Genomic DNA, 56,430 nt, shown 5'->3' with positions numbered 1-56,430 from the left:
AATGCAGGCCGGAGCGGGCAAGGCAGAGCGGGAGACTGGTCATGAAGGCGAGGTTCTTGCGGTTTGCGGGCGTGAAGAGCCGGGCGCGGGGCGCCTCGACGGTCGGGCTGTTCCTGACGCTATTTGCCTCCGCGGCCCATGCACAGGGAACTGCGGAGCAGCGGCGGGCCTGTACCCCCGACGTCTACCGGCTCTGCGCCGGCGAGATCCCCAACGTCCGCGCCATCACGGCCTGCCTGCGCCGCAACCGCGCGAGCCTCAGCGAGGCCTGCCGATCCGTGTTCGACCAGGCGGGCGGCTGAACGGCCCGGCTTGTGGGCTTGTGCGCAGCAAGTCCCTCGCAGGGGCTCGCGAATCCGTCACAGGCACCCTGTGGATATGCTGTGGATTTGCTGCGGATGCTGGACGTGGATGCTTCGTACCGTCGTCGGATCTTGGTCGCCAATCGTCATATCTCCGTCAAATGAGCGCACCGAATGATTCGGCGATCTGGCAGATCGCTGCTGCGGCCAGAGCTCCTCGCAACGGCGCGTCGAGAGAATGACGGCTTACCGGAACTCCACTGCATTCGTCTCAAATTTCAACCGAAGCGTGCATCAAATCTTGATCGGCCGTCCGCTAGGGATGATCGGCCGCCTTGAACGCAGGCCCTCATCGTCGCGACTAACCGACAGAGTGCATAGGGATCAGCAGAACGTGATCGAGCTTCCTCTTCCTAAAGCACCAAAATGGTGCTTTAGTGCTTTCCATGAGCCAATCGCCTCGAAACGCGCCGTCCGCACTGCGTTACCGGCTTGCCCCTGACCCGGCCGCCAAGGCCGCCATCGAGGCGACATTCCAGGCCTATGACCGCATGATGGAAATCCTCGACGAGGTGGCGCGGATCCACAATGTGGGTTCCAACGTGGTCCTGCTCCATGCCCATGCCTATGAGCCGATCCGCAAACAGACGGCGCTGCCTTCGCGGCTGGTGACACTGGGGCTGCGCGACCGCGCGGAGTATCGCGCCGCGCAAGGGCGCCGCCTGCCGCTCGACGACAAGCTCGCCAAGATCAAGGGGCCCGCCACCATTTCGATTGCGACCGTGCAAGGGCGCTTCAGCGTGCCCTTCGACTATGCCGGCTATGCCGAGGGCTGGGGGCAGAGCGTGCCGGCGCGCCTCATCCGCACCGACGACGGTTTCGAAGTTCACTACGGCGTCACGCCGAACAGCCTGCCAGAGGAGGAGAACGCCATGGATACCATCGCTGCCGCTCCCGACAACTTCCTGTCCCGAGTCGGGCGCCTGATTGCCGGGATCGCGTACGATGCGATCGAGCAGGCGGAGGGCAAGAACAAGCTGAAGGTGGTCAGCCAAGCCATCCGCGAGATCGAGCGCGCCGAGACCGAAGCGCGCGATGCGCTCGCCGCTGCCCGGGCCGAGGAATATCGCCTCAACGCGCGCCGCAGCGAGATCGAGCGGGCGATGACCGATCTGACCGCCAAGATCGAGGCCGCGATCGCAGACGGGCGCGATGATCTCGCCCGCGCCGGCATCGCGCGGCAAATGGACCTGGAGGCGCAGTTCGAGGTGCTCTCTCGCGCCATCCACGAGAACAACGAGAAGATCGAGCAATGCGTCACATCGCTCCGCGCGGTGCTGTCGGCGCTCCAGGATGCCGAGCAGCGCCGCGCCGATCTCGAAAAGAGCGAGGCACAGGCCAGCCCACAGACATCGACGTCGTCGCGGAAATCCGGCGGCACCTCCGCTGCCGCGAAGGCGCTGCGGGCGGGCAGGGCAGTGGCACGGGCCACCGGCGTGCCGCCGGGAATTCCTTATTCGAGCGACATCGACGAGCTGAGCACGCTCCATCGCGACAAGGAAATTGCAGCGAGGCTGGCCCGGTTGAAGTCGGGCGGCTGAGTGCGGTGTCATGAGCGCTCTGCTCGAACACATCATGGCGCCTGAGGTCAGGCCGTTCGCGATTGCGGCGGCCATGATCGTCATCGTCGGCTCGGTCGAGGTGATCTCGATGCTGATCGGGGCCTCCTTGAGCGAGATGCTGGGCACCAACATCGATTTTGCTCACCCCAGCGACAACGGCGTGCTCAACGCCATCTCCTGGATCAATGTCGGCGGCGTGCCGCTGTTGATCTTCCTGCTGCTGCTGCTCGGCGCCTTCTCCATCACCGGATTCCTGATCCAGGACTTCGCGCGAATGGTTGCGGGTCCCTTACCGGCGACGGTCGCCTCGGTCGGGGCCGTCGTGGTGTCGGTTCCGCTTGTGCGCGCCGCCAGCAGGACCATCGCGCGGGTCATTCCCAAGGACGAAAGCTACGTCGTCGGCCTCGGCGATCTGGTCGGCCGCATCGGGGAGGTCGTCGTTGGCCCGCTCGACCAGGGGCCGCCCGGCCGCGTCAGCGTCGCCGACATCCACGGCAACCGCCATTTCGTCTCGGCGGTCGCGGCGCCGTCATCGGGACCTTTGCCGCAGGGAACCATGGTCCTCCTGGTCGACCGCGACGGCACGCGCTTCGTCGCGGTGAAGGCCGACGATGAACTCAAGCCGTCCAACCCCACTCTAAGCAATTAGCAAGTCCCACAGCGGAGAAAGCCATGTTCGACATCGCAGTCCCGGCCGTGATCGGCGTCGCGCTGATCGTCGTCCTGGGGATCGTCTTCACCATCCTCTACAAGCGCGCCACCCGCGACGAGGCCTTCGTGCGCACCGGGCTCGGCGGCAAGAAGGTCGTGCTCGACGGCGGCGCCATGATCCTGCCGATCTTCCACTCCTATGCCAGCGTCAATCTGAAGACGTTGCGCCTCACCGTCGAGCGCAAGGAGCGGGAATCCCTCATCACCAAGGACCGCCTGCGCGTTGACATCGTTGCCGAGTTCTACGTCCGCGTCCGTCCCGACGAGGAGAGCATCGCGCTCGCGAGCCAGACGCTCGGCGCATTGACCAATGACGCCGAGGCGCTGCGCAACCAGGTCGAGGCGAAATTCGTCGACGGCCTGCGCTCGGTCGCCGCGACCATGAGTATCCTGGAGCTCCAGGAGAAGCGCTCGGACTTCGTCAAGCACGTGCAGTCCACGGTCGAGTCTGACGTGAAGTCGAACGGGCTCGAGCTGGAATCGGTGTCGCTGACCAAGCTCGACCAGACCGACGTCAAATTCTTCAACCCGGAGAACTTCTTCGACGCCGAGGGTCTGACCCAGCTCAAGACGGTCACCGAAACCCGCCGCCGCGATCGAAACGCGATCGTGCGCGATAACGAGGTGGCGATCGCGCAAAAGGACCTCGAGGCGCGCCAGCAGACCCTCGGGATCGAGCGGACCAAGAAGGAAGCCGAGCTGTCGCAGGAGCGCGACATCGCCAACAAGACGGCGAGCACCCGCGCCGAGGTCGCGACCGCGACGCAGACGGCGCGTCTGACCGAGGAGAACGCTCGCATCGACACCGATCGTGCGGTTGCCGAGAAGGAGGCGGGTGCCAAGCAGGTCAAGGAAACCGCGGTGATCGAGTCGGAGCTGGCGATCAACAAGCGCAAGACCGACGCCCAGCGCGAGATCCAGATCGCGACGCAGGAGAACGAGATCCAGATCGCGGCGAAGAGCAAGGAGACGTCGGAAGCCGTCGCCGAAGCCAAGACCGCCGAGGCGCTGGCCGTCTCCGCGGAGGAAAAGGTCGTCACCGCGCGCGCCATCGAGGTCGCCGATCGTGCCCGCCTGACCCAGGTGCTGGCCGCACGCACCGAGGCCGAACGCAAATCGACCGAGCTGATCGTCGCGGCCGAGGCCGAGAAGAAGGCCTCGCTCGATCGCGCCGAAGCCGTCAAGACGCTGGCCACCGCCGAAGCCGAATCCAACAAGATCAAGGCGGTCGGCGTCCGCAACATCGGCGAGGCGGAAGCCGCCGTCATCACCATGAAGAACGAGGCGCAGAACAAGCTCGGCAACAACGTCATCGATTTCGAGATCGCCAAGAAGCGGATCGAGACCATGCCGTCCGCGCTGGCGGAGATGGTGAAGCCGATCGCGAATCTCAAGGATGTCCGCATCCTGCACACCGGCGGCGCGTTCGGCGGCAACGGTGCGAGCGGAGGTAATGTCGGCTTCGGCGAAGGTTTGGCCGGCGAGCTGCTCAAGGTTCACGCGCTGCGTCCGATGATCGACGAGATCCTGCGCCAGAGCGGCTTTGCGCCTGGCGACGATCCGGTCAAGGCGCTGGTCGGTGCCGTGACGGGCAAGAGCAATGGCGCGGCCGTACCGGTGCCGGTACCGGAGAAAACAAACTCTGCCGATCTATGAATGCCGGTTCATTGCTGCTGAGAATTCGAAACGATAAACAGGTTGGGCGCGTCTCGCGTCGCGCAGCCGTCCCGGAGTGCAGATCGATCGTGTCTTGAACAGGCGATCGCGCTCCGGACGTGTCTCCAGGCAACGCATTTCCCTGCCGCGGCGCCCGCGCCGATCCATGCCGGTCGCCGAGGCCTGTTTTGATCGGAGGATTTTCAGATGAAGCATTTTCTGTCCGGATTGATCGCGATCGCCCTTTCGATCGCCGCCGCGCCGTCGCTTGCGGCCGATGCCCGCAACGTCACCGTGGTCAACGAGACCGGCTATGCCATCAAGTTCCTAGGCTTCAACGCGCCGGATGACGGGCTGGACGAGTGGGAGAACGAGCTCGACAAGGTGTTGCAGAACCAGGCCAGCACTTATGTCGAGTTCGACGACGACGATGAAGGCTGCGTCTGGAACATCCGGGTCGACTGGAAGAACTATGACGAGTCGGTGCTGTGGAAGAACGTCAATCTCTGTAAGCTCACCGCGCTCCGCTTGCGCTACGACCCCGGCACCAAGACCACCTCGTTCCTGGCGGAATAATCCTCGCCCGGTCCCGGCCGGAGGAGCGGCCATTCCAGGTCCGTCCGAGCGCGTTGCGGATGATGACGAATTCGTCCTTTGCAAGCGCAAGCGGCTTTGTTATACGCAGCCGCGCGCGAACGAACGGTTCGCCCTTTTCCTCGGTAGCTCAGCGGTAGAGCATCCGACTGTTAATCGGATGGTCGCTGGTTCGAATCCAGCCCGGGGAGCCATCAGGCTGTTTCCAAGCCTTTCAAAACACTCCAGAACTAAGCAAGCCCTAGGGGTAAGCCACTGAAAAATCAGGGGTTTCAACGTCTCGTTCTGTTCTGCCACTTCCGCCGTGGTCCGGAGCGGCTGGGGATATGGAGGGGTAGGGGCCTTGTACCCCCCAAATTGCCTCTCGGGATCCCCCCAAATTCCGGCGAAGGCGTTGGAATAAAGTTCCAAAAGGCACTCTCTGATCGGGTCGTCCTGAGCGCCAAGTCCGAATCGAAGGAATGAAAGCCGGCCGATACCTCCAGAGCCTGGCCCTCTTGGTCGTGACCAGAAAGAACAGGCCGCCGGGCGGAGCGGCCGATATAGCTCGGCCGTACCCGCCATTAGCCTCCAGACAGGCACAGCAATCGAGATCATGGGCTTTGCCGTCGGTCGGAGCTATGTCGAGATCAATCCGTTCGTCGGCGTCAACTTCACGACTGCTGGCTCACGTCCAGCACCGGGGCATTCTCACTCGCGGGCGGTGGACCGCGCAATCTGCGCCGAGACGCAACTGGCTGCGCGCCTGTTGCCGATCTCGCTAGGTGACCGATCGCCTGGCTTGATCTGGATCAAGCCTCCTCGGCGGGCCGCCCCGCTAGCTTTTCAGCAGCGGTCCGTCGGCCTGGAGGCAACGACCCTTGAAAACGCTTCGCCAGCTTCTGTCCGCGGAGGACATTGTCCAACTCGTGATCCGGCTAGGCTTGCTCGGGCTGCTGATCTTCTGGACATTTCTCGTCCTCCGGCCGTTCGTGCCGATCCTGAGCTGGAGCGCCGTGTTGGCGGTGGCATTTCATCCCGTCTTCGCCTGGCTCGCCCAACGCCTCGGTGGCCGTCCCCGGATAGCCTCAGCCGTTCTCACCCTGATCACGCTGGGCATCGTCATCGGTCCCGCCGCGTGGCTCAGCCTCAGTGCAGTCGAAGGGATCCGGGACCTTGCGGCCCAGATCGGCAGTGGCGATCTCGCGCTCCAGGCCGCACCGGAGCAGATCAGGAGCTGGCCGTTGATCGGTCCTCAGCTCTACGCGATCTGGAACGAGGCCTACACGAACATCCGTGCGGCGCTGCGCGAGGTGGCGCCGTACTTGAAACCGCTCGCCGGAGTGATGCTGTCGTTTGCCGGTGACACCGGAATTGGCATGCTCCAATTCCTGCTGTCGGTGATCGTCGCGGGCTTTCTGCTCCCGCACGGCGCGCAGCTCGTCGCCGCGCTGCGCGGCTTCCTGTTGCGCGTCGTGCCCGGCCGGAGCGAGCACTTTCTCGAGCTCGCCGGCGCAACCATACGCGCCGTCGCGCAGGGCATTATCGGCGTCGCTATCCTTCAAGCCTTGCTGGCGGGCATCGGCTTCAAGCTCGCAGAGATCCCAAGCGCGGGACTGCTCGCGGTCGTCGTGCTCTTGCTGTCGATTGTCCAAATCGGCGCCGGCCCCGTTCTTTTCCCCGTGCTGGTCTGGATATGGGTGGACAAGGACGTGACCGTCGCCCTGCTCTTGACTGTCTATCTGGTCGTCGTCGGTCTGCTCGACAACGTGCTGAAGCCGCTCCTCATGGGGCGGGGCCTGACGACGCCGACGCTGGTCATCCTGATCGGGGTCATTGGTGGTACGCTCGCGCATGGAATCATCGGACTGTTCATTGGGCCGATCATCCTGTCGGTGGCGTGGGAGCTCGCGACCGCATGGACAGGAATCGACCGCGCTGCGTCAGCGCAGGTCGATCAGGAAACCGTTGTCGCAAAGGAAACCATCGAGGCACGCTTGGCCTAGGCTAAAATGAGGTGTGTTTCACCCCGATGATGCTCCAATTCCTTGTCGGCACGCTCGTCAGCGTGATCAATATCGGAATCCACGCGCTCGTGACGGTGGTGGCCGTCACGGTGGCCCGCAGTGCCGTCCCGCGCCATACCAAGCGGCCGCGATTGCACCTCATGAGCGTCATGATCACGATCGCCGTCGTGTTGAAGATCGCCCACATGATCGAAATTCTGATGTGGGCGGCGACCTATCATATCGTGCACGCGGCGACCGCCGACGCGGACATGCTCTACTTCGCGTTCGTCAACTACACCACGCTCGGCTACGGCGACATCACGCCGGTGCGCGAATGGCGGCTGCTCGGCCCGCTGACCGCTATGAACGGTGTTCTGCTGTTCGGCTGGTCCGCCGCCATTCTGTTCGAAGTCTTGCTCAAGACGCTCGACCATCTCGGACTCACGGAAAGACCCGGTGCGGACCTGCCACGCACCTGATGCTGTCGCCTCGGTCAATCTCGACCATTGCGGAACGTGAACAGGCCTTCGCCGGCTCAGGGCTGCAGATCGAGGCTTGCGAGCTGGTGCCGGTCGAGCAGCACGATCTGGCGCTGGGTGTTGCCGATGAAGCCGAGCACGCCGAGTTCATGCAGCCGCGACAAAGCCCGCGAGACGGTCTCCAGCGTCAGGCCGAGATAGTCGGCAATGTCGCGTCGGGACATCGGAAGCGCCATGACGCCGGCAGCCGTCAGGCGCTTGTCCATTTCGAGCAGGAATGCGGCGACGCGCTCCAGGGAGGTCTTGCGGCCGAGCAGCAGCATGTGGTCTTCAGCATGCTGGAGGTTGTTCGTGGTCATGCTGAGCAGGTTTCTGGCTACCATGGCATCGCTCTCGGCCACGATTTCCAGGCTTTGGCGTTTGATCAGCCGTACCGTGGTGTCGACGATGGCTTCCGTCGTGAAGCGGTGCTCGCTGCCGTTCTCGAGCCCGAAAATGTCGCCGACGAGGTGAAATGCGCCGATCTGCCTGCGCCCGTCCGACAGCAGCTTGTAGCTACGCACCGCGCCGGATTTGACCTGGTAGACATACTCGGCCGGCTCCTTCTCGCCGTAGATCTCGGAGCCTTTTCGGTAGGAAAATTCGCTTAAATTGACCAGGGCATTTGAATGAGATGCCATGCCGAGGTCGCGGAGGGTATTGGGACGCAGCGTGGAATCCGTCGTGATGCGAACGAACATAGGCCAACTCCTCAGCTTTCCGCCGAATTGGTCTGTCAGACGAAATACTTTGCCGGAAATGCGCCGCGCTATCCCACTCCCGCCGAAGTTGATTTTCGGCCAAGGAAGTATTCTTATCCATTGTCCCAAGGTTCAGTGTACCAAAGGACAGCACTGGTGATTGCTGCGCTGGATGAGAATCCTCCACCGCAGGGAAGATGCGACATATTGCGAAGCAGATATTCCGACCTTCAAACGAGAAAATCGCTTTGAAGAACGACAAGGACGTCGAGCGTCCTGATCAAGTTGGGCGAGAGGTAGGAAGTTGCCAGGCCTTGTTCACGTTGTTGACGACGACGAGTCGTTTCGGACCGCGATCGAGCGCCGGCTAAAGCTCGCGGGATACGAGGTCGCGACCTACGCCTCGGCGCTGGAGCTCCTGGACTCGGCGCCGGATGACGGGCAGGCGGGATGTATCCTGCTCGACGTGCGGATTCCGGGCCTGAGCGGTCCCGACCTGCAGGCGCGGTTGGCTGCGGCGGGGTCGATGCTGCCCATCGTCTTCCTGACCGGTCATGCCGACACGCCGACGACCGTGCGCGCGATCAAGGCAGGTGCGGAAGACTTCCTGACCAAACCGATATCCTCCGAACAATTGCTCGAAGCGATCGAGCGCGCGCTGGCTAGTCAGCGGACGGCGCGCGCCCAGGCCAGCAGGCTGGATGCGTTTCGTGGTCATCTGGCCACGCTGACGCAGCGCGAGCGACAGGTGTTCGATCTGATCGTGCGCGGCAGGATCAACAAGCAGGTCGCGCATGAGCTGGGGACCACCGAGCGCACCGTGAAGGCGCACCGCCATCAAGTGATGGAGAAGATGCAGGTTCGCTCGCTGGCGGAACTCGTTTCGATCGCAGAGCGTCTCGGAATGCTCGATCCGGACGAACGCTGACGGCTCTGAAAAGGCGCGCGGTTCCCTCGAACGTGCCTGTCCCAAAGGACAATGCAAGGGCGTGTTGACAGTGCACGACGAGCTATGTGCAATAATGCACATAGGCACACGCGAAAGCGCGGAGCTGTCGTATCCGATATCCCACTGTCGTTTTCCGGAAAGGCAATCGCCTTGCTCCTGCGCGAGTCCGTCTTCGTCGTCGATGACGATCCGTCCATGCGGACCAGCATGGACAGGCTGCTGCGAGGATACGGCTTCGCCACAACCCTGTTCGACACGGGAGGGGCCTTGCTCGATCATGACAGGTTCCACACCGCGATCTGCATCATCCTCGACATCAATCTGGGTGCAAGGTCCGGCATCGAGGTGCGGCAAAGCCTGACCGAGAAGGGCATCGAAGCACCCGTGATCTATGTCACCGGCAATGACAGCCCGGCAAACCGCTCGGCCGCGATTGCCTCGGGCTGCATCGCCTATCTCATCAAGCCCTTTGCGGCGCAGTCCTTGATCGAATCCGTCCAGCGCGCCCGCGCCTTGTAGCTCCGCGCCGGCCCTCATTCGTCGACATATTGCTCGAGTGTCCTGGTCGGCGCCCCCTTATGGGCGGAACCGAATTGCGCGAGCGGAATCGAAGTCGTCACGGCAAGAAGATTGGAGTCGACGAGTTCGAGCAGAAGCGTTTGACCGTTTTCCATCTCCGAGATGATTTTTGGCGTCACGACGTCCGCCGCGACGCATAAATTGGTGAGACACCAGGTATAAGGAATGCGGAACGCGGCGCCATGGTCGACGGCCAGTTTCGGTGCTTGCTGCAGGTACATTCCGACCGGCACGAAAAGTTGCAGGCGGGCGGTGGGCGCGTCCTCCCGCTCGATCAGATCAATGCGCACGGCTGTTTGCCCGGTCGCGAACCGGCCAGTGATCGAGGTTCGACAGAGGGACGGCGCGCCGCCGGCCTTGAAGCACAATTTTTGCCAGCTGCCATAGCTGATGTCGCTGGCGTCGCGCTGGCCGCGTGTTGCGACCTCGGAGGACTTTTCCGCTTGCGCCGCCTTGAGCGAAGCGACAGCCAAGACCGTCGCGACTCCGGCGGCTGCAACCATCAGGAGACCAGAGAGACAATCAAAAGCACGGGCCATCGCTGCAACTCCGAGATCCGGACTCAGTTCTGCGCGTCGAGAAACTTCGCCACCAACGGCGACCAGAGCGGAACCGCGTCTGGCGAACCGAGGAGGAAATGTCCCTCGTTGCCGAACGGGGGCATCAGGTGATATTCGGCCCGGCCGCCGGCGCCGATGAAGGCAGCGTGCATGCGCTTCGATAGGTCGGGACCGAAATACGTGTCATTCCCGGTGTAGATCCACAGCATCGGCACGCGCGATGTGCGGCCGAAATCGGCGGTGGCCTCGACCAGTCGGTCGGGCGCGCAATTGTTGTTCGGCTTGCCGTCGACGCGTCCGCCGCGGCCTCCGGCAAAGACGATGATGGCCTTCACCTGTGGCGGGTTCACGCTCGACAAGGCGATCGAGGCCCAGCCGCCGGCGGACTGGCCGACCACGATCACGTCCTTCGGGATGATCCGCTTCTCGGCGGCCAGATAGTCAATGATCCAGAGATCGACCTGGGCGACCGCGAGGCCGGCATCACGGAAATTGGGATTGGCGCACTTCCCGATTTTCGAGAAGAACGGGCCGAACATTCCGCGTTCGGGGATGTCGATTGCCTGCGCGCCATAACCGCTGCCCACCGGGGCCACCACGAGATAGCCGCGCCTCGCAAACCATTTGGCGGCGTCGCGAAATTCGACCAGAGGGAAAAGGCTGCGCTGGGTCGCGTCGAGCGAGACACCGTGATTCATGATGACGAGCGGGAACGGACCGTCGCCGACCGGGCGCACCAGATAGGCGAACATCGGCAGCGGCAGGGGCAGCGCCCAGATTTCCTCCTGGATGCGGACCTCGTCCGCGGCGTGCGTGGGCGATGCGGCCACGAAAAGGCTGAGCAAGGTGATCGCGAAAAAATGGAGCAATGCAGGTCCGCGTCGCATCCGGGCCTCCCTCAACCTGAATAGGTTGCGGCCACGACGATCGGGCCGAGCACCGTGAGGACGACATTGCCGACCGCGTAGGGGACGGCGACGCCGAGCACCGGCGTCTGGCTCTCGGCAACGTCGCAGGCGCCGGTGACGGCGGCATCGACCGTCATGGCGCCGGCGAGCGCACCGCAGGTCACGACCGGATTCATGCGCAGCAGATAATAGGCAACCAGCGTTCCCACCGTCATCGGGACCAGCGTGACGACGATGCCCATGCCGACCAGCAACAGACCGTGCGCCTGGATCGCCGACCAGGCGGCAAGGCCGTTGCCGAGTCCGATCGCCGCGATGAAGCCGCCGAGGCCGATGTCGCTCAGGGTCTGCTGCGCCGCGGGCGGCATTGCGCCGATGCCCGGCCTGCGCGAACGCAACCAACCGCAGACGAGCCCGGCGATCAGCGCGCCGCCGCCGCCACCGAGTGTCAATGCGACAGTGCCGATTTTGAAGCTGGCAAGGCCGGCCAGAAGACCCACTGCGATGCCGGCAGCGAGAAAGGCGATGTCCGTGCGGTCGCTCGTATTCAGAGCGTGTCCCACTGGCGCCGTTGCCCGCGCGATATTGCCGGTGCTGCCGACCAGCGTCATGACGTCGCCGAGATAGACGCGCGTATCGGGACCGAGCGGCACCTCCCGCCCCATGCGCGTCAGCGCACGCAGGAATACGCCGCGTGCATTGTCGCCGAGCCGATCAACGATTTCGCGCAGTGAGCGGCCGTGCAGCTGGCGGTTTTCAACGAGCACTTCGATCACATTGCCGGGCAGGTTGCGCAGCAGTTCCCCCGCGTCGATCTCGGCCCCGAGGATCGGCTTGGCCGCGACGATCGCGGCGGTCGGACCGGCGATGACGATGTCGTCGCCGGCCTCGAGCACGGCGTCCTGCTGCGGCTTGATGTCGGCCCCGCTGCGCACGATCCGCTCTACGACCGTGCGGCCGCCGATCTCCGCCTCGATAGCACCGATGGTACGACCTGCGCCGGCCGAGACGCGATAGGCGCGGGCCTGGAATTTGCGATAGGACAGGTTTTCCGTCTTTGGCGGCGTACCGCCCGCGAGCTCCGCCTCGAGCTTCTTCGCCTCCGCCTTCAGATCGATCCGCATCAGCCGCGGCGCGACGAATGGCACGAACAGGAGCGTCAGGATGTAGCCGAGCACGTAGGTCACCGCATAGCCCGCCGCGATGTTGGCTTCCTGCTGCTTCAGCACGTCGCTCGGCAGGCCGAGCTGCGCCAGCGCGCCGGATGCGGTGCCGATCACCGAGGATTGCGTCAGCGCCCCTGCCGTCAGTCCTGCCGCTGTCCCCGTATCCAACGTGAAGACACGCGCGAAGATGAGCACGAGCGCGAGCCCCGTGGCGCCGATCACCAACGCCAGCACGACCTGTGCCAAGGTCCGCACGCTCAGCGAGGCGAAGAATTCCGGTCCAGAACGGTAACCGATCGTAAAGACGAACAGGCTGAACAGGATCGCCCGGAGGATCGGCGGGAACGTGAAGCTCCCGAGCTGTCCGATCAGCACGGCGACGATCAGGATGCAGGCGGTGGTTCCGATCGAGAAGCCGCGGATCCTGATGCGGCCGAGGATGGTACCGATCGCGATCGCGAGCAGCAGGAATATTTCCGGTGCGGTGGCGATGATCCACCTGACGGTTTCCATGGCATTCCCCCGGCGCTTTGGCGCGATTTGATTGACGGCGGCGAGATGTTGCTTGATCCAGATCAAGCCTTCGCGGCGACGTGGCGGCGGCTATGACGCGATGAAATGTTCGCGACAGGCCATATTGCCGTCATGAGTACCCTGAACGTCACAACCGGTGCGATCCGCCGCGACGAGACAGTCGAGATCGTCCTGCTGCTCGCCTTTGTCGGCGGCTATATCGACGCCTATACCTGGATCATCCACGGCGTGTTGGCGAATGCCCAGACCGCCAACCTGATCTTCCTGTGGATTCACGCGATGGCGGGCAACTGGGCGAAGGCGCTGCACTTCGTGCCGCCAATCTTGGCGTTCGCGGTCGGCATCGTGCTCGCAGCCTGGCTGCGCCGCGCAACGGGCGAGCGGGCCAGCGCGGTCAGTACGTTGATCGAGATCCTGCTGTTGATAGCGATCGGCATCTTGCACAATAGGTTGCCCGATTTGGCTGGAACGCTCGGTATTTCCGCCGTGGCAGCGATGCAGGCCGCAATGTTCGTCAAGGTCGAAGGCACAGTGTGCAGCACAGTGATGATCACCAGCAACATGCGTCAGGCCATCGAGAACGTCTTCGCAGTCGCAGCAGGCGGCGCACCACTCGGAACGCTGCGCCGCTCGGGCATTTTCATCGCGTTGTGCGTCGTGTTCGGCTTCGGTGCCGCCGCCGGAGCCTTTGCAACCAAGAGCGTCCCCGATCTCGCGCTGGGCCTGCCGGTCGTCGCGCTGTTGATCGTGCTGCTGCGCTGCGAAGCGCTACGTTCGCAGGAGAGGAGATGAGCGTGCCAATGATCAGGTGAGCGTCGCACAACGAACGGCCTGATCTTTTCGTGTTGCGCTGCGAACGGCACGGAGTCGGCCCGCAGAATGCACGCGACCGTTGACTTGGATCAATGGAGCGAGCCGCGCCGCACCCACGATCCGCATCACCTTTAGAGGATCGGGAGAGAGAGATGTCCAAAGACGCCAAGCCCGCACAGAAGCGTATCGACCAGTTCTTTTCCGGCCCGGGCGCGCGGGCAGACGACTGGCGCGACCTTGTGGAAGCAGCAAAGACCTGGGCGCGCGTCGGCAATCGCACAGCCTATGACGCGGCGTTGGCCGATCTTTTGATCATCGAAGAATTTCACGGCTATCCCGGTCCGCACCTCATGGCGGCGCTGCGGGAAGCAACAGTCGCCGGCGACGGTGCATCATCGTTCGCCCTTGCGACGAGAATTGCCCAGGCACTGGCGACGCGATCCTTCCGCCAACATGCCGGTGACTGGAGCCCCAAGGACGACGGCAACGGCGATGCGCCCGAGCTCGCGCCGCCGGCCTTTGGCGCGCACAGCGCGCGCAGGCCGTATTTCGAAACCCTGATCGTCACCGGCGTATCTTCCAGCCAATGGCCGGCGCTGGCCGCGGAATGGCGCAAGCTGCGGCGCCCGGTCGACGCGTTCATCTATGAACCTGTGATCGTCGGCAGCCTGGAGGACGCTTTCTGTGCGACGATGCTCAATCCGAACATCGGAGCCGTCATCATCAACGAGGGCTTTGGCCTGCGTTCGCGGCACGATGCACCGGTGTTGCGCTCGATCATGGCCTCGGCCGGTCTCAACGACGAAACCGACGCTTCGGCGCTGCGGCTCGCCCAGATCATCAAGCGCGTCAGGCCCGAGCTCGACCTTTACATGATCTCGAACCGTGACGTGGAGGAGCTCGCCGGCAATCCCGAGGCGGATGTGGTCCGTCGCATCTTCTATTCCGTTGAAGAGCTGCTGGAACTCCACCTATCGATCCTCGAAGGCATCCAAGATCGCTACGACACGCCGTTCTTCGACAATCTCAAGAAATACGCCCAGCGTCCGATCGGCACCTTCCACGCGCTGCCGATCGCCCGCGGCAAGTCGATCTTCAAGTCCGACTGGATCCGGGACATGGGCGAGTTCTACGGCCCGAACCTGTTCCTGGCCGAGAGCAGCGCCACCACCGGCGGTCTCGACAGCATGCTGGAGCCGACCGGCAACATCAAGAAGGCGCAGGAGAAGGCGGCGAGGGCGCTCGGCGCCGACCGCGTCTTCTTTGTTACCAACGGCACATCGACGTCCAACAAGATGGCGGTGCAGGCGCTGCTCGCGCCCGGCGACATCGCGATTGTCGACCGCAATTGCCACAAGTCGCATCACTACGGCATGGTGCTGGCCGGTGCGCAGCCGCTCTACGTCGAAGCCTTCCCGATGACGGAATATTCGATGTACGGCGCGGTGCCGCTGAAGACCATCAAGCAGGCGCTGCTGGGCGCCAAGGCCGATGGCCGGCTCGACCGCGTCAAGATGGTCGACCTCACCAACTGCACCTTCGACGGCCATATCTACAACACACGGCGGGTGATGGAGGAATGCCTCGCCATCAAGCCCGATCTGATCTTCCTGTGGGATGAAGCCTGGTTCGGCTTCGCGCGTTTCTCGCCATTCCTGCGCCGCCGCACCGGACTTGGCGCGGCCAACGAGATCGAGGCATGGATGCGCGATCCCAAGTCGGTCGCGGCCTATGAGAAGCAGCAGGCCGAGCTCGGCAAGAACCCGTCCGACGAGGTGCTGCTCAAGACCCGGCTGATCCCGGACCCCCGACAGATCCGGCTGCGCGTCTACCAGACCAACTCGACCCACAAGTCGATGTCGGCGATCCGCCAGGGCTCGATGCTCTCGGTCAAGGACGTCGAATTCCACACCGTGGAGCAGCAGTTCAAGGAAGCGGTGTTCACCCACGCCTCGACAAGTCCGAACCAGCAGCTGATCGCGAGCCTTGACATCTCACGGCGGCAGATGGAGCTGGAGGGCTATGGCCTCGTCGCCAATGCGATCGAGATCGCGTTCGCGATCCGCCAGGCGGTCAACAACAACCCGCTGATCTCGAAATATTTCCGCATCCTCGGTGCCGACGCCATGGTGCCGGCGCAGTACCGCCAGAGCGGCTTCACCGACTTCCTCGCCCCCGGCGTCAACTGGGCGAACACGCTGAAGAGCCTGGACGAGGACGAGTTCTGCCTCGACCCGACCCGCATGACGCTGGTATGCGGCACGGCCGGCTATGACGGCACGCAGTTCAAGGGCATTCTCGCCAACGAGTACAACATCCAGGTCAACAAGACCTCCCGCAACTCGGTGCTGGTCCAATCCAACATCAACAACACTCGCAGCGACGTCGCGCATCTCGTTCGCGTGCTCGCCGAGATCGCGGGCGAGATCGACCGCGGCCTGGCCCAGGGCGGTGCCAATGCGCGAAAGACCTTCGAGGCACGGGTGACGAGCCTCATGAAGGACGTGCCCGATCTGCCGAACTTCTCGCATTTCCACCCGAGCTTCCGCGGCGATGCTGGCACCAAGACCAACGAGGGCGACATCCGCAGCGGCTTCTACGCGGCCTATGACGTCGCCGGCTGCGAGCACATCCGCCTCAACGATCCCGAGATCGACCGGCGGCTGAAGGCCGGGCCCGAGCTCGTCTCGGCCAACTTCGTGATCCCGTATCCGCCGGGCTTCCCGATCATGGTGCCCGGCCAGGTCATCACCCAGGAGACGATCGACTTCATGCGCAAGCTCGATGTGAAGGAGATCCACGGCTACGACGCCAAGGAAGGGCTGAAGCTCGTACGGACGGAAGCCTTGGCCAAGCTCGGCAGGCCAAAGCCCAGCGCCCAGCCGAAGCTCAAGGCCGCGTCATAGGTCGGGAGGGGACGAACATGCAGGCATTTTTCCAGTTCTTGCAGCAGTACCCGTATCTGCTGCTGTTCTTCGTGGTCGGTCTCGCCGTCTATATCGGCCGAGCCAGCATCAAGGGTTATGGCCTCGGCATGGTCGCCGGTGCCATCGTGGTCGGCGCGGGCATCTCGGTCTGGGCATCCAGCTATGGCGTGAAGCTGGAGTTGAACAACTTCGCCAAGAGCCTGTTCTACTATCTCTTCATGTACGGCGTCGGCCTGCGCGTAGGTCCGTCCTTCGTCAACAGCCTGCGGGGCGACGGGATCAAATTCTTGTTCCTCGCGGTGGTGTCGAGTGTGATCGGCCTGACGCTCGTCGTGCTTGGGGCGAAGCTCTTCGCATTGCCGCCCGGTGCGGCTGGCGGAATGCTGGCGGGATCGCAGACCATGTCGGCGGCGATCGGTTCGGCCGAGCAGGCCGTCACGTCGGGGGTCGTGAAACTGCCTGCCGGGATGAAGCCCGAGGATGCCTCCGGCATGATCGCTTTGTCCTACGGTATTACCTATATTTGGGGCACCGTCGGCATCATCCTGATCTGCAAATACCTGCCGCGCTGGTGGGGCGTCGATGCCAAGGCCGCCGCCAAGAAGTATGAGCAGGAGTTCGGCGTCAAAGATCTCGAAGGCGGCGCCCTGACCGGCTACCGTCAGTTCGGTCTGCGGGCCTACCGGCTGGAGAATCCTGCGACGATCGGGATGAGCATCGCCAAATTCCGCACGGTCAATCCCGAGTACCGTATCGTCAATGTCGGGCGCAATGGTGAGCCGCAGGGGGCTGATCCCGAGCTCGTGCTGCAGAAGGGCGATATCGTCGCGCTGGGCGGATCGACCGAGCATCTGACTGAGAAGATGGGCCTGATTGGTCCGGAGGTCGCCGATGCTAAGACGCTCGGTATACCCATGGACCAGGCGGAAATCGTCGTCTTCAACAAGGACGTCGTCGGGCGGACCTTCGAGTCCTTCCGCGACACGGCCATCGCCGGCCAGCTGCAGGTGACCAAGGTCGAGCGGGGCGGGGTGCAGATCCCGGCCGGTCTCAAGACCAAGCTGGAGCGCATGGACATCGTCTCGGTGGTCGGCCTGAAGTCGGCGGTCAACGAGCTCGGCGAGATGTGGGGCCGCATCGCGCGCGCCAACACCTCGACCGACTTGCTGACCCTGTCGGTCGGCATGATCATCGGCTTCCTCATCGGCATGATCGAATTCCCCGCCTTCGGTGCCAAGGTCGGTCTCGGCAATGCCGGCGGGCTGTTGCTGTCCGGCGTGATCGTGTCCTCGGTCGTGTCGCGGCTGCGCTTCTTCGGCAATACGCCGAACGCGGCGCGAAACGTGCTTGAGGATCTCGGCCTCGTTGTGTTCGTCGCGATCGTCGGGGTCAATGCCGGCGCCGGCCTGTTGGCTCAGCTCACCGGCGCGGTCGCGCTCAAGATCTTCATCGTCGGCTTCATCGCGTGCACGATCCCGCCGTTCATTGTGTGGGCGATCGGATACCACGTCTTCAAGATCAATCCGGCGGTTCTGATGGGCGGCGTTGCCGGCGCGCGCTCGCATTCCGGCCCGTGCCGCGAGGCCGCGGTCGAGATCCAGAGCTCCGTGCCCTGGATCGGATTCCCGGTCGGCTATGCCGTCTCGGGCATCCTTCTCACCATCTTCGGCTACTTCGCGATGATCCTGGCTCAATAAGGGGAAGAAAACGTCATGAGAAAACTGTCCTTCGGCGCCGTCCTGGTCGCTTCGCTCGCCGCTGTTGCCGGCTTTAGCACGTCCGCGCGTGCCGACACCGGCCAGGTCGCGGTCGTCTTCACCAAGGGTGGCTTCATCGTCGGCGCCGGTGGCGGTGAGGGCGTTCTGGTCTACCGGGGCAAGAAATACCCATTCACGGTGTCTGGCATGAGCGTGGGCCTCACCATCGGAGCGTCGACCACGAAGTTCGTCGGCCGCGCGCTCAATCTAAAGGGGCCGGCGTCGATCGAAGGCTCTTATGCCGTGGGAGGAGCGGGTGGGGCAATCGCCGCAGGTGCCGGCGCCGTTCAGTTGCAAAACAGCAATGGCGTGATCCTCCAGCTCAGCGGCCCGCGGGTCGGCGCGGAAGTATCGGCTGCAGTCGGTGGCGTCACGATCCGCCTGAAATCGAGTTGAAGGGGTCGTATGGCCATTGAGCGATCGACGGCAGCGTCGGGCCCCTAGGGCATGATCCGGAAAAGTGTGTAGCGGTTTTCCGAATAGAACATGCTCAAACAACAACCTAAAGCGCGATGACGATTCATTCCAATCGCATCGCGCTTTAGCGGCCTGACGCTGCTCAATAGCGCTGCGCGACGAAACTCATTTTCTTGAGGCTGGCCTGGTCGTTGTAGCGTCCCTTGTCGGAGCGCTTCGGCAGTTTGATCTTGTCCTTCTTGATGCGCTTGAAGGGGATGGCGCCGAGAAGGTGCGCGATGCAGTTGAGCCGCGCCCTTCGTTTGTCGTCAGAGCGGACGATGTTCCAGGGCGCATCCTTCGTGCTGGTCTTCATCAGCATCAGGTCGCGCGCGCGCGAATAATCGTACCAGCGACGGAAGGATTCCAGGTCCATCGGACTGAGCTTCCACTGTCGGACCGGGTCGTCGATGCGGGCCTTGAAACGGCGCTCCTGCTCGTCCATGCCGACCTCGAGCCAGATCTTGATCAGGATGATGCCGCCGTCGATGACGTATTTCTCCATCTGCGGGCACAGGTTGAGGAAACGCTCGTGCTCGGCGGGGGTGCAGAAGCCCATGACGTACTCGACACCGGCGCGGTTGTACCAGCTCCGGTCGAAGATCACGATCTCGCCGCCGGCCGGAAATCGCTCCATGTAGCGCTGGAAGAACAATTGTGTCTTCTCGCGGTCGGACGGCGCGGGCAGGGCGACGACCCGGAACACGCGCGGGCTGACCTTCTCGGTGATCGCCTTGATCGTGCCGCCCTTGCCGGCGGCGTCCCGACCCTCGAACAGGACGATGACCCGGAGCTTGTTTTCCCGCACGTAGTCTTGGAGATGGCACAGCTCGACCTGGAGCTTCTCGAGCTCCTTCTCGTAATCCTTCCGCTTCATCCGCTCCGCAGGGCCGTCCTTCGCCATGCCGATCCCACCTGTTGCTAATCGTCCCAGGAAATGGTCACGCCGATGTCGCCGGGCACGCCGCCCGGAAAATCGATGATCTGATAGGCGATGCGATAGCCGCGCGGTTTCAGGTAATCGGTCCAGAGCTGGAAGATCTCCTTGGGAATTCCGGTCAGAGTGTTCTCCCACCCCTTCTCCATCTGATTGATGGCGCGACCCTTGTCCGTGCAGAGCGAGTTGGGGAAGCGATAGACCAGCACTTCCGTGAGGCCGTTGCGCACCGCGCGCTGGATGACGGTTGAGGCGAGCTTGATCTTCTCCTCCTCGGTCTTGCCCGAGGGCTTGCTCAAGCGCTCGATCAAGGCGCGCTTCTCCGCCTCGGCCGCGGCGGCAAGGCGCACATATTCCTCCGCCTTTTCGGCTTCCTTGAGGGCGGCTTCCTTACGAATCTGGGCTGCGCTGGGGATGAGATCGTCTAGGCCGGGCATGGCGGGCGGCTCCTGATGGTTGTCCAATCAGCATGCGGCTGACGCTAGGGTTAGCCCTGACGTGTTCCCTTGACTCAAATCAAACAAACGCGAACATACCCGAACACAGTGCCGCCCATGGACGTTTTGACCGGGAGAGACGTTTGAGCGAGCAGCTTCATCCGATGGCACCGCATCATCTGCCGTTTTATCTCGCACCGGGGAGCGGGACCGATACGCTGATGGTGGTGATGGGCGTATTCCTGATTGGGGCCGTGCTCTGGGTCGGCACGCTCTACTGGAAACTGCACAGCCTGCCCGAGCGGATGGCGCACAAAACGCATAAACTGCAGTTCGAGTTAGTCGCCGTGCTCGGCCTGATCTCGCTGTTCACGCACATGCACATCTTCTGGATCGCCGGACTGCTCCTCGCAATGATCGATCTTCCGGATTTCGGCACGCCGCTGCGCAGCATTGCCGGGTCCGTCGAGAAGATCGCCGACGCGACGCCGGCCTCCGATGCGGAGGAAGTCCAGGCTGAGGCGGCCGTCGCACCGCCCCCCGCGGACAAGCCGGGACCCGCCAAGGAGAAGGAGCGCAGTCATGCTTGAGCTGCTGATCTGCTCCCTCGTCACGATCCTTCCGGACTACCTGTACCGCCGCTACGCCCAGGGCAAGCGCTTCGGGAAGGAAATCACCTTCTTCTCGGTCTGGTACGAGCTGCGCTGGGGCATCACCGCCTGCCTGATGCTGACGGTGTCGCTCATCACCATGATCTTCTACTTCCATCCGGCGACATCGTCGGCGACGCTGTACTTCCGCACTGTGCCAATTCTGCCCGAAGGCTCGGGCCGTGTTGCCGAGGTCAAAGTCGGCTTCACCGCGCCCGTCAAACAGGGCGATGTGCTGTTCACGCTCGATAGCTCGAAGCAAAAGGCTGCGGTCGAGACCGCCAAGCGGAAGGTGGCAGAAGTCGATGCCGCCATGCAGACGGCGCAGGCCGACGTGGTCAAGGCCGAGGCGCAGCTCGGCGAAGCGAGGGCCAACTACCAGCAGGCCAAAGACGAGCTCGAGGTCAAGACCGAGCTCCAGCGCCGCAATCCCGGCATCGTTCCACAGCGTGACATCGACAAGCTCCAGGTGCTGGTCGATCAGCGACAGTCCGGCATCGACGCCGCGACGGCGGCGAAGCAGTCAGTGTCCTTGCAGGTCTCGGCTCTGCTGCCGGCCCAGAAGGCCAGCGCCGAAGCCGCGCTCGACCAGGCGCAGGTCGATCTCGACAAGACTTTCGTACGCGCCGGCGTCGACGGGCGCGTCGAGCAGTTCCTGGTTCGCCCCGGCGATGTGGTCAACCAGCTGATGCGTCCGGCCGGTGTTCTCGTTCCGGAGGGCGCGGGCCGCAAGGCGCTCCAGGCCGGTTTCGGCCAGATCGAGGCGCAGGTCATGAAGACCGGCATGGTGGCGGAAGCGACCTGCATATCCAAACCCTGGGTCATCATTCCCATGGTGATCACGACGGTGCAGGACTACATCGCGGCCGGACAGTTTCGCTCCGGCGAGCAGCTCATCGATCCGCAGAATGCCGTCCGTCCGGGCACGATCCTGGTGTTTCTGGAGCCGCTTTACAAAGGCGGCCTCGACGGTGTCACGCCGGGCTCGAGCTGCATCGTCAATGCCTATACCAGCAACCACGAGGAGATCTCGGCCAAGGACACCCCGACCAGCCGGAAGATCGCGCTCCACGTCGTCGACGGCGTCGGCCTCGTGCACGCGCTGCTGCTGCGGATCCAGGCGCTGTTGCTGCCGATCCAGACGCTCGTGCTGAGCGGCGGGCATTGAACGAGCAAAGAGGACGGACGAGACGTGGTCGCCGAAAGTCGTCCTCGCCTGCCATGTCGGCTGCCTGCGCCTATTATGCGCCGTCCTGCGCGCAAGTCGTGGGCGCCTATGGCCGCGTCGTCACGCGCTGCTGAGGCCTGCCTCGGGGGCTGTCCGTATGGTGCGATTCCAGCTATTATTGCCTGGAAAGCAGCTGCCGTAAGCTGTGAGGGTGCAGCATGAGCGGGGGCGCGTGCATAGACTGGCTGAAGCCACGGCTCGCGGCTGCGCTCCTCTGTTTCGGCCTGCTCGTGGCCGAGTGCCTCTCGGCCGGGCAAGCCGGTGCGGTCGAGCGGAGCCGGCGCGGCGAGCTCAAACGCGTGCTGTTGCTGCATTCCTTCGGCCGCGAGTTCCGGCCGTGGAGCGAATATGCGCGCGACATCAAGTCCGAGCTCGAGCGGCAATCGCCCTGGCCGCTCGATATCCAGGAGCACGCGCTGCTCACCGCGCGCTTCAACAACCCTGGTCCCGAGGCGCCGTTCGTCGAATATCTACACTCGTTGTACCAAGGTGCGGTGCCGGACATCGTCTTGAGCATCGGCGCGCCTGCCGCCCGGTTTGCGCAGAAATATCGCGCCAGGCTGTTCCCCGATGCGCCGTTGATCCTCTCCGCGGTCGAGCATCGGCTGATTAATCGCACCGACCTCTGCGACAACGATGTCGTAGTGGCCGTCCGCAACGATTTTGTCGCGGCCTTCGACAACATTCTTCAGGTCCTGCCTGATACAAAATCGATTGGAATTGTGGTCGGAGCCTCGCCGCTCGAGAGGTTTTGGACGGAGGAGCTGAAGCGGGAGCTGAAACCTTTTGCGGAGCGGATCGAACTCGTCTGGTACTCGGATTTGTCCTTCGAGGAGATCCTGAAGCGCTCATCGAAGCTCCCGTCTCACACCGCGCTGTTCTGGGGGCTGATGTCCGTCGATGCGGCCGGGGTGGTCTATGAGAGCAACTGGGCGCTGCGCAGCCTGCATGCCGTCGCGAACGCCCCGATCTTCTCCTACCAGGAGCCGTTCTTCGGCGAGAGCACGGTCGGGGGACCGATGCACTTGATCGGGGAAACGACGTCGCGGACCGTCAGCGCCGCGATCGGCATTCTTGGCGGCGCGAAACCGGCGAGCATCAATTATGAGCCGATCGCCTTCGCCGCGCCGCGTTACGACTGGCGCGAGCTGCAGCGCTGGGGCATCAGCGAGAGTCGCCTGCCCAAGGGAAGCACCATTCTGTTTCGCGAGCCGAGTATCTGGCAGCGCTATCACTGGCAGATGCTGATGATCTCGGCTGTGTTCCTGGTCCAGACCGGACTCATCAGCGGGCTCCTGCACGAGCGTCGCCGGCGCCGCGTCGCCGAAGTCGAATCGCGTCAGCGGCTGGCGGAACTCGCCCACGTCAACCGCTACTCGGCAGTTGGCGAGCTGACCACATCGATCGCACATGAACTGAACCAGCCACTCGGATCGATTCTGACCAATGCGGAGACTGCAGAGCTCATGCTCAGGGCCGCTCAGCCCGACCTTGTCGAGATTCAGCAGATCCTCGCCGACATTAGAAGGGACGACCAACGGGCGAGCGAGGTGATCCGTAGGCTGCGCAGCGTTCTGAAAAAGACCCCGTTTGAGGTCAAGCACATCGAGCTCAACGATACAGTGCGCGAAGCAATCGATCTGGTGAAGGCCCTCGCTCAGGGACGCCGGATCACGTTGAGCTATTTGCCGGCCCTGGCCGGCCTTCACGTCAAGGGAGATCCGGTCCAGCTTCAGCAGGTCATTCTCAACCTGATCATCAACGCGATGGATGCGATTTCCGATGCGGAGGCCGGAAAGCGGGAGGTCAGCGTCGCGACCCAGCTTGCGGGCAATCAGGCCGAAATCAGGATCGCCGACACCGGGCCCGGAATACCCGCCTCCGATCTCGCAAGCCTGTTTGATCCGTTCTTCACGACCAAACCGCAAGGCATGGGCATGGGCCTTGCAATCGCCAGAACCATCGTCGAGGCCCATCACGGCGCGATCGCTGCTGCGAACCAGCCTGCGGGCGGCGCACTGTTCACGATCAGGCTTCCGACCGCTCGCTGAGCGGGCGGTATCTTGATCTTGATCAAACATCACGGCGCTGAAGCCGTTCTCTCTCGATCGCATGACGAGTACGACAGGCGAGCGTGAGGCGTATGAGACGTCGTGACTTCATGACGCTGGTTGGTGCTGCTGCTGCGTTGCCGGTCCTGGCGAAAGCCCAGGACCGAATGCCCGCCGTCGGCGTGCTGACGGGCAATGTCGCTGGTGATCCCGGCGCGCAAATGCGCGTGGATGCCTTTCAGCAGGGTCTCACCGATCGAGGCTGGATCGCCAACCAGAACTACCGCCTGGAGGTGCGCTGGCCGGGCCCCGATCCGGCGCGCCAGAAGTTGGAGGCGCTCGAGCTCGTCGCCGCGGCGCCGGACGTGCTGTTCTCGACCAGTACGGGATCAACACGAGCGCTGCGCGATGCAACGCAACGAATTCCGATCGTCTTCGTGGGGCTTTCCGATCCGGTAGGGACGGGCCTTGTCGCCAATCTGGCCCGGCCGGCCGTAAATTTGACCGGCTTTTCGCTTTATGAGCATTCGATGAGCGGGAAGTGGCTCGGCCTTTTGAAGGACATGGTGCCGGGGATGAGCCATGCGGCCCTGCTGTTCAATCCGGAATCGGCACCCTACGGACCGTTCTATGTTCAAGCGGCGCACCAGATGGAAAGCCGTCTCGGCCTCAAGATCGCCGGTGCGAGCGTTCGCAGCGGTCCGGGGATCGCGGCAGCGATCGAGACGGCGGCGCGCACAGGCGGCGGCCTCGTCGTGCTGCCGGATGGCGGCTTCTTCGGAACCCACAGCACAATGGCCATTGCATTGCTGGCGCAGCGGCGCGTGCCCGCCATCTTCGCAGTCCGTTTCTACGCGTCGAATGGCGGGCTGATGTCATATGGTGCAGATCTGACCCAGCAATTTCGTGATGGCGCCGGCTATGTCGACCGTCTCCTGCGCGGTGCCGATATCAGCACTCTCCCGGTGCAATTTGCCACCAGGTTCGAGCTCGTCATCAACATGAAGACGGCCAGGGCCCTCGGCCTGACGGTGCCGAACCGGCTTCTGCTGGATGCCGAGCTGATCGAATGATTATTCGATCTTGCGCTGCAGCAGCCCCGACTGCCTCGTTTCGTTGATCTCGATCAACAAATGCTTGCGCCCCGGCTTGATCCTCCCGCACTGAAGTCCGAGGGAGGATGTGATGTTTCGTTGCGGCAAGACCCTGATGGCGCTGGCGCTGTTGATGGCAACTTCGGTCGCCGCAATGGCGCAGACCCCAACGACGCCTGCAGCCCCGGCGCCGCAGGCGCAGCCTGCCAGCCCGCCCGCACCGGCGGCCGAGCTCCTGAAGCCCGAGCAACTCGAGGCCCTCGTCGCGCCGATCGCACTTTATCCGGACGAGTTGCTCGCCAATGTACTGGCCGCCTCGACCTATCCGCTGGAGGTGGTGCAGGCCGACCGCTGGCTGAAGGAGCGCAAGAGCCTGAAGGGCGATGCGCTGAAGACGGAAGTGGAAAAGCAGGGCTGGGACGACAGCGTCAAGGCGCTGGCCAGCACCGCCGATGTCCTCGCGATGATGAGCGAGCAGCTCGACTGGACCAAGAAGCTGGGCGATGCCTTCCTCGCCCAGCAGCCCGACGTGATGGACGCGATCCAGCGTCTGCGCACCAAGGCCTATGACAACAAGAAGCTCGTCACCACCAAGCAGCAGAAGGTCAGCGTCCAGTCTCAGGAAGGCAAGCAGGTCGTCGTGATCCAGCAGGCCGATCCCGCGGCGATGTACGTGCCGTATTACGACCCGGCGACGGTCTACGGCAGCTGGCCCTATGCGGAGTATCCGCCCTATTATTGGGGCTACCCGTCTTATATCGGCGCCGGCGTGGTCGCGGCTGGCATCGCGTTCGGCACGGCCTGGGCGATCGGACGCTGGGGCAATTACTGGGGCGGCGGCTGCAACTGGGGCAACCGCAACGTCTATGTCAACCATCGCACCACGAACATCGGCAATGGCTGGCAGCACAATCCGGCGCATCGCGGCGGTGTGCGCTACAACAACAGCAATGTTCAGCAGCGCTTCGGCAACAACAATCTGAAGGCCGGCGTGTCGGATCGGATGGATTTCCGCGGCCGCGACGGCAACCAGGTGCTGCGCCCCGACCAGGGTGCCGGGGACCGGGCGGGAGATCGTGCGGGTGATCGCGGCGGTCCAGGAGATCGCGCAGGAGATCGCGCAGGGGATCGCGCCGGCAATCGTGGCGACCGTCCGGGCGCGGGCGACCGCCCCAGCGCAGGGACGCGCGACCGGCCCGGCGGCGGCGATCGTGCCGGTGCCGGTGATCGTGCCAAGGGCGCGACCAAGGGCGGCGGCGATCGCGCCAAGGCTGCGAACCGCGCCGGCGGCGGTTCGGCCAATCGTGGCGGCGGCAATCGTGGCGGGGCCATGAACGTCTCCTCCGGCCGCTCGGCTGCCGCAGCATCCGCGCGCGGCCGCGCCAGCATGGCGAGCATGCCGCGCGGTGGCGGCGGCGGACCAAGCTTTGCCGGCCGCGGCGGCGGTGGCGGAATGGCGATGCGTGGCGGCGGTGGAGGAGGCGGCTTCCGCGGCGGTGGCGGCGGCGGCCGGCGCTCGGATATCGTGCTCAAGCATGACATCGTCCTGCTCGGACACCTCTCGAACGGCCTTGGCTATTATCGCTTCAGCTATATCGGCAGCGAGAAGGCCTATGTCGGCGTGATGGCGCAGGAGGTCGAGCAGGCCATGCCCGCTGCCGTGACCCGCGGCAGCGACGGCTATCTGCGCGTCCATTACGAAAAACTCGGGCTGACGTTCCGCACCTATCGCGACTGGCTCGCAGGCGGCGCGAAGATTCCTGCGGAGGTGATGCCATGACCGGCATGAAATCGTTTAGCCGTGCGCTGATACCCGGCGTCCTCGCGCTCGCGCTGCTCGGATCGGCCTCTCTCGCACAGGAATCCTACAAGACACCGGAAGAGGCCGCGTCTGCGCTTGCCGCCGCGGTCAAGAGCGGCCCGAAAGACATCTTGAAAGTGCTCGGCAGGAATGCAGAGGACATCGTGTCGTCCGGCGACGAGGTTGCCGACAACGACATTCGGGCGCGCTTCACTGCGATGTACGACGCCAAGCACGGCATCAAGGCGGAGGGCAACAAGACTGCCACCTTGATGCTCGGGCCGGACGATTTCCCGTTTCCAATTCCGCTGGTCAACACCAGGACGGGTTGGGCGTTCGACACCGACGAGGGACGCATCGAGGTGCTGCGCCGTCGCATCGGCCGCAACGAGCTCGACGCGATCCAGACCGCGCTCGCCTTCGTCGACGCGCAGAACGAATATGCCGAAAAGGACCGCGGCGAGGGCGTCGGCGTCTACGCGCAGCGCATCTCCTCCTCGCCCGGCAAGAAGGACGGCCTGTTCTGGCGCGACGACAGCGACCCGAGCCCGCTCGGCGCGCTCGCGGCCGAAGCAACGAAGGAGGGCTATCGCGGCGGTGATGTCGGGCCGACGCCCTATCACGGCTATTACTTCCGGATTCTCAAAGCGCAGGGGCGGGATGCGCGCGGCGGTGCGCTCAACTACGTCGTCAAGGGCAAGATGATCGGCGGCTTCGCCCTGATCGCCTGGCCCGCGGAATACGGCAATTCGGGCGTCATGACCTTCCTGGTCAATCATGACGGCGTCGTCTACCAGAAGGATCTCGGCAAGCGCACCGAGTTCATCGCCCAGCGCACCACGTTGTTCAATCCCGATGAAACCTGGAAGAAAGTCGATGCCGCAAAACCCTGAGCCGCGCATGCGCGCATTTCGCCTGGTCGCGCTGCTCCTGCTCGCGCTCGGGCTGACCCTGCCGGCGGCGCCGTCCTTCGCGCAGGCCACCGGTCAGGTCAGAGTGAAGATCGTCAAGGCGGGCCTCCTGGCCGGCGGTGGCGCCGGCAGCGGCGTGTTGACGTACCGGGGCAAGACCTATCCCTTCAGCGTCAGCGGCGTGAGCTTGGGCATCACGGTCGGTGCAAGTGTCGGTCGCCTCGACGGCTGGGCATCCGGCATTAGGGAGGTCAGAGATTTTGCCGGCAACTACAGCTCCGTCGGCGGCGGCTTTGCGCTGGTCGGCGGTGCCAACGGTGTGCACCTCCGCAACGAAAAGGGCGTCACGATGGTGCTGCAAGGCCCGAAGGCGGGGCTCGAGCTGGCGGCCAACATCAGTCGGATCACGATTGCTTTGAGGTGAGGCTCAAGCCGGGCGCGCGGATCAAAGCGTGAGCGACAGGTGCACCGTTCTCGGATCGTCACTCCGCGCGAGCTTGAAGCCCGCCTTCGCGAACACGCTGCGCATGGGCATGTTGTCGGACAGAACCTCGGCTGTGAGCTCTCTTACGCCTTGTTCGCGCGCGATCTCTGTCAGGTGCCTCAGCAATAAGGAGCCCACCCCGCGACCTTGCCAGGCATCCACCACGACGAAGGCCATCTCGGCCCGACCGGACTCGACGATGACGTACCGGCCGCCGCCGATAATGGCGTATCGACCCTGTTCCTCGGCGAGAGCGGCCAGCGCAACGTGATTGCTGAAATCCACGTCCATGAAGAAGGCACGCTCCTTCTCCGAGAAATGCCGTTTCAAAACGAAGAACCGGCTTTGCAGCGATTGCGGTCCAGTGCGCGCAATGGCAGCGAGCATGTCCGCCTCGTCGCTGGCGCGAAGCGCGCGGATTTCGGTCGGAGTGCCGTCCTTCAGGACGGTTTGCACGCTGTAAGTTGCAGCTTGTGACATGCCGATGTCGCTCTTTCAAAACCGCCCGGCCGGGTCTCATGCCCTATAATGCAGGATAGACGCCTCCGAAGCGTGCAGATCATCTTGACCTAGATCAACGTTCGTCCTCGCTCCAAGCCGTCAATTGGCCGAGGCGACGAAGAGGTCGAGAACATGTCCATGCACAAGATGCAAATTCCGGGCGGTCCCATGTCGGGGCTGGTCGCCTCGGCAGTCGAATACCTCGTCGATGCGGGACAGCGCAGTATCCTGTTCCTGGATATCATGCGCCGGCGCGGGGACCAGTACAGGGAGCACCTCGCGCAAACCGCCCCGCATGTTCTGCAATATGCGGCGGAGTTGATCATCGACGGGCGCCAGCTCGCCGAACCCGTCAATTACGCGCTGGTGCGCATCGTTCCGCCCGCCAACGTCGAGATCGACATGAACCGGCGGCCGTTCGTCGTGGTCGATCCGCGTGCGGGCCACGGCCCCGGCATCGGCGGCTTCAAGACCGACAGCGAGATCGGGGTGGCGATGAAAGCAGGCCATCCCTGCTACTTCATCGGATTCCTGCCGGACCCGATGCCCGGTCAGACCATCGAGCGCATCGCGCGTGCCGAAGCCATCTTCATCGAAAAGGTCATGAGCCTTCACCCGGATGCCGACGGCAAGCCCTGCGTGATCGGCAATTGTCAGGCCGGATGGGCCGTCATGATCCTGGCCTCGCTACGTCCCGAGCTATTCGGCCCGCTGATCATCGCCGGCGCGCCGCTGGCCTATTGGGCCGGCGTGCATGGAAAATATCCGATGCGCTACTCGGGCGGGCTGTTGGGCGGAAGCTGGTTGACGGCCCTGACCTCCGATCTCGGCGCCGGCAAGTTCGATGGTGCTTGGCTGGTGCAGAACTTCGAGAACCAGAACCCGTCGAATACGCTCTGGACCAAGCAATACAACGTCTATTCCAAGGTCGACACCGAGGCGGATCGTTACCTCGAATTCGAGCGTTGGTGGGGCGGCCACGTCAGCCTGAACGCCGAGGAGATCCAATTCATCGTCGATGAGCTGTTCGTCGGCAACAACCTCGCGGCCGGCAACATCGAAATGTCCGATGGCCGGAAGGTCGACCTTCGCAACATCAGATCCCCGATCGTGGTGTTCTGCTCGGAGGGCGACAACATCACGCCGCCGCAGCAGGCGCTGCATTGGATCCTCGATTGCTATGCCGATGTCGATGAGATCAGGGCCTATGGCCAGACCATCGTCTACACCGTGCACCAGAACATCGGCCATCTCGGCATCTTCGTCTCCGGCGGCGTCGCCAAGAAGGAGCACGCGGAATTTTCCAGCAACATCGACCTCATCGACGTTCTGCCGCCCGGACTCTATGAAGCGACGTTCGAGGCGAAGGATGAGGAAACCGCAAGTTCGGATCTGGTCGTCGGCCAGTGGGTGATGCGCTGCGAAGCGCGGACGCTCGACGACATCCGCGCCATGGGCGGCAATTCGCCTGAGGACGAGCGACGCTTTGCCACCGCCAAACGAATCTCGGAAATCAACCTGGCGGCCTATCGAAAATTCGTCCAGCCATGGCTCAAGCGCATGGTGACGCCACAGATGGCCGAATGGGCTCACAACATGCATCCGCTGCGGCTGCAATACGAGCTGTTCAGCAGCCAGAATCCTTTCATGGCGACGGTGAAATCATTGGCCGAGAAGGCCGCCGAGAAGCGCAAGCCGGTCGCTGCGGACAATCCGTTCCTGGCGTTCCAGGAGCAGATCTCGAAGCAGGTCGTTCACGCCCTCGACAGCTGGCGCGATTCACAGGAGGCGCTCAGCGAAGCGATGTTCCTCAGCGTCTACGGATCCCCGGCGCTCCAGGCGGCGGTCGGGATCGATCCGACGTCCACGCCGTCGCGTCGGCGTGAGATGTCCGCCGAGCATCGCACCATGCTCGAGAGGCGCATTGCCGAGCTGAAGTCGCGGATCGGTGAGGGCGGCCTCCGTGAAGCGGCGTTACGCGCTTTGCTCTATGTCGGCTCGGCACGGGGGATGGTGGACGAACGGAGCATCGAGGCTCTGCGCCGGGTCCGCCGGGATCATGGCGGCGCACGCATGTCTCTTGCCGAGTTCAAGATGCTGGTACGCGAGCAGTTCTTCATGCTGCTGCTCGACCGGGAAGGGGCGCTCGCTGCAATCCCGAAATTGCTGCCTGACGACATGAACGTTCGCCGCGCAGCATTCGAGGCGATCGAGCAGGTGCTGTCGGCCAGTGCGGATGTCACCGGCGAGCGCGCCAACCGGCTGCGGCAGATCGCCGGCCTGTTTGGCCTCGACACCGCGGAAGGTGCCGAAAGGGCGTCGAACGTTGCCCCTTTCGATCCCAAGGCGAAGGCGTCGTAACGCGAGTTGCAAGGATCGGGAGCGACATCATGTCAGCAGATGCGACGGCCACGCAGTCTCCCAGCAAGTATGATCGCCTGATCGCGGCGGCCAGGGCAATCCCGCCGACGCCGACCGTCGTGGTGCATCCCTGCGATGAGACATCCTTGCGCGGCGCCGTCGACAGCGCGTCTGCCGGCATCATCCGGCCGCTCCTGGTCGGACCGGAGCGGAAGATCCGGGATACGGCTGGCACGTTCGGCCTGGACATCTCGGGTTATGAGATCGTGGATGCCGCGCACAGCGACGAAGCCGCGGCGAGGGGTGTCGAATTGATCCATGCCGCGCGCGGCGAACTGCTCATGAAGGGCAGCCTTCACACCGACGAGCTGATGCGAGCCGTCACGGCCAAAGTCGGGGGATTGCGCACCGATCGGCGCATCAGCCATGTTTTCGTCATGGATGTGCCGGCCTACGCCGAGACGATCTTCGTCACTGACGCTGCGATCAACATCTTCCCCGATCTGGACGCCAAGCGGGACATCATTCAGAACGCGATCGACCTCTACAACCAGGCGGGCTTCGGCAAGTCGCCGCGGGTGGCCATCCTTTCCGCGGTCGAAACCGTCACATCGAAGATTCCATCCACGATCGAGGCCGCGGCGCTCTGCAAAATGGCGGATCGCGGCCAGATCACGGGCGGCGTGCTCGACGGGCCGCTGGCGTTCGACAACGCGATCGACCTCGAATCCGCACGGATCAAGGGCATCAAGTCCGAGGTGGCCGGCCGCGCTCAGATCCTGGTCGTGCCCGATCTCGAAGCGGGCAACATGCTGGCCAAGAACCTCGCCTATTTCGCCAGGGCCGACGGCGCCGGCATTGTGCTCGGCGCGCGCGTCCCCGTCGTCCTGACCTCGCGTGCGGACAGCCCAAGAGCACGGATGGCGTCCTGCGCGGTTGCTGCACTTTATGCTCACGCGCGGCGCCAGAAGGCGCCGACAGTCGCGGCGTGACCGCCATGGACAGCATACTCGTCGTCAACGCCGGCTCCTCGAGCGTCAAGTTCCAGGTCTTTGCGGTCGAGGGTGAGGGCGTTCTGCGCCGCCTGATCAAGGGGCAGGTGGACGGCATCGGCAGCCGTCCGCGCTTGCGGGCGAGCAGGGCAGGCAATGATCCCATGGCGGACCGGGCCTATCCGATCGAGGCCATTCCGGATGTGCCGGCGGCGATGCAAGTCGCGGGGGAATGGCTGCGGAACGAGGCGCGCATCCATCCATTGGCGGTCGGGCATCGCGTCGTCCATGGCGGGCCGGATCATGAGCGGCCAATTCTCGTCGATCATGGCGTGGTGGCACGGCTAGAACGCTTCGTCACGTTAGCGCCGCTGCATCAGCCGCACAATCTGGCGCCGATCCGCTCGATCCTGGCCAATTTCCCGACGATACCCCAGGTCGCGTGCTTCGACACCGCGTTTCACCGCACGCACGGTCCGCTGGCCGATCATTACGCCATCCCCTACCAGCTTCACGCCGAAGGTGTGCGACGTTACGGCTTTCACGGGCTCTCCTATGAGTACATCTCCAGGACCTTGCCCCAGATTGCGCCAGAGGTCGCAAAGCGCCGGGTGATTGTCGCCCATCTCGGCAGTGGCGCGTCGATGTGCGCCATGAAGAATGGGCTGAGCGTCGAGAGCACGATGGGATTCACCGCGCTCGATGGGCTGCCGATGGGCACGCGCCCGGGCCAGCTCGATCCGGGCGTCGTGCTGTACCTATTGTCCGAGAAGGGGATGACGCCATCGAAGGTGCAGGATTTTCTCTATCGCGATTGCGGTTTGAAGGGGCTTTCCGGGCTCAGCAACGACATGCGCGAGCTGGAGGCGAGCACGGATCCGCAAGCGAAGCTGGCGGTGGACTATTTCGTCTATCGCATCGGCCTCAACGCCGGAATGCTGGCGGCGGCGTTGCAGGGGATCGATGCCTTCGTCTTCACCGCCGGCATCGGCGAGAACTCGAGCGGCATCCGCGCGCGTGTGGCGGAGCAGCTCGGCTGGCTTGGCGTGGCACTCGACCCGGCCGAGAACACGCGCCATTCGCGGCTGATATCGGCAAAGACGAGTCTCGTTCCGGTCTACGTCGTCCCGACGGACGAGGAGCTCATGATTGCGCAGCACACGCTGACGCTGTTGATGAACGGCCAATCGCCCAACCCCAGAAAAGAGAGGGTGTCATGATTCCAGTATTTCCGGACAGCAAGGTCGCACTAAAGGGGAAGAAGGGCCTCGTCGTCGGCATCGCCAATGACCAATCGATCGCCTGGGGCTGCGCCAGGGCGTTTCGCGCGCTCGGAGCCGATCTCGCCGTCACCTATCTGAACGACCGCGCCAAGAAGCACGTCGAGCCGTTGGCGCAGGCCCTGGAAGCGCCGATCTTCCTGCCGCTCGACGTCATGGTCGAAGGCCAGACTGAAGCGGTATTCGAGCGGATCAAGTCGGAGTGGGGGCAGCTCGATTTCCTGCTTCATTCCATCGCCTTTTCGCCGAAGGAAGCATTGCACGGCCGCGTCGTCGACGTCGGCCGCGACGGCTTTCTGAAGACCATGGACGTCTCCTGCTGGTCGTTCCTGCGGATGGCACATCTAGCCGAACCCCTGATGAAGAACGGCGGCACGATGTTCACCATGACCTATTACGGCAGCCAGATGGTGGTGGAGAACTATAACATCATGGGCGTTGCCAAGGCGGCGCTCGAAGCCGCGGTCCGCTATGCCGCTGCCGAGCTCGGTCCGAAGGGCATCCGCGTGCACGCGATCTCGCCAGGGCCGCTCGCCACCCGCGCGGCCTCGGGCATTCCGGAGTTCGACGAGCTAATGGACAAGGCGCAATCCAAGGCGCCCTCGCGCTGCCTCGTCAGCATCGACGATGTCGGCAACGCCACCGCGTTCCTGGCGCTCGACGGCGCCAAGCTGATCACCGGTGGCGTGCTCTATATCGACGGCGGCTATCACATCATCGATTGAGCGCGCAATCGCGCGTTGTCATGCCGCCGGTACGCCGATGCCGATGCACTCGAGTAATTCGCGCCAGAGCTTGCGGACGTCGGCGTGACGCTGCGCGAGCGCCGCACTGACCGCGTCGCGATGCGGCGCAAGGTCTGTGCTCTTCAGAAACAGAATCTGGGCCTGCAACAGCCGGCCACTCTCAAATTCGATCCGGCGTAGCGCCATAACAAAAGGATCCTGCGCATTGGCCTCGATCGGTAGGATCGCAGCCGGCCGTATGCCGGCATGCACGGCGTGGGCAAGCGCTGCGAGGTGAATCATTTGGGCAAGGCGAGGGTCTGCGATCCCTTCGACCGGTGCAGGCAGCCAGGCGGACTCCCAGGAGGCGAGCATGTAACCCAGGGAAGGATCCAGCACCCAGGACGTGGCGCGCAGCAGCAGCGAGACGATCTCGGTCTCGCGATAAAATTGAGCATTCAATTCGGTCTGCCATGCCGCGTCGAGCCTCGCGGGCAGCATGAAAGCGAATTGCCGAGCCAGGGCGCCGTGCGCCGAAATCAGGAATGCTGCGACCTTCGTCTGCTGGTTCGGTGGAATGCGACCATCCGGCGCGACGGGACCGAGGAAGCCGCTCATGGCAGCGCTCGCTTGACCGGGATGGCACGCAGATGATCGTAGCCGGCAGGAAACGGCGTGAGCTCGCCGCCGGGCTGGTCCGGCGCCACCCAGACCGCTTGATTGCCCTGCCAGCGGCCGGCCAGCACGTCTTCGGCAAAGCGCGCCAGCAGATCGGCGGTCAGTGCCCCTTTCTCCAGCGTGAAGGCGTGATAGGCCCTGGGGATGATCACCAATGAGCTGTTCTGAATCTCGACACGCAATGTTTCGTGGAGAGCCCGCGGCGTCAGGAAATCGAACTCGCCGTTGAGAATCATGGTCGGAACGGCGATCGCGGACAGGCGCGGCGTGAGCGGCTGGAAGTCGAGGAAAGATTCCATCAGGTTTTGCAGCGCGTAGACGTCGTTGACCAGCCAACCTTGCCGCTTCACGCTCTCGAGCTTGTCCAGCAGTGGCTTCAGCCATTGGTCCGAGAGGTTCATGGGCAACAGGAGATCCTGGAGGTAACTCGTGCCACCGAGGATCAGGCCGGTCCGCAGCGCATTGCCAAGCAGCAACAGTTGCGGCGACAGCTCCGCAAAGCAGCTCATCGGCACCAGCCCGGCCAGCCGCTTGCCATGCTCGATCGCATATCGCAGCGCGATCAGGCCGCCAAAGCTGATCCCGCTCAGAAAGATCGGACCGTCCCCGAGTTCGTCGATGAGGAGGCGCAGTGCAGCGACTTGATCGTCCTGGCTGATGAAGAGCCTCGGCTTGTCGGAGGCGCCCTGGCCGAGAAGATCGAAGGTCGCAACGCGAAAGCCTCGCGCCGACAAGGCCTCGCGATAGGCGCTCCACAGCTCGGAATATTGCGTCAGCCCGTTCACGAGAACATAGGCCGGTGCGCCCGCCGGCCCGTCGAGCTCATAGCGGATCCGATATGAGCCGTGGCTGAGGAAGGGCATCGCGAGGGTACCGCCGGTCTTTTGATGCCCGCGATCCTCGATTCCTCCGAGCGGATTCCATTGAGCTAGATCAAACCTTCCCCGGCCGCCCTGCCTAGCGTTTCAGGAAAATCTTCCAGGGAGGATCGCATCATGGCCGGACGAGATGCGTTGAATCGTTGCCTGTTGAGCCTGATCGTGCTGCTGCTCGGAACGGCGATCGCAACCGCACAGCCTTTCACGCGCCGTTCGTCGCAGGTGCAGCATGACGGGCTGAAGAAGACCTACGAGATCGCCAACTTCCGCCTGGGCGGCAAGTACGACCTGACCGACCCTTCCAAATGGGAGAACGGCGGCGAGGGCGGCGTCACGCTGGAATCGCTCGGGGCCGGCAAGCTGCGCACGGCTTACATCGCCGTCGGCAACGCAAGGCGCAACGCGGCGGGCGAGATCACCAATGCCATCGTGATCAACTCCTATTATTCCGGCGATTCCACCGACATGTACGAACAGTGGGTCAAGGGTGCGGCGTTGTCGGGTGGCGTACCCATCATTGGTCCGGGCCGGCCGATCGATACGGATCGTTACTATGTCATCATGGTCGATCCGCTCGGCACTTGGGGCGCGAGCAAGCCATCCGACGGCCTAGGCATCAAGTTTCCGCAATACAGCTACTACGACATGGTGCAGGCGAACTACCGCCTGCTGCGCGACGAGCTGAAGGTCGCGCGCGTCGCGCTGGTGACCGGCGTCTCCATGGGTGGCACGCAGACCTACGTCTGGGGCGTGATGCATCCGGAATATGTCAGCGCCCTGATGCCGATCGGCGGTACCACGCAATCGGATGGCGACGACCCGGTCGGCAACTGGACTTTCCAGATGATGACAGCCGCGATCCAGGGCGATCCGGTCTGGCAGGCGACCGAGGGCGACTATTACAAGCTCCCGAAGGAAAAGCATCCGGTGCCGGGCGTGGCCTTCGGCTGGTCGATCCTCGGCATGACGGGTTATGACTTTTCCTTCCGCACGACCCAGAACTGGGCGGCGGTACAGCCCGAGATTTTCTATTGGGATCCGCCGAACGAGAAGGCCGGCCTCAACGTCATTAATCGCGCCAAGCTCTACGACGCCGTCGACCTCGTCTGGCGCAATCGGGTCGGCGAGACCCATAACGTCAATCCCTATCTCGGTCGCATTCAGGCTCGCACGCTGGTGATGCACATCACCAACGACCTCTGGCTCAACTTCAAGCTGGCGCAGAAGGCTGTCGATCGCGTGCCCGGCGCTGATCTTATCGCACAGGAGAGCCCCGTCGCGCACTACGGCGTGTTCCCGATCATCAACCAGCGCAAGAACGATCCGAAGTTCGTCGCCTTCATGGATGACGTGGCGGCCCTCGATCGCGCCCAGAAATTCGTCGACAAGAATTACCGCGTGCCCGGCGTCGCCCAGACGATTGATCCCAAGAAGTCGTTCTGGAAGGCCTACGTGACCTATCCCTATCCGGTCAAATTCGGCAGTGCCAAGGACAAGAGCGGCAATTCCTGGGAAATCGGCTACATGGACGAGTATGCCGGCACCGACAAGGATCCGAAGGTGCTCGTCATCATCCACGGCAAGGGCGCGTTCGGCGGCCATTACGGCAACATCATGCAGTATGCGCTGCGCAGCGGCCTGCGCGTGATCGTGCCGGACCTACCGCATTACGGCATGTCGGGGCCCGGCAATCTCGACAAGAATCCTGCTCGCACCATGCAGGACATGCGCGAGGTGATCTACGACCTCGTGGTCAACCAGCTCGGAGTCAAGAAGGCGTACTATCTCGGCCACTCGCTCGGCGGCCAGTTCGTCGTGGGCTACGCCCTGACCTGGCCTGATGCGGTGCAGGGCCTCGCCTTGGAGGCGCCGTCCGGCCTCGAGGAATATCCGCGCGAGATCACCATTGCCAAGGACAAGAAGGCGCCTCTGTTCGCCGACGGTCTCGGCCGAGACTTCGACAAGTGGAAGCAGGTCTGGGACCAGACCGGTATTCTCGCTGCGGAAAAGGCGCGGAGCGAGCAGAACGTCCGCGACTTCTTCTACTTCAAGAAACGTGATCCGGACACCGGCGTGGTATCGGCTGCGAAGAGCGGATACTTCTTCAACGACAGCGAATATGCCCGTTTCCATACCGAGCAACGCGCCGGGCTTACCAAGGGCAACCCGAAGGAGCTCGATCAGTGGTGCAACGTCTTCATCTTCGACATCTACACGATCGGTGCTGAGCTCCAGCAGGATGACCCGAAGAACCTCTATGAGCGGGTCACCCAGATCAAAGCGCCGATCTTCCTGGCGTTCGGCGACAAGGAGCCGTTCATTCCGACGCCTGCGTTCAACGGCCTGACGGACCTCGGCCGCGACGTCATCACGCCGTTCATGACGCGTATGACCAATGCCGGCAACCGGCCGATGCTCAAGATCTATCCGGAGACCGGACACTTCATCCACACCGACAATCCAGTGGAATACGCTGCCGATGTCGTGGATTTCGTGACCAACGGGGAGGTGGACACATCATCGCCGCTCGGAACCGATCGCATGATCAAGGGCGCCGTCGTCTCTGCCTTGCCAGTGGCGCCGACACCGCCTGGAGCGGCTCCCACGGCCGGCCTCAACAAGTAGGGCCCGGCGATGCCAAGGGTGCAGGCGGGCGAACTCCGACTCGGCTGGCGGGAGTGGGGAGGAGGCGACGTCACCGTCGTCTTCATCCACGGAAATCTCGCCAGCAAGGACTGGATCGAGCTCGCCGCGCCATTGTTTCCGATCGGGCTCCGTGTGGTTGCAATCGATTGGCGCGGCTGTGGCGACAGCGACCGGCCGAAGCCGTCGGCCGACTATTCCAACTACTCCATGCGGCAGCACGCCGAGGACATGCTGGCGGCGCTCGATACGCTCGGGATCGGCTATTGCCATCTCGCGACACATTCCACCGGCGGCATCATCGCCGCCAGAATGCTGCTCGAGCAGCCGCAGCGCTTCGGCCGTGTGTTCGCGCTCGATCCGGTAACGCCGCTCGGCATGGCCTTCGATGCCGATCAGATCGGATTATTCAGGGCCATGATGTCGAGCAAGGAGCTGACGCGGTCCGTGATGGCTACAGCCGCTTCTTCGCTGTTCGTCCCGGAGAGCATGGGGCCGAACATGGTCCCTCGCTTTCGCGAGGGGCTGGGAGAGATCCAGACGCTGTTCGATCGGATCATTGGGCAGACCTTCGGCGTATCGGAGGGGATCTGGATCGGCACGCCGGTGAACCTGACGCGGGAGAAGGAGAGCCGTGAGCTGGAGCGCCGTATGTCCGAGATCCGGCATCCGCACCTCGTGTTGTGGGGCGAGCGGGACGGTTGGATCGCGCCGGCCGATCTCCGTGCCATGGCCGAAGCGATGCCGGATTGCCGGCTGGTCATCGTGCCAGGCGTAGGGCATTCGATGAACCTCGAATCGCCGGCACTTTATGCAGGCTATTTCGGCGCCTGGTTCGGAGGACGTGCCGCGTCACCATCCACGGCGCCAAGCTGATCCCCGGCGGGGCCTCGACGTCGACGGCGGCCACCACATCGTCGATTGACGCGCTGAGCAGTCCGGGACCCATGATCGATGGTGACAATATTGCCAGTGTTTTGCCCGACGGAGCAACCGGTTCCGGGCGAACAGGAAACATCCGTCAAATCAGCCCCATGTCTACTGTGCATGGGGTTGTTTTTCGACTCTTTGATTCAGCGATAGTGAAGCGCGATCAATTCGGCCACGCAGGCCGGCTTCTTGCCGCCCTCGATCTCGATCACGAGGTGGTAGTTGACGCGCAGCCCGTCCGGCGGCACGTCCTCTGCTTCCGCGATCGTGACCCGGCCGCGTAACTTCGAGCCCGCCGGAACCGGCGCGAGATATCGGATGCGGTCAGCACCGTAATTCAGCGTGTTGCGCAGCCCCTTCAGGCCGATGACCGAGCGGATGAACAGCGGGGCAAGGGCAAGCGAGAGCAGGCCATGGGCGATAGTCTTGCCGCCCGGCATCTCCTGCTTGGCGCGCTCCTGGTCGACATGGATCCACTGCTCGTCGCAGGTCGCCTCGGCGAACTGGTTGATGCGGTCCTGCGTGATCTCGATCCAGTCGCTGGCGCCGATCTCGGTGCCGATTGCGGATTTGATCTCGTTGAAGTCGCTGAATATTCGCATGGGTTGACCTGTTCAGAGCTTCATTTCCGGAACATTGTCGGGAATGGCGAGTTCGGCCTCCGTCAAGGCCATGACCTCGCCGATGCTCATGCCGGGTGCTGTTTCCAGCAGCGTCGCCTTGCCATCGGGAAAACCGATCACGGCCATGTCGGTCACGACAAGGTTGACAGGGCGTGCCGAGGTCAGCGGCAGCGAGCATTTCACCACGATCTTCGACTTGCCCTTGGCCGCGTGCTGCATGGCGACGATCACGCGCTTGGCGCCGGTGACGAGGTCCATTGCGCCGCCCATGCCCGGGACCATCTTGCCCGGAATCATCCAGTTCGCGAGATGGCCATGCGCATCGACCTGGAGGCCGCCGAGCACGGTGACATCGACGTGGCCGCCGCGGATCAAGCCGAACGACATCGCGCTGTCGAAGGTGGATGCGCCCGGCAGCGCGCTGATCGGGCGTCCGCCGGCATCGGTGAGCGTCGGATGCGCCATGCCCTGTTCGGGGATCGGCCCGGTGCCGATCAATCCGTTCTCGGACTGGAAGAAGACCTTCAGGTCCGACGGCACATAATTGGCGACCAGGGTCGGAATGCCGATGCCGAGATTGACGAGATTACCGCTCCTCAGCTCCTTGGCGACACGCCGGGCGATGATGATCTGGGGATCCATGATGTCACCCGTTGGTGATGAGATAGTCGACGAGCGGCGCGGGGGTGACGACGTGATCCGGCGCGATCACGCCGACCGGGACGATATGCTCCGCCGTCACGATGACGGTGTCGGCCGCCATCGCCATGACCGGGTTGAAATTGCGCGAGGTGAGGGCGTAGGCGAGGTTGCCGAGGTAGTCGGCGAGGAAGGCGTGCACCAATGCGAATTGCGCCCGCAGCGCCGTTTCCAGCAGGAACGGCTTGCCGTCGACTTCGATCTGGCGCTTGCCTTCGGCCACCAGCGTTCCGACCCCGGTCGGCGTCAGCACCCCGCCGAGACCGCACCCGCCGGCGCGGATGCGTTCGACGAAGGTGCCTTGCGGCACGAGGTCGACCGCGATCTGGTTCGCCAGCATCTGCTGCTGCGCCTTCGGATTGAGACCGATATGCGTTGCCGTCAGCTTCGACACCAGTGCCTGATCGAACAGCTTGCCGACGCCCTTGCCGGGCGTGGCCGCGTCATTCGAGATCAAGGTCAGACCCGTCTTCCTCTGGCGCACGACTTCGTCGAGCAGCCGCTCCGGCGTTCCAACTCCCATGAAGCCGCCAACCATGACGCTGGCGCCCGCCGGGATCATCGCAACGGCTTCTTCGACGGAAACAGCCTTCATGATCGAAACTCCCGGTCGCCCGACGATGGGCTGAAGGGCGGTAATGTGTGGATGTTGGCGGGCGGGCGACAGGCTCCCTTGATATGGGTCAAGGGCCTCTGGATCATTGCGCGCCGTCAGCGCGTCCCTCTCCAACGTGAACGCTTGGTAGGCCTTGGGAATGATTTGGGAACCTCGACGCTGAGGCGCGCTAAAAGGCTCAAGAGAAACCGACGCTTCCGTAACAAAACCGGATCCAGTCCGGAGAGCCGAATCTTACTAAATTCAAAAGCTTGCCCTTGCATCCTAATGCTGCGTGCTATGTGCTTTGCCTGAAATCGAGAGCGAAGCACCGGGGTGCAGCACGGAATCGCGCTCGAACACCTGTGCGTCGGCGAGGTCCCGCCATTCGGACGGCGCCAAAACGACTCAATTTACGTCGAGCGTGGATCTGCCGGACACTCGCGGAGCTGATTCCCATGCCAGACATCAAGGTCGACCGTTCTGATTTGGCCCCCTCGATTCTGCCGGCCGGCATCCCCGAGCTCAGCGACGATGAATGCCTCGCTTGTCTCGCGCGCGCAGTCGAGGCGCCGGATTCGGCGCGGCTTGACGAGGTCGCTGGCCTCATTGGCCGCCTGGCAGTCGCCATCGAATAGGGCCGGCCCGGCCCTCCATCAGGAGAGGTTGCGGAGGGCGAAACGCGCATCGCCAACCGCTATGTTGCGTTTTGACCGAGCATGCTCCAAAAGATGCCGCGATTTTTCTCCGCGGCATCGTCCGCATTGCAGGGTCCGCAAATGTCCGGTTTTTCGACCGCGCGCCAAAAAATGGTCGATGGCCAGGTGCGCACCAATGACGTCACCGACCGTCGTGTTCTCGATGCCATGCTCACGGTGCCGCGCGAGGCTTTCGTGCCGGCCGGCCGGCAGGCGCTGGCTTACCTCGATCTCGACCTCGACGTCAGCGAGGGCGCCGCCAAGCGGTTCCTGATCAAGCCGGCGCTGACCGGCAAGCTGCTCCAGGCCGCCGAGATCGGCGCGGATGACAACGTGCTGGTCGTGGGCTGCGCCACCGGCTATCTCGCCGCACTGGCCGCCAAGCTCGCGCGTCAGGTCACGGCGACCGAGTGCGATTCGGCTTTGGCGGCCAAGGCCAGCGACGCCTTCGCCGCCCAGGGGCTTGCCAATGTCGCCTGCAAGGCGGCGGCCTGCACCGAGGGGGACCCTGCTGCTGCCCCCTATGATGTGATTCTCCTCAACGGCGCGGCCGAGGTGATGCCGGAAGCGCTGCTCGGGCAGCTGGAGGAGGGTGGGCGCCTGGTGGGGGTGTCGGCCGAATCGAGGCCGCCGCGCGCCACGATCGTGACCCGTACCCACGGCGAATTCGGTCATCGGACCCTGTTCGACGCCGCCGCCCCGGTGCTTCCCGGGCTGGAACGGGCGGCTGCCTTTGTCTTCTGACGGCCCCAAAGCCGCCCCAAATCCGTTCTGAATCAGAAGTGTGGCCGGGATGCTGCACGCGAAGAGTTTCCACTGAGAACCACCCCCAGGTAGTTCCGTCGCGCTTGACCGCGTCCTATGTTGCGGCGGGGCAACGACTCCATTGGTACGGTACCCCGGCTCGCGGGCACGAGCAGGGCGCTAGAACGAACGGAATTTCACGGATGCATGGGGTGAAGCTCTTCACCGGAGCTGCGGTTTCGGTCCTGCTGCTGGCGCTTGCCGGGCCGACACCTGCCTTGGCGGATACGATCGAGGGCGCGCTGGTGCGCGCCTATCAGAACAACCCGCAGCTCAACGCACAGCGTGCCCAGGTGCGCTCGACTGACGAGGGCGTGCCTCAGGCCTTGTCGGGCTATCGCCCGAGGGTCAATCTGACAGCGACCGGTGGCTATTCATATCAAGATTTGCAGAGTGCCCCCGGGACCAACTCAGTCTACGGAACGAGGGTGCCTCGCAGCATTGGCGTGACGGCGACACAGACGCTCTACAATGGCAACCAGACCGCCAACCGGACCCGCGCGGCGGAGAGCCAGGTGTCCGGTACGCGTGAAGCGCTGCGCGGTATGGATCAGAGCGTACTGCTGAGCGCCGCGACGACCTACATGGACTATCTGCGGGATGCCGCCACGCTCGAAGTCCAGCGCAGCAACGTGCGCGTCCTCGAGCAGACACTGAAGCAGACCCGCGACCGCTTCAATGTCGGCGAAGTGACCCGCACCGACGTCGCCCAATCGGAAGCGCAACTGGCGGCCGGGAGGACCCAGGCGCTCACCGCTGAAGCGAATCTGACGACGACCCGCGCGAACTACCGTCGCATCATCGGAAACGAGCCCACGAATCTTGCGCCCGGCTCGCCTGTCGATCGGTTTCTGCCTCAGACGCTGGCTTCCGCCATCGAGCTCGGCCTGATCGAGCACCCCAACGTGACGGCCGCCATGTACGGCATCGACGTCAATTATCTGCAGGTCAAGATCAATGAAGGAGCGTTGCTGCCGACACTTTCGGTTCAGGCAACGGCCCAGCGGGCCGACGAACAATCCTTGATTCAGATGCGTTCGTACACCGCATCGGCGATCGCGCAGCTCACCGTGCCGATCTATAATGGCGGTGGTGAATATTCGCTGATCCGCCAGTCCAAGGAGAACCTGGCGCAGCAGCGGCTCAACCTCGAAACGACTCGCGACCAGACCCGCGCGACCATTGTGCAATGGTGGGGCTCGCTGCAGGCCACCAAGGCGCAGGTGCAGTCGGCTCAGGCGCAGGTGACGGCGTCCGAGATCGCCCTGAACGGCGTCCGCGAGGAGGCCAAGGCCGGCCAGCGCACCACGCTGGACGTGCTCAATGCGCAGCAGGCGCTGGTGAACGCGCGCGTTGCGTTGGTGACCGCGCAGCACGATCGCGTGGTCGCATCGTATAACGTCCTCGCGGCGGTCGGGCGTCTATCGCCGCAGGTCCTCGGCCTTGCGACTACGACCTACGACCCCAGCGTTCACTATCATCAGGTGCGGGACAGCTGGGCGGGTGTGCGCACGCCTGACGGCCGCTGATTCCCGTAATCATCCGGTCGATCTCGCCAATAGCCGAGGTCGACCGGTGCTTTGCTTGCAATCGTCAAAATCCCTGACATAGCCTTGCCAAGATGATGCGGGTCGATTCGCCCGCGTTGATGTCGTGTGCGTAACGCTTCGGCGCCGGGGGCAGGGGCGCACCGCTGCGCGTCGAGCCGTGATCTGGGGACAAGTCGGGCTGCGGCGACGAAAATGGCGGACCCATCGTTGCGGAACCGGCCAATCCTGCCGTGCTTGGTGTAAAACAACGCATGCGAGGGCGTTGATGATGTGGAGTCGGAGATGACGCAGCCTGCAAAGGTCACAGAACCCTCGATGGAGGAGATTCTGGCCTCGATCCGGCGCATCATTGCCGACGACGAGGCAAAGCCCCCGCCGGCTGAGGCCGCCAAGCCCGAGAAGGCTGCTGCGCCCGCCGCGCCGCCGAAGCCGCAGGCGATGAACGACATCCCGCCATCCAAGGTCGCTCCGCCTAAACCCGCCGCCGAGAAGCCGGCACCGCCGCCGGCTGCAAAGCCGGCGCCGCCACCTGCGCCGGCGCCCGCGGCGGACGCATCAAACAGCCAGGACGATATCGACGCGTTGCTGGCGGGTCTCGATGCGGCCACACCTACGCCGGAGGTCCGCGCGCCCGAGCCAGAGCCCGAGCCTGAGCCTGAGCCCGACGTGCTCGAACTGACCGACGACATGGCGATGGACCCGACGCCGCCTCCGCCGCCGCCGACCTTCCGCAAGGTCGAGCCACGCGACGATCTCGAATTCGCCGAGCCGCCGCGTCCCGCCCCGCCGCCGTCCTACGCGCCGGTGGACTTCGACGCGCCGCCGCTGCCCCCGCAGCAGCCGATCCTCGCGCAATCGACGGTCTCCGCGGTCGAATCCGCCTTCAACTCCCTGGCCCATACGGTGCTCAGCAGCAATGCGCGGACGCTGGAGGACCTGGTCAAGGAGATGCTGCGGCCGATGCTGAAGTCCTGGCTCGACGACAACCTGCCCGGCCTCGTTGAACGCATCGTGAAGGCCGAAATCGAGCGGGTCTCGCGCGGCGGCCGCTGAGGGCGGCCGAAGGGCCCTCATAAAGCCCGGCTTGGGCGTCATATTCGGGCCCCGGACCGGGCTGGAAAGCGCTGTTGCCGCCTCGTTTTCCCTGGCCTTTTCGTTGACTTTTCGTTGACTTGGCCCCCTCGCGCGGCTTTCTAGCAGCCCCATGATCGAGAAAAATTACCAGCCCGCCGATATCGAAACCCGCATGTCCGTGGTGTGGGAGGACAGCCTTGCGTTCAAGGCTGGCCGGCCCGACCGCCGTGATGCCGTGCCCTTCACCATCGTGATCCCGCCGCCGAACGTGACGGGCTCGCTGCACATGGGCCACGCCCTCAACAACACGCTGCAGGACATCCTTTGCCGGTTCGAGCGCATGCGCGGCCGCGACGTGCTGTGGCAGCCCGGCACCGATCATGCCGGGATCGCCACCCAGATGGTGGTCGAGCGGCAGCTGATGGAGCGCCAGCAGCCCGGTCGCCGCGAGATGGGCCGCGAGAAGTTTCTGGAGCGGGTCTGGCAGTGGAAGGCCGAGAGTGGCGACACCATCATCAACCAGCTCAAGCGCCTCGGTGCGTCCTGCGACTGGTCGCGCGAGCGCTTCACGATGGACGAGGGCCTGTCGAAGGCCGTCGTCAAGGTCTTCGTCGAGCTGCACCGTGAGGGCCTGATCTACAAGGACAAGCGGCTGGTGAACTGGGACACCAAGCTGCTGACCGCGATCTCAGATCTCGAAGTGCAGCAGACGGAAGTGAAGGGCCACCTCTGGTATCTGCGCTATCCGATCGAGGGCAAGACGTTCAACCCCGAGGATCCCTCGAGCTTCATCGTGGTCGCCACCACGCGCCCCGAGACCATGCTCGGCGATACCGGCGTGGCCGTCCATCCGGAGGATGATCGCTACCAGAAGCTGATCGGCAAGAATGTCGTCCTGCCGCTGGTCGGCCGCAAGATCAAAATCGTCGCCGACGAGTATTCCGATCCCGAGAAGGGATCGGGCGCTGTGAAGGTGACGCCGGCGCACGACTTCAACGATTTCGAGGTCGGCAATCGCCACGGGCTGCGCCGGATCAGCGTGCTCGACAGGGAAGGCTGTCTCGATCTCCTCGACAACGAGGATTATCTGCGCGACCTGCCCGAAGGCGCTGCGCAATTCGCCGAGGAATTCCACAAGGTCGACCGCTTCGCTGCGCGCAAGCGCATCGTCGAGCGGCTGGAATCGTTCGGCTTCGTCGAACGGATCGAGCCGCACACCCACATGGTGCCGCACGGCGATCGTTCCAACAGCGTGATCGAGCCCTACCTGACCGACCAGTGGTACGTCGACGCCAAGACGCTGGCGAGACCTGCGATCGCGGCGGTGCGTTCGGGCGAAACGACGTTCGTGCCGAAGAACTGGGAAAAGACCTATTACGAGTGGATGGAGAACATCCAGCCCTGGTGCATCTCGCGTCAGCTCTGGTGGGGCCATCAGATCCCGGCCTGGTACGGCCCTGACGGCAAGGTGTTCGTCGCCGAGACCGAGGAGGAGGCCATCAGCCACGCGCTCGGCTATTACGTCGAGCAGGAGGTCATTACGCCCGAGCAGGGCCGCGAGATGGCGCTCGACCGCAACAAGCGGGAAGGCTTCATCACGCGCGATGAGGACGTGCTCGACACCTGGTTCTCCTCGGCGCTGTGGCCGTTCTCGACGCTCGGCTGGCCCGACGAGACGCCCGAGGTGCAGCGCTATTATCCGACCAATGCGCTGGTGACCGGCTTCGACATCATCTTCTTCTGGGTCGCCCGCATGATGATGATGGGCCTGCACTTCATGAAGGAAGTACCGTTCTCGACCATCTACATCCACGCCCTCGTCCGCGACGAGAAGGGCGCCAAGATGTCGAAGTCGAAGGGCAACGTCATCGATCCCCTCCACCTGATCGACGAATACGGCGCCGACGCGCTGCGCTTCACCCTGGCCGCGATGGCGGCGCAGGGGCGCGACATCAAGCTCGCCACCAGCCGCGTCGAAGGCTACCGCAATTTCGCGACCAAGCTCTGGAACGCGTGCCGGTTCGCGGAGATGAACCACTGCGCCGTGCCTGATGGTTTCGAGCCGGCGAAGGCAAAGGAGACGCTGAACCGGTGGATCGCGCATGAGACCGCCCACACCACGCGCGAGGTGACCGAGGCGATCGAAGCTTATCGCTTCAACGATGCAGCCGGCAGCATCTATCGCTTCGTCTGGAACGTCTATTGCGACTGGTATGTCGAGCTCGCCAAGCCCGTGCTGCTCGGTCCGGACAACCCTGCCAAGGACGAGACCCGCGCCATGGTCGCCTGGGCGCGCGACGAGATCCTGAAGCTGTTGCATCCCTTCATGCCCTTCATCACCGAAGAGCTGTGGGAGGTGACGGCCAGGCGCGAGGGCCTGCTCGCATTGGCGCCGTGGCCGCTGAAGCCGGTCGAGCCGACGCCGGAGCAGCTCGCGATGCTTGCGGCGACCACGGGACCGACCGATGCGCTCGTCTCGCCGGCCTGGGTGCTGCCGATCTTCGATCATGCCGACTTCACCGATCCGGCTGCCGAAGCCGAGATCGGCTGGGTCATCGACCTCGTCACGCAGATCCGCTCGGTGCGAGCCGAGATGAATATCGCGCCGGCAACGCTGACGGCGCTGGTGCTCGCAGGCGCTTCGGCCGAAACCAAGGAGCGCGCGCCGCGCTGGACCGATGTCATCAAGCGTATGGCGCGGCTGTCGGACATCTCGTTCGCCGACCGCGCGCCTGACGGCGCTGTCCAACTGCTGGTGCGCGGCGAGGTCGCCGCGCTGCCGCTCAAGGGCGTGATCGACGTCGCCGCCGAGCGCACGCGTCTCGACAAGGAGATCGCCAAGGCCGAGGCCGACATCAAGCGCGCCGAGTCGAAGCTGGCGAACGAGAAGTTCGTCGCCAACGCGGCCGAGGAGGTCGTCGAGGAGGAGCGCGAAAAGCGCGAGGCGGCGCTGGCGCGCAAGGCCAAGCTGCTCGAGGCGATGGAGCGGCTGAAGCAGGCGTCTTAGAGCATGATCGGAACAGTGTGCAGCGGTTTTCCGGAAAGATCATGCTCAAACAATAACCTAAAGCGCGATGATGATTCATCGCGCTTTAGGCCTATTTCGGAAACGGCTTGCTCAAAAACTTCGAGCCCCTGACGCCGTAGCGCCAGGGCAGTTCGACCGCCTTGGTGATGCCGATGCGGATGCCGGTTGCGACCTCGACATCCTCGGTTCGCGCATGCAACGCGATGGGGGGCCGGTCCAGCGGCAGGGCGTTGTGCGCGATGGTGATGCCGAGCGCCTCGGTCAGCTTGCCAGGGCCCGAGCACAGCGCATGCACCTCCTGCAGACGCCGGCGTTGGCGCATCGCGGCCAATCCATGCGTCGGCTCCAGCGCGCGGATCAACACGGCACTGGCCGAGCCTTCCTCCTCGCAGACGAAGTTGACGCACCAATGAATGCCGTAGGAGCGGTAGACATAGGCAAAGCCAGGCGGGCCAAACATGACCTGGTTCCGCTGCGTCGGCCCGCGATAGGAGTGCGCCGCCGGGTCGGTATGGTGATAGGCCTCGACCTCGACGATGATCCCGCCGACGCCGTCGACGAGCATGGTGGCGCCGATCAGGTCGGGCGCGACCTCATGGACGCTGCGTCCGAAGAAGGCGCGCTTCAGGGGCTTGCCGAGCCGCGGTGGTGAAGCGTTCGAGATTGGAGCCATTCGAGGTGAGAATCGCCTGAGAACAGAGCAAGATATTGCCCATATCTGCCATGTTCCCTGAAGCGGGGCGAGCCGGGTTGCGATGCCAGGCCAGACCGACTAGGTAGGACCTGAACAGACCGGACACCCCATGGTCGTTATTGTCGATACCATCTCGAATCCGCTGCGCCCGCGCCACCCCGAAAAGGTGAATCGGCCCGATTCCGCTTCGCCGCCGAAGCCGGACTGGATTCGCGTGCGCGCTCCGAACACCCGCGGCTATGCCGACACCCGCAACATCGTGCGCGCCAACGGCCTGCACACGGTGTGCGAGGAGGCGGGCTGCCCGAACATTGGCGAGTGCTGGGACAGGAAGCACGCGACCTTTATGATCATGGGTGACACCTGCACCCGGGCCTGCGCCTTCTGCAACGTCAAGACCGGCTTGCCGAATGCACTGGATGCGGCCGAGCCGCAGAACGTCGCCGAGGCCGTGGCCAAGCTCGGCCTCGCCCACGTCGTCATCACCTCGGTCGACCGCGACGACCTCACTGACGGCGGTGCCGAGCATTTCGCTCGGACTATCCGCGCGATCAGGGCCGCGTGTCCCTCGACGACGATCGAGATCCTGACGCCCGACTTCCTGCGCAAGGAGGGGGCGCTCGAAATCGTCGTTGCGGCGAAGCCCGACGTGTTCAACCACAATCTCGAGACGGTGCCGTCGCGCTATCTCACGGTGCGGCCCGGCGCGCGCTACTTCCATTCGATCCGGCTGCTGCAGCGGGTCAAGGAGCTCGATCCCACCATCTTCACCAAGTCCGGCATCATGGTCGGCCTCGGCGAAGAGCGCCACGAGGTGCAGCAGGTGATGGACGATCTACGCTCGGCCGACGTCGACTTCCTGACCATCGGACAATATCTGCAACCGACCCGCAAGCATCACGCGGTGATGCGCTACGTGCCGCCGGACGAGTTCTCGTCCTACGAAAAGATCGCCTACACCAAGGGCTTCCTGATGGTGTCGGCAAGCCCGCTCACCCGCTCGTCGCATCATGCCGGCGAGGATTTCGCGAGACTGAAGGCTGCGCGGGCAGCTCACGCCCGCTGACGTACCATGCATCGAGTTTCGAGCAAGCACCGTGTCAACCACAGCGCGTCCGAGATGTTTGATCTGGTCGCCGATGTCGAGCGCTACCCGGAATTCGTGCCGCTGTGCAGCGCGCTGAAGGTGCGCCAGCGCATGGCGAAACCCGACGGCACCGAGGTGCTGGTCGCCGACATGACGGTGTCGTTCAAGCTGGTCAAGGAATCCTTCACCAGCCGCGTGACGCTCGACCGCGCCAATCTGAAGATCCTGGTCGAATATCTGCAAGGTCCGTTCAGGAATCTGGAAAACCGTTGGACGTTCGAGCCCAAGGGCGAGGGCGTCTGCGACGTCGGCTTCTTCCTCGCCTACGAATTCAAGAGCCGCATGCTGGCGATGCTGATGGGCTCGATGTTCGATGCCGCCTTCGCGCGGTTCTCGACCGCGTTCGAGAAACGGGCGGACGCGATCTACGGCCGGCCAAAGCTGGCGTCGACGTAGTCGCGATCAGCACTGCTCTCTCCACCGCTCGCAATGACAATGGAGCGGCGGGCGTGCCCTCCCAATCCAACATCGCTCCGTGTTCCCCATCAGCATCCACCGGGATCATTTCGCATCGCGGCGCGTTCTCAACCGACTGACCGGGTTGGAGCCGTCATGACCATCAATTTCGACACGCTGAAAGCTTCGCTTGTCCTGTATGGCCTGAACGCGATCTACGCGGTCCTGCTGCTCGCGGTCGGCTGGTATCTGTCCGGCGCGATGCAACGCTTCGTCACGCGCGTCCTCAGCGTGACCCACCGCGTCGACCCGCTGGTGACGCTGTTCGTAGGCAGCCTTGCGCGCTATGGCGTGCTCGCGGTCGTCGGCATCGCCGTGCTGCAGCTGTTCGGCATCCAGACGGCGAGCCTCGTTGCCGTGCTGGGCGCGACCTCGCTCGCCATTGGTCTTGCCTTGCAGGGCACGCTGTCCAATCTCGCCGCCGGCGTGATGCTGCTCTTGTTCCGGCCCTTTCACATCGGCGACGATGTCGAGGTCGCCGGCAAGGCGGGCAAGGTGAGATCGCTGTCGCTGTTCATGACCGAGCTGGTCGCGCCCGACAACACGCAAATCCTTTTGCCGAATGGACAGGTCTGGGGCGCGGCCATCATCAACCACAGCGCCTATCCTGGCACGGGCGAGATCAAGGTGACGTTTCCGGTCCCCGCCGGCGCCGTTCCGGCGCTGGCCGATCGCATCCTGAAGGAGCTTCGCAAGGATTCCCGCATCGACGATCAGGCGCAACTTGCCGTCTCCGTCAGCAAGGTCCTCGATGTCGCCAATCCCGCCGCGCCGATCCTGGAATTGACGGTTAGCGCCAAGGCGAAACCGTCTGAAGCTGGCGCGGTCAAGCAGTGCGTGCTCGATCATGCGAGCGCGCTGCTTGCCACGGCCGCCTGAGACGATTTATCCCCGCGGCGGACGTGGCGGCCTGCGTTTGACCACATGCCGGCGCGGTGAGCGCGTCACACGCGGGCGCAGGCGGCTGGCGGCGGTGCGCTGCGGCTTGGCCGCGACTTGCGGGCCGCGGGCCAGATCCATCAGCATGCGCAGCGCCTCGACCACGGAGCGGGCGCGCACCGCGCTGCGGCCGATGGCGCCGAAGCGGTGCTCGCGGTGGATGATGCGGCCGTCGCGCGCGGCGGCGGCGAAGTGCACGAGACCGACCGGCTTGCCGGGCGTGGCGCCGCCCGGGCCGGCGATGCCGGTAATGGCGACCGCGAGATCGACATCGGCGCGCTCAAGCGCACCGATTGCCATTGCGGTCGCGGTCTCCTTGCTTACGGCGCCGAAATTGGCCAACGTGCTCGCCTCGACGCCAAGCATCGCGCGCTTGGCCTCGTTGGAATAGGTGACGAAGCCGCGGTCGATGACATCGGACGAGCCCGGGATGTCAGTCAGTGCGCCCGCGACGAGACCGCCGGTGCAGGATTCGGCCGTTGCGATCGTCAGCTTGCGCATCCGGCACAGATCGAGCAGCGAGCGGGAGAGGGCGCGTGCGTCGCTGCCGCCCATGGCCTAGACGCCCCAGGGAAGGCGGATGGTGGCGCTCGCGGTCGCCGCGATGCCTTCCTCGCGGCCGGTGAAGCCGAGCCGCTCGCTGGTGGTCGCCTTCACTGCGATGCGCGAGATGTCGACGCCGGAGATCTCGGCGATGCGCGCGCGCATGGTGTCGCGCAACGGGCCGATCTTCGGCCGCTCGCAGATCAGCGTGACCTCGAGATTGGCGACGCGGCCGCCGCGCGCTGCGACGCGCTCGATGGCATATTTCAGGAACTGGTCGGAGGAGGCGCCCTTCCACTTCGCATCGCTCGGCGGGAAGTGCGAGCCGATGTCGCCGTCGGCGAGAGCGCCGAGAATGGCGTCGACCAGCGCATGCAGGCCGACATCGCCGTCGGAATGAGCCAGGAAACCCTTGGTGTGCGGCACGCGCACGCCGCAGATCATGACATGGTCGCCTTCGCCGAAGGCGTGCACGTCGTAGCCGGTGCCGGTCCTGATGTCGCCGAGCTGGGCGGCCAGGCGCGCTTCCTCGCGCACGAAATCCTCGGGAGTTGTGAGCTTCATGTTGGCAACATCGCCTTCAAAGGTTGCAACCGTCAATCCTGCCCATTCGGCAATCGCGGCATCGTCGGTGAAATCCGAGCGTCCATCCCTTGCCGCACGACGATGCGCCTCGAGGATGACGTCGAAACGAAAGGATTGCGGCGTCTGTGCGATCCGCAAGGAAGCGCGCTCCGGCGTGGCCTCGACGTTGCCGCTTTCGCCGGTGACCTTGATGGTGTCGGTGACGGCAACGGTGGGGATCGCAGCGCCGTTGCGGCTCGCCGCCTCGATCGCGCGCGAGATCACGCCTTCCGAGACGAAGGGGCGCGCGGCGTCGTGGATCAGCACGATGTCCGGATTGTGCTTGGCCAGCGCTTCGAGGCCGGCGAGCACCGAAGCCTGCCGCGTCGCGCCGCCATTGGTCGGTGGCTCGTGCCTGAGCCCTGCGACCGCTGCGGTGAACATGGCGCTGTCGTCGGGGTTCACCACCGGCTGCACCGCGAACACCTCAGTGTGACCGCTGAAGGCTTCCATGGCGCGGCGGATCACGGGCACGCCGCCGATCTCGCGATATTGCTTCGGCCCGCCGGCGCCGGCGCGCAGTCCACGCCCGGCTGCGACGAGGACGACCGCGGTGCGCTGTGATTTCGCCATAGGACTCAAATACTCAATTGCTAATGAAAGAGCAGGGGGTGATTTGCCGGCATGCCTCTAGCACGGCAGGCCCGCAAAAAAAGGGGGTTTCCCCGGATTGTGGGAAACAGCATTTTGCTGCAGTGCACTTGAAAGATCTACAGAACTGTCTAAACTGTAGGCATGACGCTTGACTGCACAAGAATTGTGCGCAAGATAGATCATGGCAGGCGCGATGAGGCCCTGCCCAGTCAACGGGACCCCTGTGACCGGCTCGGCAGTATCAGGCTCTAAGCCGTTGAAAATAGGCGATATTGAAGTCGCCACCCCGGTCTTCCTGGCGCCGATGTCGGGTGTGACTGACTCGCCCGTCCGCCGGCTGGCCGCCGAGCTTGGGGCTGGTCTCGTTGTGTCTGAAATGACCGCTAGCGATGAGCTCGCCAATGGCCACCGGATGTCCCGGTTGCGCTGCGAAGCCACTGGCATCGGCCCGCATGTGGTCCAGCTCGCCGGCTGCGAGATGCATTGGATGGCCGAAGGCGCCCGGATCGCCGAAGCGGAAGGCGCCGATATCATCGACATCAACATGGGCTGTCCCGCCCGACACGTCACCGGCGGCCAGTCCGGCTCGGCCTTGATGCGCGACCTCGACCATGCCGTCAGCCTGATCGAAGCGACGATCGCGGCGGTGAAGGTGCCGGTGACGCTGAAGATGCGCCTCGGTTGGGACGACCGCAGCCGCAACGCGCCGGAGCTGGCGCGACGTGCCGAGGCCGCCGGAATCAAGCTCGTCACCGTGCACGGCCGCACCCGCTGCCAGTTCTACAAGGGCGAGGCCGATTGGGATGCGATCCGCGCCGTGCGCGAGGCCACCTCCCTTCCGCTCGTCGTCAACGGCGACATCACCTCTTACGAAAAGGCGCTGGCGGCATTGGACGCCTCGGGCGCCGACGCCGTGATGATCGGCCGCGGCGCGCAGGGCCAGCCCTGGCTGCCGGGCCAGATCGGCCGCCGTCTGAACGGCGGGGCCGAGGAAGCCGTGCCCTTGCTCCAGACGCAGCTGCATTATGTCCGCACGCTCTATGACGGCGTTTGTGCGCTCTATGGCCTGCGCATCGGACTGAGGCACGCCCGCAAGCATCTGGGCTGGGCGCTCGACGTCGCAGCGCAGGCGAGCCGTGCGCCGGCCGAGAAGCTGAAATCCTGGCGGCAGAAGATCCTGGTCTCGGAGGATCCGCGCCTCGTTCACGATGCACTGCAAGACGCCTTCGACGACTTCGCATGGAGCGCTGCTGCATGAGTTCAGCCGCTGAACATCGTCGGCCGCTTCAGTCCGACAGCGACGCAATCCTGGATGCTTTGCCCAACCCCGTGCTCATGATCGGGCCCGACGGCAAGATCGTCGCCGCCAACATCGCCACCGAGGCCTTCTTCGAGATCTCCACGCAATTCCTGAAGCGGCAGTCGCTAAAGGAGCTGGTGCCGTTCGGCAGCCCGTTGCTGGCGCTGATCGACCAAGTGCGCTCCTCGAACGCGCCGGTCAACGAATACAAGGTCGATCTCGGCACGCCGCGCATGGGCGGCGACCGCCAGGTCGACCTGCACGTGGCTCCACTCACCGAGCGGCCCGGCCATATCGTCGTGATGCTGCAGGAGCGCACCATCGCCGACAAGATGGATCGGCAGCTCACCCATCGCAGCGCAGCGCGCTCGGTGATAGCGCTAGCAGCAATGCTCGCGCATGAAATCAAGAATCCGCTTTCGGGCATTCGCGGCGCAGCGCAGCTGCTCGAGCAGCAGGCCTCGTCCGAGGACCGCATGCTGACGCGGCTGATCTGCGACGAGGCCGACCGCATCGTGACGCTGGTCGACCGCATGGAGGTGTTCGGCGACGAGCGCCCCGTGGTGCGCGGCCCCGTCAACATCCATTCGGTGCTCGATCACGTCAAGCGGCTGGCGCAGTCGGGCTTTGCCCGCAACATCCGCTTCGTCGAGGATTACGATCCCTCGCTGCCGCCGGTGCTGGCGAACCAGGACCAGCTGATCCAGGTGTTCCTCAATCTCGTGAAGAACGCCGCCGAAGCGCTGATCGACGTGCCCGATGCCGAGATCCAGCTCACCACCGCGTTCCGACCCGGTGTGCGCCTGTCAGTCCCCGGTCAAAAATCGCGGGTATCCCTTCCGCTCGAATTCTGTGTGAAGGACAACGGACCCGGCGTGCCCGACGATCTTCTGCCCAACCTGTTCGATCCCTTCGTGACCACCAAGCAGACCGGCTCGGGTCTCGGCCTTGCGCTGGTCGCCAAGATCGTCGGCGATCACGGGGGCATCATCGAATGCGAATCTCAGCCGCGCAAGACCACCTTCCGCGTGCTGATGCCGATGTATTCCACATCGGTCAAACACGCCGATCAAAGCAGTCGCGACGGCTCTGCCGGGAAGTCGTCGCCTGCGTCACAGGGGGCAAAATGAGGATCAACAATGCCCGCAGGTAGCATTCTCGTAGCCGATGACGATACCGCCATCCGCACCGTTCTCAATCAGGCACTGTCCCGCGCCGGTTACGAAGTGCGGCTGACCGGCAATGCCGCAACGCTGTGGCGCTGGGTCAGCCAGGGCGAGGGCGATCTCGTCATCACCGATGTGGTGATGCCGGACGAAAACGCCTTCGACCTGTTGCCGCGGATCAAGAAGATGCGGCCGAACCTGCCCGTCATCGTCATGAGCGCGCAGAACACCTTCATGACGGCGATCCGCGCCTCCGAGCGCGGGGCTTACGAATATCTGCCAAAGCCCTTCGACCTGAAGGAACTGATCGCCATCGTCGGCCGCGCGCTCGCCGAGCCGAAGGAGCGGACCTCGTCGCCGGACGAGGACGCCGAGATGGAGGCGATCCCGCTGGTCGGCCGCTCGCCGGCGATGCAGGAAATCTACCGCGTGCTGGCGCGCCTGATGCAGACCGATCTCACCGTGATGATCACGGGTGAGTCCGGAACCGGCAAGGAACTGGTGGCGCGAGCGCTGCACGATTACGGCAAGCGCCGCAACGGCCCCTTTGTCGCGGTCAACATGGCGGCGATCC

52 protein-coding genes and 1 tRNA gene (1 of these 53 cut by a window edge) are annotated in these 56,430 nt (G+C 64.0%); 38 read left to right on the top strand and 15 right to left on the bottom strand.

What is annotated here, in order from left to right; translation table 11 throughout:
- The first annotated feature begins 41 nt into the window (after positions 1 to 41).
- The 8 genes from I6F16_RS00780 (at position 42) to I6F16_RS00745 (ending at position 7,352) form a co-directional block, all read left to right on the top strand.
- The gene (locus I6F16_RS00780; protein ID WP_025036239.1) at positions 42 to 302 is read left to right on the top strand and encodes a hypothetical protein; all 261 of its coding nucleotides are present in this window, start codon (positions 42 to 44) and stop codon (positions 300 to 302) included.
- Positions 303 to 739: 437 nt separating this feature from the next.
- Positions 740 to 1,903, top strand: coding sequence for a PspA/IM30 family protein (locus I6F16_RS00775; RefSeq protein ID WP_225112837.1), 1,164 nt, complete (start codon positions 740 to 742; stop codon positions 1,901 to 1,903).
- Positions 1,904 to 1,913: 10 nt separating this feature from the next.
- Positions 1,914 to 2,573, top strand: coding sequence for an OB-fold-containig protein (locus tag I6F16_RS00770; RefSeq protein ID WP_225112838.1), 660 nt, complete (start codon positions 1,914 to 1,916; stop codon positions 2,571 to 2,573).
- A gap of 23 nt (positions 2,574 to 2,596) precedes the next feature.
- Entirely contained in the window at positions 2,597 to 4,291 is a 1,695-nt protein-coding gene (locus tag I6F16_RS00765; protein WP_036039431.1) for a flotillin domain-containing protein, read from the top strand.
- A gap of 207 nt (positions 4,292 to 4,498) precedes the next feature.
- Complete coding sequence (locus I6F16_RS00760; RefSeq protein WP_036027987.1) at positions 4,499 to 4,867, top strand: hypothetical protein; 369 nt, start codon at positions 4,499 to 4,501, stop codon at positions 4,865 to 4,867.
- 137 nt (positions 4,868 to 5,004) lie between these two features.
- Positions 5,005 to 5,079, top strand: a tRNA-Asn gene (locus I6F16_RS00755).
- Positions 5,080 to 5,745: 666 nt separating this feature from the next.
- On the top strand, positions 5,746 to 6,870 hold the full coding sequence (locus I6F16_RS00750) for an AI-2E family transporter (protein WP_225112839.1): 1,125 nt from the start codon (positions 5,746 to 5,748) through the stop codon (positions 6,868 to 6,870).
- A gap of 26 nt (positions 6,871 to 6,896) precedes the next feature.
- Positions 6,897 to 7,352, top strand: coding sequence for a potassium channel family protein (locus tag I6F16_RS00745; protein ID WP_225112840.1), 456 nt, complete (start codon positions 6,897 to 6,899; stop codon positions 7,350 to 7,352).
- 56 nt (positions 7,353 to 7,408) lie between these two features.
- Here the strand turns inward: I6F16_RS00745 and I6F16_RS00740 are convergent, their stop codons facing one another.
- A complete protein-coding gene (locus I6F16_RS00740; RefSeq protein WP_036039435.1) occupies positions 7,409 to 8,092 on the bottom strand; it encodes a helix-turn-helix domain-containing protein in 684 nt (227 codons plus the stop codon).
- A gap of 304 nt (positions 8,093 to 8,396) precedes the next feature.
- Between I6F16_RS00740 and I6F16_RS00735 the strand changes: the two genes are divergently transcribed.
- Positions 8,397 to 9,020 (top strand): response regulator, encoded by a 624-nt coding sequence (locus I6F16_RS00735; RefSeq protein WP_036039437.1) that lies wholly within the window; start codon positions 8,397 to 8,399, stop codon positions 9,018 to 9,020.
- A 171-nt stretch (positions 9,021 to 9,191) separates the two neighbouring features.
- On the top strand, positions 9,192 to 9,560 hold the full coding sequence (locus I6F16_RS00730) for a response regulator (RefSeq protein ID WP_225112841.1): 369 nt from the start codon (positions 9,192 to 9,194) through the stop codon (positions 9,558 to 9,560).
- Positions 9,561 to 9,574: 14 nt separating this feature from the next.
- On the opposite strand, the gene I6F16_RS00725 is transcribed toward I6F16_RS00730, so the two are convergent.
- From I6F16_RS00725 to I6F16_RS00715, 3 genes are read right to left on the bottom strand one after another with little or no spacing between them, the layout of a single operon-like run.
- On the bottom strand, positions 9,575 to 10,159 hold the full coding sequence (locus I6F16_RS00725) for an invasion associated locus B family protein (RefSeq protein WP_225150695.1): 585 nt from the start codon (positions 10,157 to 10,159) through the stop codon (positions 9,575 to 9,577).
- Between the two features lie 23 nt (positions 10,160 to 10,182).
- Positions 10,183 to 11,067, bottom strand: a complete 885-nt coding sequence (locus I6F16_RS00720) for a dienelactone hydrolase family protein (protein WP_035999446.1) — start codon at positions 11,065 to 11,067, stop codon at positions 10,183 to 10,185.
- Positions 11,068 to 11,078: 11 nt separating this feature from the next.
- Positions 11,079 to 12,767, bottom strand: coding sequence for a transporter (locus I6F16_RS00715; protein ID WP_225112843.1), 1,689 nt, complete (start codon positions 12,765 to 12,767; stop codon positions 11,079 to 11,081).
- A 132-nt stretch (positions 12,768 to 12,899) separates the two neighbouring features.
- Between I6F16_RS00715 and I6F16_RS00710 the strand changes: the two genes are divergently transcribed.
- The 4 genes from I6F16_RS00710 (at position 12,900) to I6F16_RS00695 (ending at position 18,681) form a co-directional block, all read left to right on the top strand.
- A complete protein-coding gene (locus I6F16_RS00710) occupies positions 12,900 to 13,580 on the top strand; it encodes a YoaK family protein (protein ID WP_225112844.1) in 681 nt (226 codons plus the stop codon).
- A gap of 173 nt (positions 13,581 to 13,753) precedes the next feature.
- Entirely contained in the window at positions 13,754 to 16,507 is a 2,754-nt protein-coding gene (locus I6F16_RS00705; protein ID WP_225173362.1) for a decarboxylase, read from the top strand.
- A gap of 17 nt (positions 16,508 to 16,524) precedes the next feature.
- Entirely contained in the window at positions 16,525 to 18,225 is a 1,701-nt protein-coding gene (locus I6F16_RS00700) for a transporter (RefSeq protein ID WP_109143803.1), read from the top strand.
- 15 nt (positions 18,226 to 18,240) lie between these two features.
- The gene (locus tag I6F16_RS00695) at positions 18,241 to 18,681 is read left to right on the top strand and encodes a hypothetical protein (RefSeq protein WP_035999439.1); all 441 of its coding nucleotides are present in this window, start codon (positions 18,241 to 18,243) and stop codon (positions 18,679 to 18,681) included.
- Between the two features lie 163 nt (positions 18,682 to 18,844).
- Here I6F16_RS00695 and ppk2 read toward each other — a convergent pair whose 3' ends face one another.
- Together ppk2 and I6F16_RS00685 are read right to left on the bottom strand one after the other, a co-directional pair.
- Complete coding sequence (gene ppk2 / locus I6F16_RS00690; protein WP_225112846.1) at positions 18,845 to 19,645, bottom strand: polyphosphate kinase 2; 801 nt, start codon at positions 19,643 to 19,645, stop codon at positions 18,845 to 18,847.
- A 17-nt stretch (positions 19,646 to 19,662) separates the two neighbouring features.
- The gene (locus I6F16_RS00685) at positions 19,663 to 20,115 is read right to left on the bottom strand and encodes a hypothetical protein (RefSeq protein WP_035999435.1); all 453 of its coding nucleotides are present in this window, start codon (positions 20,113 to 20,115) and stop codon (positions 19,663 to 19,665) included.
- 164 nt (positions 20,116 to 20,279) lie between these two features.
- On the opposite strand from I6F16_RS00685, the gene I6F16_RS00680 reads away from it, so the two are divergent.
- The 7 genes from I6F16_RS00680 to I6F16_RS00650 all read left to right on the top strand — a co-directional run bounded on the left by I6F16_RS00680 (position 20,280) and on the right by I6F16_RS00650 (position 28,274).
- Complete coding sequence (locus I6F16_RS00680) at positions 20,280 to 20,705, top strand: hypothetical protein (RefSeq protein ID WP_035999432.1); 426 nt, start codon at positions 20,280 to 20,282, stop codon at positions 20,703 to 20,705.
- On the top strand, positions 20,698 to 21,933 hold the full coding sequence (locus I6F16_RS00675; RefSeq protein WP_225112847.1) for an HlyD family secretion protein: 1,236 nt from the start codon (positions 20,698 to 20,700) through the stop codon (positions 21,931 to 21,933). Before I6F16_RS00680 ends, I6F16_RS00675 begins: the two co-directional genes overlap by 8 nt.
- Positions 21,934 to 22,151: 218 nt before the next feature.
- The gene (locus I6F16_RS00670) at positions 22,152 to 24,044 is read left to right on the top strand and encodes an ATP-binding protein (protein ID WP_225112848.1); all 1,893 of its coding nucleotides are present in this window, start codon (positions 22,152 to 22,154) and stop codon (positions 24,042 to 24,044) included.
- Positions 24,045 to 24,154: 110 nt separating this feature from the next.
- On the top strand, positions 24,155 to 25,117 hold the full coding sequence (locus I6F16_RS00665) for an ABC transporter substrate-binding protein (RefSeq protein ID WP_225112849.1): 963 nt from the start codon (positions 24,155 to 24,157) through the stop codon (positions 25,115 to 25,117).
- Between the two features lie 112 nt (positions 25,118 to 25,229).
- Positions 25,230 to 26,918 (top strand): DUF3300 domain-containing protein, encoded by a 1,689-nt coding sequence (locus I6F16_RS00660; protein ID WP_225112850.1) that lies wholly within the window; start codon positions 25,230 to 25,232, stop codon positions 26,916 to 26,918.
- Positions 26,915 to 27,832 carry a DUF2950 domain-containing protein gene (locus I6F16_RS00655; protein ID WP_225112851.1) on the top strand — a complete coding sequence of 306 codons (918 nt, stop codon included), beginning with the start codon at positions 26,915 to 26,917 and terminating at the stop codon, positions 27,830 to 27,832. Before I6F16_RS00660 ends, I6F16_RS00655 begins: the two co-directional genes overlap by 4 nt.
- 7 nt (positions 27,833 to 27,839) lie before the next feature.
- A complete protein-coding gene (locus I6F16_RS00650; protein WP_306469113.1) occupies positions 27,840 to 28,274 on the top strand; it encodes a hypothetical protein in 435 nt (144 codons plus the stop codon).
- 21 nt (positions 28,275 to 28,295) lie between these two features.
- Here I6F16_RS00650 and I6F16_RS00645 read toward each other — a convergent pair whose 3' ends face one another.
- The gene (locus tag I6F16_RS00645; protein WP_225112853.1) at positions 28,296 to 28,814 is read right to left on the bottom strand and encodes a GNAT family N-acetyltransferase; all 519 of its coding nucleotides are present in this window, start codon (positions 28,812 to 28,814) and stop codon (positions 28,296 to 28,298) included.
- A gap of 153 nt (positions 28,815 to 28,967) precedes the next feature.
- Here I6F16_RS00645 and I6F16_RS00640 point away from each other — a divergent pair, with 153 nt between their 5' ends.
- From I6F16_RS00640 to fabI, 4 genes are read left to right on the top strand one after another with little or no spacing between them, the layout of a single operon-like run.
- Positions 28,968 to 31,196, top strand: coding sequence for a DUF3141 domain-containing protein (locus tag I6F16_RS00640; RefSeq protein ID WP_225173361.1), 2,229 nt, complete (start codon positions 28,968 to 28,970; stop codon positions 31,194 to 31,196).
- Positions 31,197 to 31,225: 29 nt separating this feature from the next.
- A complete protein-coding gene (locus I6F16_RS00635) occupies positions 31,226 to 32,188 on the top strand; it encodes a phosphate acetyltransferase (protein ID WP_225112855.1) in 963 nt (320 codons plus the stop codon).
- Between the two features lie 5 nt (positions 32,189 to 32,193).
- Positions 32,194 to 33,408 carry an acetate/propionate family kinase gene (locus I6F16_RS00630; RefSeq protein ID WP_035999405.1) on the top strand — a complete coding sequence of 405 codons (1,215 nt, stop codon included), beginning with the start codon at positions 32,194 to 32,196 and terminating at the stop codon, positions 33,406 to 33,408.
- A complete protein-coding gene (gene fabI / locus I6F16_RS00625; protein ID WP_225112856.1) occupies positions 33,405 to 34,193 on the top strand; it encodes an enoyl-ACP reductase FabI in 789 nt (262 codons plus the stop codon). The genes I6F16_RS00630 and fabI overlap by 4 nt, the downstream gene beginning before the upstream one ends.
- 18 nt (positions 34,194 to 34,211) lie before the next feature.
- On the opposite strand, the gene I6F16_RS00620 is transcribed toward fabI, so the two are convergent.
- Both I6F16_RS00620 and I6F16_RS00615 read right to left on the bottom strand, forming a co-directional pair.
- A complete protein-coding gene (locus tag I6F16_RS00620; RefSeq protein WP_225112857.1) occupies positions 34,212 to 34,811 on the bottom strand; it encodes a hypothetical protein in 600 nt (199 codons plus the stop codon).
- Positions 34,808 to 35,734, bottom strand: coding sequence for an alpha/beta hydrolase (locus I6F16_RS00615; protein ID WP_225112858.1), 927 nt, complete (start codon positions 35,732 to 35,734; stop codon positions 34,808 to 34,810). The genes I6F16_RS00620 and I6F16_RS00615 overlap by 4 nt, the downstream gene beginning before the upstream one ends.
- A gap of 132 nt (positions 35,735 to 35,866) precedes the next feature.
- On the opposite strand from I6F16_RS00615, the gene I6F16_RS00610 reads away from it, so the two are divergent.
- Both I6F16_RS00610 and I6F16_RS00605 read left to right on the top strand, forming a co-directional pair.
- Positions 35,867 to 38,374, top strand: a complete 2,508-nt coding sequence (locus I6F16_RS00610) for an alpha/beta hydrolase (protein WP_225112859.1) — start codon at positions 35,867 to 35,869, stop codon at positions 38,372 to 38,374.
- Between the two features lie 9 nt (positions 38,375 to 38,383).
- On the top strand, positions 38,384 to 39,268 hold the full coding sequence (locus tag I6F16_RS00605; protein WP_225112860.1) for an alpha/beta hydrolase: 885 nt from the start codon (positions 38,384 to 38,386) through the stop codon (positions 39,266 to 39,268).
- A 197-nt stretch (positions 39,269 to 39,465) separates the two neighbouring features.
- On the opposite strand, the gene I6F16_RS00600 is transcribed toward I6F16_RS00605, so the two are convergent.
- From I6F16_RS00600 to I6F16_RS00590, 3 genes are read right to left on the bottom strand one after another with little or no spacing between them, the layout of a single operon-like run.
- Positions 39,466 to 39,924, bottom strand: a complete 459-nt coding sequence (locus I6F16_RS00600; RefSeq protein ID WP_036028008.1) for a MaoC family dehydratase — start codon at positions 39,922 to 39,924, stop codon at positions 39,466 to 39,468.
- A gap of 12 nt (positions 39,925 to 39,936) precedes the next feature.
- The gene (locus I6F16_RS00595) at positions 39,937 to 40,587 is read right to left on the bottom strand and encodes a 3-oxoacid CoA-transferase subunit B (protein WP_036028009.1); all 651 of its coding nucleotides are present in this window, start codon (positions 40,585 to 40,587) and stop codon (positions 39,937 to 39,939) included.
- Between the two features lie 4 nt (positions 40,588 to 40,591).
- Positions 40,592 to 41,239 (bottom strand): CoA transferase subunit A, encoded by a 648-nt coding sequence (locus tag I6F16_RS00590; RefSeq protein WP_035999395.1) that lies wholly within the window; start codon positions 41,237 to 41,239, stop codon positions 40,592 to 40,594.
- A gap of 458 nt (positions 41,240 to 41,697) precedes the next feature.
- Here I6F16_RS00590 and I6F16_RS00585 point away from each other — a divergent pair, with 458 nt between their 5' ends.
- The 5 genes from I6F16_RS00585 (at position 41,698) to I6F16_RS00565 (ending at position 48,372) form a co-directional block, all read left to right on the top strand.
- Complete coding sequence (locus I6F16_RS00585; protein ID WP_225112861.1) at positions 41,698 to 41,877, top strand: hypothetical protein; 180 nt, start codon at positions 41,698 to 41,700, stop codon at positions 41,875 to 41,877.
- A 141-nt stretch (positions 41,878 to 42,018) separates the two neighbouring features.
- Positions 42,019 to 42,681, top strand: coding sequence for a protein-L-isoaspartate O-methyltransferase (locus I6F16_RS00580; protein ID WP_225173360.1), 663 nt, complete (start codon positions 42,019 to 42,021; stop codon positions 42,679 to 42,681).
- Between the two features lie 203 nt (positions 42,682 to 42,884).
- The gene (locus I6F16_RS00575) at positions 42,885 to 44,270 is read left to right on the top strand and encodes a TolC family outer membrane protein (RefSeq protein WP_035999388.1); all 1,386 of its coding nucleotides are present in this window, start codon (positions 42,885 to 42,887) and stop codon (positions 44,268 to 44,270) included.
- Between the two features lie 303 nt (positions 44,271 to 44,573).
- Entirely contained in the window at positions 44,574 to 45,344 is a 771-nt protein-coding gene (locus I6F16_RS00570) for a DUF2497 domain-containing protein (protein ID WP_225112862.1), read from the top strand.
- A gap of 151 nt (positions 45,345 to 45,495) precedes the next feature.
- Positions 45,496 to 48,372: a valine--tRNA ligase gene (locus I6F16_RS00565; RefSeq protein ID WP_225112863.1), complete on the top strand. Its 2,877-nt coding sequence runs from the start codon at positions 45,496 to 45,498 to the stop codon at positions 48,370 to 48,372.
- 91 nt (positions 48,373 to 48,463) lie between these two features.
- Here I6F16_RS00565 and I6F16_RS00560 read toward each other — a convergent pair whose 3' ends face one another.
- Positions 48,464 to 49,066 (bottom strand): DNA-3-methyladenine glycosylase, encoded by a 603-nt coding sequence (locus tag I6F16_RS00560; protein ID WP_225125420.1) that lies wholly within the window; start codon positions 49,064 to 49,066, stop codon positions 48,464 to 48,466.
- Positions 49,067 to 49,196: 130 nt separating this feature from the next.
- Between I6F16_RS00560 and lipA the strand changes: the two genes are divergently transcribed.
- From lipA to I6F16_RS00545, 3 genes are all read left to right on the top strand, one after another.
- A complete protein-coding gene (gene lipA / locus I6F16_RS00555) occupies positions 49,197 to 50,153 on the top strand; it encodes a lipoyl synthase (RefSeq protein WP_225125418.1) in 957 nt (318 codons plus the stop codon).
- 6 nt (positions 50,154 to 50,159) lie between these two features.
- Positions 50,160 to 50,630, top strand: a complete 471-nt coding sequence (locus tag I6F16_RS00550; RefSeq protein WP_027542754.1) for a type II toxin-antitoxin system RatA family toxin — start codon at positions 50,160 to 50,162, stop codon at positions 50,628 to 50,630.
- Between the two features lie 156 nt (positions 50,631 to 50,786).
- Positions 50,787 to 51,569, top strand: a complete 783-nt coding sequence (locus I6F16_RS00545; protein WP_225173359.1) for a mechanosensitive ion channel domain-containing protein — start codon at positions 50,787 to 50,789, stop codon at positions 51,567 to 51,569.
- A 6-nt stretch (positions 51,570 to 51,575) separates the two neighbouring features.
- Here I6F16_RS00545 and I6F16_RS00540 read toward each other — a convergent pair whose 3' ends face one another.
- Positions 51,576 to 52,184: a CinA family protein gene (locus tag I6F16_RS00540; protein ID WP_035999375.1), complete on the bottom strand. Its 609-nt coding sequence runs from the start codon at positions 52,182 to 52,184 to the stop codon at positions 51,576 to 51,578.
- A 3-nt stretch (positions 52,185 to 52,187) separates the two neighbouring features.
- On the bottom strand, positions 52,188 to 53,369 hold the full coding sequence (locus I6F16_RS00535) for a bifunctional 2-C-methyl-D-erythritol 4-phosphate cytidylyltransferase/2-C-methyl-D-erythritol 2,4-cyclodiphosphate synthase (protein WP_225173358.1): 1,182 nt from the start codon (positions 53,367 to 53,369) through the stop codon (positions 52,188 to 52,190).
- A 277-nt stretch (positions 53,370 to 53,646) separates the two neighbouring features.
- Between I6F16_RS00535 and dusB the strand changes: the two genes are divergently transcribed.
- The 3 genes in view from dusB to ntrC are tightly spaced (at most 9 nt apart) and all read left to right on the top strand, a layout consistent with a single transcriptional unit that may run on beyond the window.
- Positions 53,647 to 54,648 carry a tRNA dihydrouridine synthase DusB gene (gene dusB, locus I6F16_RS00530; protein ID WP_225173357.1) on the top strand — a complete coding sequence of 334 codons (1,002 nt, stop codon included), beginning with the start codon at positions 53,647 to 53,649 and terminating at the stop codon, positions 54,646 to 54,648.
- Positions 54,645 to 55,820 (top strand): nitrogen regulation protein NR(II), encoded by a 1,176-nt coding sequence (locus I6F16_RS00525; RefSeq protein ID WP_035999469.1) that lies wholly within the window; start codon positions 54,645 to 54,647, stop codon positions 55,818 to 55,820. Before dusB ends, I6F16_RS00525 begins: the two co-directional genes overlap by 4 nt.
- 9 nt (positions 55,821 to 55,829) lie before the next feature.
- On the top strand, positions 55,830 to 56,430 hold the beginning of the coding sequence (ntrC, locus tag I6F16_RS00520) for a nitrogen regulation protein NR(I) (protein ID WP_035999368.1). 842 nt of this gene lie beyond the right edge of the window; only the first 601 of its 1,443 coding nucleotides appear in the window; it begins with the start codon at positions 55,830 to 55,832; its stop codon lies off the right edge, out of view.

Source organism: Bradyrhizobium sp. IC4060 (genome assembly GCF_020193715.1).
Lineage (GTDB): Bacteria > Pseudomonadota > Alphaproteobacteria > Rhizobiales > Xanthobacteraceae > Bradyrhizobium > Bradyrhizobium yuanmingense.
The sequence above is the reverse complement of the archived record's forward strand: the minus strand, read 5'-3'. Positions and strand labels throughout refer to the sequence as shown.

Excerpts from the sequence above, each read along its gene's own strand:
- I6F16_RS00615 (WP_225112858.1), bottom strand. The coding sequence starts at position 35,734 with ATGCCCTTCCTCAGCCACGGCTCATATCGGATCCGCTATGAGCTCGAC.
- fabI (WP_225112856.1), top strand. The coding sequence starts at position 33,405 with ATGATTCCAGTATTTCCGGACAGCAAGGTCGCACTAAAGGGGAAGAAG.
- I6F16_RS00670 (WP_225112848.1), top strand. The coding sequence starts at position 22,152 with ATGAGCGGGGGCGCGTGCATAGACTGGCTGAAGCCACGGCTCGCGGCT.
- I6F16_RS00700 (WP_109143803.1), top strand. The coding sequence starts at position 16,525 with ATGCAGGCATTTTTCCAGTTCTTGCAGCAGTACCCGTATCTGCTGCTG.
- I6F16_RS00740 (WP_036039435.1), bottom strand. The coding sequence starts at position 8,092 with ATGTTCGTTCGCATCACGACGGATTCCACGCTGCGTCCCAATACCCTC.
- I6F16_RS00605 (WP_225112860.1), top strand. The coding sequence starts at position 38,384 with ATGCCAAGGGTGCAGGCGGGCGAACTCCGACTCGGCTGGCGGGAGTGG.
- lipA (WP_225125418.1), top strand. The coding sequence starts at position 49,197 with ATGGTCGTTATTGTCGATACCATCTCGAATCCGCTGCGCCCGCGCCAC.
- I6F16_RS00575 (WP_035999388.1), top strand. The coding sequence starts at position 42,885 with ATGCATGGGGTGAAGCTCTTCACCGGAGCTGCGGTTTCGGTCCTGCTG.
- I6F16_RS00705 (WP_225173362.1), top strand. The coding sequence starts at position 13,754 with ATGTCCAAAGACGCCAAGCCCGCACAGAAGCGTATCGACCAGTTCTTT.
- I6F16_RS00655 (WP_225112851.1), top strand. The coding sequence starts at position 26,915 with ATGACCGGCATGAAATCGTTTAGCCGTGCGCTGATACCCGGCGTCCTC.
- I6F16_RS00710 (WP_225112844.1), top strand. The coding sequence starts at position 12,900 with ATGAGTACCCTGAACGTCACAACCGGTGCGATCCGCCGCGACGAGACA.
- I6F16_RS00535 (WP_225173358.1), bottom strand. The coding sequence starts at position 53,369 with ATGGCGAAATCACAGCGCACCGCGGTCGTCCTCGTCGCAGCCGGGCGT.
- I6F16_RS00680 (WP_035999432.1), top strand. The coding sequence starts at position 20,280 with ATGGCACCGCATCATCTGCCGTTTTATCTCGCACCGGGGAGCGGGACC.
- I6F16_RS00580 (WP_225173360.1), top strand. The coding sequence starts at position 42,019 with ATGTCCGGTTTTTCGACCGCGCGCCAAAAAATGGTCGATGGCCAGGTG.
- I6F16_RS00545 (WP_225173359.1), top strand. The coding sequence starts at position 50,787 with ATGACCATCAATTTCGACACGCTGAAAGCTTCGCTTGTCCTGTATGGC.
- I6F16_RS00720 (WP_035999446.1), bottom strand. The coding sequence starts at position 11,067 with ATGCGACGCGGACCTGCATTGCTCCATTTTTTCGCGATCACCTTGCTC.
- I6F16_RS00595 (WP_036028009.1), bottom strand. The coding sequence starts at position 40,587 with ATGGATCCCCAGATCATCATCGCCCGGCGTGTCGCCAAGGAGCTGAGG.
- I6F16_RS00675 (WP_225112847.1), top strand. The coding sequence starts at position 20,698 with ATGCTTGAGCTGCTGATCTGCTCCCTCGTCACGATCCTTCCGGACTAC.
- I6F16_RS00745 (WP_225112840.1), top strand. The coding sequence starts at position 6,897 with ATGATGCTCCAATTCCTTGTCGGCACGCTCGTCAGCGTGATCAATATC.
- I6F16_RS00725 (WP_225150695.1), bottom strand. The coding sequence starts at position 10,159 with ATGGCCCGTGCTTTTGATTGTCTCTCTGGTCTCCTGATGGTTGCAGCC.
- I6F16_RS00765 (WP_036039431.1), top strand. The coding sequence starts at position 2,597 with ATGTTCGACATCGCAGTCCCGGCCGTGATCGGCGTCGCGCTGATCGTC.
- I6F16_RS00640 (WP_225173361.1), top strand. The coding sequence starts at position 28,968 with ATGTCCATGCACAAGATGCAAATTCCGGGCGGTCCCATGTCGGGGCTG.
- I6F16_RS00550 (WP_027542754.1), top strand. The coding sequence starts at position 50,160 with ATGCATCGAGTTTCGAGCAAGCACCGTGTCAACCACAGCGCGTCCGAG.
- I6F16_RS00660 (WP_225112850.1), top strand. The coding sequence starts at position 25,230 with ATGTTTCGTTGCGGCAAGACCCTGATGGCGCTGGCGCTGTTGATGGCA.
- I6F16_RS00560 (WP_225125420.1), bottom strand. The coding sequence starts at position 49,066 with ATGGCTCCAATCTCGAACGCTTCACCACCGCGGCTCGGCAAGCCCCTG.
- I6F16_RS00770 (WP_225112838.1), top strand. The coding sequence starts at position 1,914 with ATGAGCGCTCTGCTCGAACACATCATGGCGCCTGAGGTCAGGCCGTTC.
- ppk2 (WP_225112846.1), bottom strand. The coding sequence starts at position 19,645 with ATGGCGAAGGACGGCCCTGCGGAGCGGATGAAGCGGAAGGATTACGAG.
- I6F16_RS00565 (WP_225112863.1), top strand. The coding sequence starts at position 45,496 with ATGATCGAGAAAAATTACCAGCCCGCCGATATCGAAACCCGCATGTCC.
- I6F16_RS00760 (WP_036027987.1), top strand. The coding sequence starts at position 4,499 with ATGAAGCATTTTCTGTCCGGATTGATCGCGATCGCCCTTTCGATCGCC.
- I6F16_RS00525 (WP_035999469.1), top strand. The coding sequence starts at position 54,645 with ATGAGTTCAGCCGCTGAACATCGTCGGCCGCTTCAGTCCGACAGCGAC.
- I6F16_RS00590 (WP_035999395.1), bottom strand. The coding sequence starts at position 41,239 with ATGAAGGCTGTTTCCGTCGAAGAAGCCGTTGCGATGATCCCGGCGGGC.
- I6F16_RS00665 (WP_225112849.1), top strand. The coding sequence starts at position 24,155 with ATGACGCTGGTTGGTGCTGCTGCTGCGTTGCCGGTCCTGGCGAAAGCC.
- I6F16_RS00635 (WP_225112855.1), top strand. The coding sequence starts at position 31,226 with ATGTCAGCAGATGCGACGGCCACGCAGTCTCCCAGCAAGTATGATCGC.
- I6F16_RS00645 (WP_225112853.1), bottom strand. The coding sequence starts at position 28,814 with ATGTCACAAGCTGCAACTTACAGCGTGCAAACCGTCCTGAAGGACGGC.
- I6F16_RS00715 (WP_225112843.1), bottom strand. The coding sequence starts at position 12,767 with ATGGAAACCGTCAGGTGGATCATCGCCACCGCACCGGAAATATTCCTG.
- I6F16_RS00570 (WP_225112862.1), top strand. The coding sequence starts at position 44,574 with ATGACGCAGCCTGCAAAGGTCACAGAACCCTCGATGGAGGAGATTCTG.
- I6F16_RS00695 (WP_035999439.1), top strand. The coding sequence starts at position 18,241 with ATGAGAAAACTGTCCTTCGGCGCCGTCCTGGTCGCTTCGCTCGCCGCT.
- I6F16_RS00780 (WP_025036239.1), top strand. The coding sequence starts at position 42 with ATGAAGGCGAGGTTCTTGCGGTTTGCGGGCGTGAAGAGCCGGGCGCGG.
- I6F16_RS00600 (WP_036028008.1), bottom strand. The coding sequence starts at position 39,924 with ATGCGAATATTCAGCGACTTCAACGAGATCAAATCCGCAATCGGCACC.
- I6F16_RS00620 (WP_225112857.1), bottom strand. The coding sequence starts at position 34,811 with ATGAGCGGCTTCCTCGGTCCCGTCGCGCCGGATGGTCGCATTCCACCG.
- I6F16_RS00630 (WP_035999405.1), top strand. The coding sequence starts at position 32,194 with ATGGACAGCATACTCGTCGTCAACGCCGGCTCCTCGAGCGTCAAGTTC.
- I6F16_RS00540 (WP_035999375.1), bottom strand. The coding sequence starts at position 52,184 with ATGGGCGGCAGCGACGCACGCGCCCTCTCCCGCTCGCTGCTCGATCTG.
- I6F16_RS00650 (WP_306469113.1), top strand. The coding sequence starts at position 27,840 with ATGCGCGCATTTCGCCTGGTCGCGCTGCTCCTGCTCGCGCTCGGGCTG.
- I6F16_RS00585 (WP_225112861.1), top strand. The coding sequence starts at position 41,698 with ATGCCAGACATCAAGGTCGACCGTTCTGATTTGGCCCCCTCGATTCTG.
- I6F16_RS00685 (WP_035999435.1), bottom strand. The coding sequence starts at position 20,115 with ATGCCCGGCCTAGACGATCTCATCCCCAGCGCAGCCCAGATTCGTAAG.
- I6F16_RS00610 (WP_225112859.1), top strand. The coding sequence starts at position 35,867 with ATGGCCGGACGAGATGCGTTGAATCGTTGCCTGTTGAGCCTGATCGTG.